The organism is Citrifermentans bremense R1 (assembly GCF_000426865.1).
In the GTDB taxonomy this organism is placed as follows: domain Bacteria; phylum Desulfobacterota; class Desulfuromonadia; order Geobacterales; family Geobacteraceae; genus Geomonas; species Geomonas bremensis.
This window is the reverse complement of sequence record NZ_AUGE01000012.1, coordinates 55,993-112,419: the sequence shown is the minus strand read 5'-3', so window position 1 is coordinate 112,419 and position 56,427 is coordinate 55,993. Positions and strand designations below refer to the sequence as shown.

General features: G+C 61.4%; 45 protein-coding genes and 4 tRNA genes (1 of these 49 only partly in view). 34 read left to right on the top strand and 15 right to left on the bottom strand.

Annotated elements, in window-relative coordinates:
• Positions 1–138 precede the first annotated feature (138 nt).
• From cooS to K419_RS0109580, 9 genes are all read left to right on the top strand, one after another.
• Positions 139–2,046: an anaerobic carbon-monoxide dehydrogenase catalytic subunit gene (gene cooS, locus K419_RS0109620; protein WP_026841398.1), complete on the top strand. Its 1,908-nt coding sequence runs from the start codon at positions 139–141 to the stop codon at positions 2,044–2,046.
• A 2-nt stretch (positions 2,047–2,048) separates the two neighbouring features.
• Positions 2,049–2,984: an ATP-binding protein gene (locus K419_RS0109615; RefSeq protein WP_264175610.1), complete on the top strand. Its 936-nt coding sequence runs from the start codon at positions 2,049–2,051 to the stop codon at positions 2,982–2,984.
• 385 nt (positions 2,985–3,369) lie between these two features.
• Positions 3,370–4,053, top strand: coding sequence for a response regulator (locus K419_RS0109610; RefSeq protein WP_026841396.1), 684 nt, complete (start codon positions 3,370–3,372; stop codon positions 4,051–4,053).
• 333 nt (positions 4,054–4,386) lie between these two features.
• Complete coding sequence (locus K419_RS0109605; RefSeq protein ID WP_026841395.1) at positions 4,387–6,582, top strand: ATP-dependent helicase; 2,196 nt, start codon at positions 4,387–4,389, stop codon at positions 6,580–6,582.
• A gap of 56 nt (positions 6,583–6,638) precedes the next feature.
• Positions 6,639–7,376 carry a hypothetical protein gene (locus tag K419_RS0109600; RefSeq protein WP_026841394.1) on the top strand — a complete coding sequence of 246 codons (738 nt, stop codon included), beginning with the start codon at positions 6,639–6,641 and terminating at the stop codon, positions 7,374–7,376.
• Positions 7,377–7,492: 116 nt separating this feature from the next.
• Positions 7,493–8,524 carry a 4-hydroxythreonine-4-phosphate dehydrogenase PdxA gene (gene pdxA / locus K419_RS0109595; RefSeq protein ID WP_035497099.1) on the top strand — a complete coding sequence of 344 codons (1,032 nt, stop codon included), beginning with the start codon at positions 7,493–7,495 and terminating at the stop codon, positions 8,522–8,524.
• 25 nt (positions 8,525–8,549) lie between these two features.
• Positions 8,550–9,515, top strand: a complete 966-nt coding sequence (locus tag K419_RS0109590; RefSeq protein ID WP_026841392.1) for a transglycosylase domain-containing protein — start codon at positions 8,550–8,552, stop codon at positions 9,513–9,515.
• A gap of 206 nt (positions 9,516–9,721) precedes the next feature.
• The gene (locus K419_RS0109585) at positions 9,722–10,795 is read left to right on the top strand and encodes a response regulator (RefSeq protein WP_026841391.1); all 1,074 of its coding nucleotides are present in this window, start codon (positions 9,722–9,724) and stop codon (positions 10,793–10,795) included.
• An 18-nt stretch (positions 10,796–10,813) separates the two neighbouring features.
• The gene (locus K419_RS0109580; RefSeq protein WP_026841390.1) at positions 10,814–13,228 is read left to right on the top strand and encodes a sensor domain-containing diguanylate cyclase; all 2,415 of its coding nucleotides are present in this window, start codon (positions 10,814–10,816) and stop codon (positions 13,226–13,228) included.
• Positions 13,229–13,256: 28 nt separating this feature from the next.
• Here the strand turns inward: K419_RS0109580 and K419_RS0109575 are convergent, their stop codons facing one another.
• The gene (locus K419_RS0109575; RefSeq protein WP_026841389.1) at positions 13,257–14,261 is read right to left on the bottom strand and encodes a hypothetical protein; all 1,005 of its coding nucleotides are present in this window, start codon (positions 14,259–14,261) and stop codon (positions 13,257–13,259) included.
• Between the two features lie 554 nt (positions 14,262–14,815).
• On the opposite strand from K419_RS0109575, the gene K419_RS0109570 reads away from it, so the two are divergent.
• The 3 genes from K419_RS0109570 to K419_RS0109560 are packed head-to-tail and all read left to right on the top strand — an operon-like array spanning position 14,816 to position 18,733.
• Entirely contained in the window at positions 14,816–16,474 is a 1,659-nt protein-coding gene (locus tag K419_RS0109570; RefSeq protein ID WP_026841388.1) for an ATPase, T2SS/T4P/T4SS family, read from the top strand.
• A gap of 12 nt (positions 16,475–16,486) precedes the next feature.
• The gene (locus tag K419_RS0109565) at positions 16,487–17,560 is read left to right on the top strand and encodes a type IV pilus twitching motility protein PilT (protein WP_026841387.1); all 1,074 of its coding nucleotides are present in this window, start codon (positions 16,487–16,489) and stop codon (positions 17,558–17,560) included.
• A gap of 3 nt (positions 17,561–17,563) precedes the next feature.
• Positions 17,564–18,733, top strand: coding sequence for an aminotransferase (locus K419_RS0109560; protein ID WP_026841386.1), 1,170 nt, complete (start codon positions 17,564–17,566; stop codon positions 18,731–18,733).
• A gap of 162 nt (positions 18,734–18,895) precedes the next feature.
• On the opposite strand, the gene K419_RS0109555 is transcribed toward K419_RS0109560, so the two are convergent.
• Positions 18,896–19,735, bottom strand: a complete 840-nt coding sequence (locus K419_RS0109555; RefSeq protein WP_026841385.1) for an alpha/beta fold hydrolase — start codon at positions 19,733–19,735, stop codon at positions 18,896–18,898.
• Between the two features lie 432 nt (positions 19,736–20,167).
• Between K419_RS0109555 and K419_RS0109550 the strand changes: the two genes are divergently transcribed.
• The gene (locus tag K419_RS0109550; RefSeq protein WP_026841384.1) at positions 20,168–20,386 is read left to right on the top strand and encodes a hypothetical protein; all 219 of its coding nucleotides are present in this window, start codon (positions 20,168–20,170) and stop codon (positions 20,384–20,386) included.
• A gap of 54 nt (positions 20,387–20,440) precedes the next feature.
• Positions 20,441–24,340, top strand: coding sequence for a multicopper oxidase domain-containing protein (locus tag K419_RS0109545; protein WP_026841383.1), 3,900 nt, complete (start codon positions 20,441–20,443; stop codon positions 24,338–24,340).
• Positions 24,341–24,549: 209 nt separating this feature from the next.
• On the opposite strand, the gene K419_RS0109540 is transcribed toward K419_RS0109545, so the two are convergent.
• From K419_RS0109540 to glmU, 6 genes are all read right to left on the bottom strand, one after another.
• Entirely contained in the window at positions 24,550–25,524 is a 975-nt protein-coding gene (locus tag K419_RS0109540) for a sulfurtransferase (protein ID WP_026841382.1), read from the bottom strand.
• Between the two features lie 552 nt (positions 25,525–26,076).
• Positions 26,077–26,586: a DsrE family protein gene (locus tag K419_RS0109535; protein ID WP_026841381.1), complete on the bottom strand. Its 510-nt coding sequence runs from the start codon at positions 26,584–26,586 to the stop codon at positions 26,077–26,079.
• Between the two features lie 364 nt (positions 26,587–26,950).
• Entirely contained in the window at positions 26,951–27,121 is a 171-nt protein-coding gene (locus K419_RS23525; protein WP_156912198.1) for a hypothetical protein, read from the bottom strand.
• A gap of 255 nt (positions 27,122–27,376) precedes the next feature.
• On the bottom strand, positions 27,377–28,009 hold the full coding sequence (locus K419_RS0109525; RefSeq protein WP_198013103.1) for a TetR/AcrR family transcriptional regulator: 633 nt from the start codon (positions 28,007–28,009) through the stop codon (positions 27,377–27,379).
• A 330-nt stretch (positions 28,010–28,339) separates the two neighbouring features.
• A complete protein-coding gene (glmS, locus tag K419_RS0109520) occupies positions 28,340–30,169 on the bottom strand; it encodes a glutamine--fructose-6-phosphate transaminase (isomerizing) (protein WP_026841379.1) in 1,830 nt (609 codons plus the stop codon).
• Positions 30,170–30,254: 85 nt separating this feature from the next.
• Positions 30,255–31,631, bottom strand: a complete 1,377-nt coding sequence (glmU, locus tag K419_RS0109515; protein ID WP_026841378.1) for a bifunctional UDP-N-acetylglucosamine diphosphorylase/glucosamine-1-phosphate N-acetyltransferase GlmU — start codon at positions 31,629–31,631, stop codon at positions 30,255–30,257.
• A gap of 148 nt (positions 31,632–31,779) precedes the next feature.
• Between glmU and K419_RS0109510 the strand changes: the two genes are divergently transcribed.
• The 3 genes from K419_RS0109510 to K419_RS0109500 all read left to right on the top strand — a co-directional run bounded on the left by K419_RS0109510 (position 31,780) and on the right by K419_RS0109500 (position 36,460).
• Positions 31,780–32,340, top strand: coding sequence for an MXAN_5187 C-terminal domain-containing protein (locus tag K419_RS0109510; protein WP_026841377.1), 561 nt, complete (start codon positions 31,780–31,782; stop codon positions 32,338–32,340).
• On the top strand, positions 32,337–34,187 hold the full coding sequence (locus tag K419_RS0109505; RefSeq protein ID WP_026841376.1) for a B12-binding domain-containing radical SAM protein: 1,851 nt from the start codon (positions 32,337–32,339) through the stop codon (positions 34,185–34,187). Before K419_RS0109510 ends, K419_RS0109505 begins: the two co-directional genes overlap by 4 nt.
• Before the next feature lie 422 nt (positions 34,188–34,609).
• The gene (locus K419_RS0109500) at positions 34,610–36,460 is read left to right on the top strand and encodes a cytochrome c3 family protein (RefSeq protein ID WP_026841375.1); all 1,851 of its coding nucleotides are present in this window, start codon (positions 34,610–34,612) and stop codon (positions 36,458–36,460) included.
• 101 nt (positions 36,461–36,561) lie between these two features.
• Here K419_RS0109500 and K419_RS0109495 read toward each other — a convergent pair whose 3' ends face one another.
• Positions 36,562–37,599: a GMP reductase gene (locus K419_RS0109495; protein ID WP_026841374.1), complete on the bottom strand. Its 1,038-nt coding sequence runs from the start codon at positions 37,597–37,599 to the stop codon at positions 36,562–36,564.
• A 233-nt stretch (positions 37,600–37,832) separates the two neighbouring features.
• On the opposite strand from K419_RS0109495, the gene K419_RS0109490 reads away from it, so the two are divergent.
• The gene (locus tag K419_RS0109490; RefSeq protein WP_026841373.1) at positions 37,833–39,080 is read left to right on the top strand and encodes an MFS transporter; all 1,248 of its coding nucleotides are present in this window, start codon (positions 37,833–37,835) and stop codon (positions 39,078–39,080) included.
• 72 nt (positions 39,081–39,152) lie between these two features.
• Here K419_RS0109490 and K419_RS0109485 read toward each other — a convergent pair whose 3' ends face one another.
• Together K419_RS0109485 and K419_RS0109480 are read right to left on the bottom strand one after the other, a co-directional pair.
• Positions 39,153–40,076 carry a tRNA dihydrouridine synthase gene (locus K419_RS0109485; protein ID WP_455423168.1) on the bottom strand — a complete coding sequence of 308 codons (924 nt, stop codon included), beginning with the start codon at positions 40,074–40,076 and terminating at the stop codon, positions 39,153–39,155.
• 182 nt (positions 40,077–40,258) lie between these two features.
• Positions 40,259–40,750 carry an FKBP-type peptidyl-prolyl cis-trans isomerase gene (locus K419_RS0109480; protein ID WP_026841371.1) on the bottom strand — a complete coding sequence of 164 codons (492 nt, stop codon included), beginning with the start codon at positions 40,748–40,750 and terminating at the stop codon, positions 40,259–40,261.
• A 156-nt stretch (positions 40,751–40,906) separates the two neighbouring features.
• Between K419_RS0109480 and K419_RS0109475 the strand changes: the two genes are divergently transcribed.
• Complete coding sequence (locus tag K419_RS0109475) at positions 40,907–41,122, top strand: MerR family transcriptional regulator (RefSeq protein ID WP_012528539.1); 216 nt, start codon at positions 40,907–40,909, stop codon at positions 41,120–41,122.
• A gap of 14 nt (positions 41,123–41,136) precedes the next feature.
• Here K419_RS0109475 and K419_RS0109470 read toward each other — a convergent pair whose 3' ends face one another.
• Positions 41,137–41,616, bottom strand: coding sequence for a hypothetical protein (locus tag K419_RS0109470; RefSeq protein ID WP_026841370.1), 480 nt, complete (start codon positions 41,614–41,616; stop codon positions 41,137–41,139).
• A gap of 309 nt (positions 41,617–41,925) precedes the next feature.
• Here K419_RS0109470 and K419_RS0109465 point away from each other — a divergent pair, with 309 nt between their 5' ends.
• The 5 genes from K419_RS0109465 (at position 41,926) to K419_RS0109445 (ending at position 45,469) form a co-directional block, all read left to right on the top strand.
• Complete coding sequence (locus tag K419_RS0109465) at positions 41,926–42,573, top strand: YceH family protein (protein WP_026841369.1); 648 nt, start codon at positions 41,926–41,928, stop codon at positions 42,571–42,573.
• A gap of 11 nt (positions 42,574–42,584) precedes the next feature.
• Complete coding sequence (locus tag K419_RS0109460; RefSeq protein ID WP_026841368.1) at positions 42,585–42,887, top strand: DUF2288 domain-containing protein; 303 nt, start codon at positions 42,585–42,587, stop codon at positions 42,885–42,887.
• A gap of 13 nt (positions 42,888–42,900) precedes the next feature.
• Complete coding sequence (locus tag K419_RS0109455) at positions 42,901–43,626, top strand: DUF1847 domain-containing protein (RefSeq protein ID WP_026841367.1); 726 nt, start codon at positions 42,901–42,903, stop codon at positions 43,624–43,626.
• An 83-nt stretch (positions 43,627–43,709) separates the two neighbouring features.
• Positions 43,710–44,144, top strand: coding sequence for an FKBP-type peptidyl-prolyl cis-trans isomerase (locus K419_RS0109450; protein ID WP_026841366.1), 435 nt, complete (start codon positions 43,710–43,712; stop codon positions 44,142–44,144).
• A gap of 506 nt (positions 44,145–44,650) precedes the next feature.
• Complete coding sequence (locus K419_RS0109445; RefSeq protein ID WP_026841365.1) at positions 44,651–45,469, top strand: flagellin N-terminal helical domain-containing protein; 819 nt, start codon at positions 44,651–44,653, stop codon at positions 45,467–45,469.
• Positions 45,470–45,726: 257 nt separating this feature from the next.
• Here the strand turns inward: K419_RS0109445 and thpR are convergent, their stop codons facing one another.
• Positions 45,727–46,281: an RNA 2',3'-cyclic phosphodiesterase gene (thpR, locus tag K419_RS0109440; protein WP_026841364.1), complete on the bottom strand. Its 555-nt coding sequence runs from the start codon at positions 46,279–46,281 to the stop codon at positions 45,727–45,729.
• Positions 46,282–46,399: 118 nt separating this feature from the next.
• On the opposite strand from thpR, the gene serS reads away from it, so the two are divergent.
• The 10 genes from serS (at position 46,400) to K419_RS0109390 (ending at position 54,268) form a co-directional block, all read left to right on the top strand.
• Positions 46,400–47,668 carry a serine--tRNA ligase gene (serS, locus tag K419_RS0109435; RefSeq protein ID WP_026841363.1) on the top strand — a complete coding sequence of 423 codons (1,269 nt, stop codon included), beginning with the start codon at positions 46,400–46,402 and terminating at the stop codon, positions 47,666–47,668.
• Positions 47,669–47,673: 5 nt separating this feature from the next.
• Positions 47,674–47,759 (top strand) — tRNA-Ser (locus tag K419_RS0109430).
• Between the two features lie 69 nt (positions 47,760–47,828).
• A tRNA-Ser gene (locus tag K419_RS0109425) sits at positions 47,829–47,921 on the top strand.
• Positions 47,922–47,974: 53 nt separating this feature from the next.
• Entirely contained in the window at positions 47,975–48,454 is a 480-nt protein-coding gene (locus K419_RS0109420; RefSeq protein WP_026841362.1) for a DUF2155 domain-containing protein, read from the top strand.
• Positions 48,455–48,462: 8 nt separating this feature from the next.
• Positions 48,463–48,539, top strand: a tRNA-Arg gene (locus K419_RS0109415).
• 46 nt (positions 48,540–48,585) lie between these two features.
• A tRNA-Arg gene (locus tag K419_RS0109410) sits at positions 48,586–48,662 on the top strand.
• A gap of 98 nt (positions 48,663–48,760) precedes the next feature.
• Complete coding sequence (locus K419_RS0109405) at positions 48,761–49,111, top strand: hypothetical protein (protein ID WP_026841361.1); 351 nt, start codon at positions 48,761–48,763, stop codon at positions 49,109–49,111.
• Between the two features lie 336 nt (positions 49,112–49,447).
• Positions 49,448–51,520, top strand: coding sequence for a TonB-dependent receptor plug domain-containing protein (locus K419_RS0109400; protein ID WP_226377665.1), 2,073 nt, complete (start codon positions 49,448–49,450; stop codon positions 51,518–51,520).
• A gap of 133 nt (positions 51,521–51,653) precedes the next feature.
• A complete protein-coding gene (locus K419_RS0109395; RefSeq protein WP_226377664.1) occupies positions 51,654–52,106 on the top strand; it encodes a YfiR family protein in 453 nt (150 codons plus the stop codon).
• A complete protein-coding gene (locus K419_RS0109390; protein ID WP_026841358.1) occupies positions 52,103–54,268 on the top strand; it encodes a putative bifunctional diguanylate cyclase/phosphodiesterase in 2,166 nt (721 codons plus the stop codon). Before K419_RS0109395 ends, K419_RS0109390 begins: the two co-directional genes overlap by 4 nt.
• Here the strand turns inward: K419_RS0109390 and K419_RS0109385 are convergent.
• Together K419_RS0109385 and K419_RS0109380 are read right to left on the bottom strand one after the other, a co-directional pair.
• Positions 54,183–56,390 carry a heavy metal translocating P-type ATPase gene (locus K419_RS0109385; protein WP_026841357.1) on the bottom strand — a complete coding sequence of 736 codons (2,208 nt, stop codon included), beginning with the start codon at positions 56,388–56,390 and terminating at the stop codon, positions 54,183–54,185. The two genes, K419_RS0109390 and K419_RS0109385, sit on opposite strands and share 86 nt — an antisense overlap.
• Positions 56,368–56,427: the 3' end of a sulfite exporter TauE/SafE family protein gene (locus K419_RS0109380; RefSeq protein WP_026841356.1), read on the bottom strand. The gene runs 720 nt beyond the window's last position; only the last 60 of its 780 coding nucleotides appear in the window; the start codon falls outside the window, past its right edge; its stop codon occupies positions 56,368–56,370. The genes K419_RS0109385 and K419_RS0109380 overlap by 23 nt, the downstream gene beginning before the upstream one ends.

Here is a 56,427-nt window from a genome sequence, read left to right as displayed (position 1 = left end):
CCCCGCCTGTGTCGAGGGGTGCCCCACCAAGGCGCTCACCCTGGTCGACCTGGAAGAGTACCGACAGAGCCTCATCGAAGCCAGGGCCGCCGAACTCGCCCAATCCCTACAATTTCTCAAGAAAAGGAAGGCCAAACTATGACCCTCAATCTCACCACCGATCCGTCCGCGGCAGAGCTGTTGCCGATCGCCAAGAAAGAAGGGATCTCCACGGTATGGGACCGCCACCGCGCCATGCAGCCGCAGTGCGGCTTCGGCCAACTGGGCGTCTGCTGCCGCATCTGCTGGAAGGGGCCCTGCCGCATCGACCCGTTCGGTGACGGCCCGCAGCGCGGCATCTGCGGCGCGGATGCCGACACCATCGTGGCCCGTAACCTGATCCGCATGATCGCCGCCGGCGCGGCCGGGCATTCCGAGCACGGCAGGCACGTGGCGCTGGCACTGCAGGGGGTGGCGGAAGGACGGCTATCCGCGTACCAGATCCGGGACGAAGCGAAGCTCTTGCGCGTTGCCGCGAAGCTCAAGATCTGCACAGAGGGAGAGGAGATCCCGGCCGTCGCCGCGGCGGTGGCCAAGGCGACCCTGGAGGACTTCCAAAGCCAGGACCACGACACCCCCTGCAACTGGATCGAGGCGACGCTCACCAAGGAGCGCCTGGAGCGCCTGCAGGCCCTGCACGTGGTGCCGCACAACATCGATGCCGTGATCACCCAGATCATGGGACGCACCCTGGTCGGCTGCGACGCGGACCCGGTCAACCTGATCCTGGGGGGAATCAAAGGGGCGCTGGCGGATTTCAACGGCATGTGCCTCGCCACCGAGATCTCCGATGCCCTCTTCGGCATCCCCGCTCCGGTGGTGACCGCCGCCAATTTGGGGGTCATCAAGCCCGACGCGGTCAACATCGCGGTGCACGGCCACAACCCGCTCCTAAGCGAGGTGGTCTGCGAGGTGGCGCAGCAGATGGACGAAGAAGCGAGGAAGGCGGGCGCGAAGGAGGGGATCAACATCGTCGGCATCTGCTGCACCGGCAACGAAGTGATGGTGCGCCACGGCATACCGCTCGCCGCCAACTACCTCTCGCAGGAACTGGCGCTGGTGACCGGCGCGGTCGACGCGATGGTGGTCGACGTGCAGTGCATCATGCCTTCGGTGGCGGAGATCGGCGCCTGCTTCCACACCGCCGTCATCACCACCATGGAGGAGAACAAGATCAAAGGCGCGAGCCACGTCTCCTTCAAGGAGGAGACCGCCCTGGAGAACGCGCGCCAGATCGTGGAGACGGCCATCGAAGCGTACAAGCGGCGCGACCCGCGCAGGGTCAACATTCCGGACTTCAAGCAGACCGCCATCGTCGGCTTTGGCCTGGAGTCGGTAGTGGCAGCGCTCGCCACCCTCAACGCCGAAGACCCGCTGCAGCCGCTCATCGACAACATCGCCAACGGCAACATCCGCGGCATAGCGCTTTTCGCCGGATGCAACTCGACCCAGGTGGCCCAGGACAGCAGCTTCGTCACCATGGCGAAAAAGCTGGCTAAAAACAACGTCCTGCTCTTGGCCACCGGATGCGGCGCGGGTTCCTTCGCCAAGCACGGGTTGATGACCCAGGAGGCGACGGTCGAGTACGCCGGCGACTCGCTGAAGGCGGTGCTCACGGCGATCGGCACCTCGGCCGGGCTGAACGGCCCCCTGCCGCTGGTACTGCACATGGGTTCCTGCGTGGACAACAGCCGTGCGGTGGAGGTGGCGGTCGCGGTCGCCAACCGGCTCGGGGTCGACCTGGACAAGCTCCCGCTGGTAGCCTCAGCACCCGAGGCGATGTCCGAGAAGGCCGTGGCCATCGGGACCTGGAGCGTCGCGCTCGGCATCCCGACCCACCTGGGGACCATGCCGCAGGTGACGGGATCGGCCCAGGTGACCGAGCTTCTGACCCAGACGGCCAAGGATCTTCTGGGCGGATATTTCCTGGTCGAGCTAGACCCCGAGCTGGCGGCGGAGAAGCTTCTGGAAGTCATAGACGAGCGCAGGAAAGGGCTGGGGATCTGAACATGTGCGAACACCACAACCACGAACATAGTCACGGGACGGATCATGAGCACGAGCATCGGCACCACGATCACCATCACCATGAGAATCTGCATCACGGCCACCCCCACCACGCCACCCCCCAGGGGAGCGACGCTGCACCTCTCGAAGCCCGGCGAGGCCTGAGGATAGCGGTCACCGGCAAGGGGGGCGTCGGCAAGACCACCTTCGCAAGCCTTTTGGCACGCGCCTTCGCCGACGACGGAGCGAGGGTGCTCGCCGTGGACGCCGACCCGGACGCGAACCTGGCCCAGGCGCTCGGCATATCGCCCGAGGCGGCCAGGGCGCTGCAACCGGTCGCAAGGATGAAGGAACTTGCGGAGGAGCGCACGGGCGCCTCCGGGGGGTACGGCTCCTTCTTCAAGCTGAACCCCAAGGTGAGCGACCTCCCCGAGCGCTTCTGCCTCACCCACGACGGTGTCCGCTTCCTCTGGATGGGGACCTTCGAGCAGGGGGGGAGCGGCTGCGCCTGCCCCGAAAGCACGCTGGTCAAGCGCCTGATGGGGCACCTCCTCCTGGAGCGGGACGAGGTGGTGATCATGGACATGGAGGCTGGGCTGGAGCACCTGGGGCGCAGGACGGCCGAGTCGGTCGACGCCTTGGTGGTCGTGGTCGAGCCGGGGCAAAGGAGCATTCAGACCGCGGAGCAGATCATGAAGCTCGCCGCAGACCTGGGGATAGAAGAGGTCTACGTGGTGGGGAGCAAGGTGCGCGACGAGGAAGACCGTCTGCTGATAAGCGGTGCGATCCCGGCGCGGCAGTTGTTGGGGACCGTCTCCTTTTGCGACGGCATCAGGCGTGCGGACCGGGAGAACCAGGCTCCGGCCCGCCTGAGCGCCGGCGCGCTGGAGGAAGTCGGTGCAATCAAGGAGCGCCTGCTGGCGCTGCACGCGGCGTAAAATCGTTCACCACAGAGGAGCACAGAGGGACACAGAGGAAAATCTAAAATCCTTGAAAGGTGTAAAGCCTTAGTATTTTCCTTTGTGACCTCCGTGCCCTCTGTGTTCCGCTTTGATCAAACACACAGTCAGTGACACGACCCAAGTTTAACAGCTCCCTCTGCCATGCATTGAGATGGGTTTACTGTCAGTGCAGTCGTCGCCAAGGTCCTTAAGAAATAAAAAGGTTTTGCCCTTGACTGATGCTGTCATTTACCGGAAAATTGACCCGCAATCTGATACAGATTGCTGCTGGGACTGATACAGTTGGTACAAAGCCAAGAACAAGAGAACTATATTCAACCGGCAACGCTTCGGCGCCCGCGACCCGAGAAGGGAGACGCGCTTGAACCACACCATCCTCCTGGTTGACGACCTGCAGATGTTCCTGGAAATAGAAAAGGATTTCTTCAAGTACGCGCAGGTGGACCTCCTGACCGCGCGCGACGGTATCGAGGCCCTGGAGGTCGTGAAGAACCGCAAGCCGGACCTGATCTTCATGGATCTGCAGATGCCCAGGATGGACGGCGCCCAATGCTGCAGCGCCATCAGGTCCGATCCCGAGCTTGCCCGCACCCCGGTGGTCCTCATCTCTTCCAGTTCCGATGCCAAGGACAAGGAGATGAGCCTTGCCGCCGGTTGCAACTACTTCCTATCCAAGCCCGCCGGCAGAGACCGGTTCCTGGAGATCGCCCGTGAGTTCATCCCCGGGATCAACCGGCGCGATCACCGCATCCCCTGCGACGTCGGCGCCGTGCTGAACGTGGGCGGCCAGCCTATCGCCTGTTCCCTTCACGATCTGGGGGCGGAAGGGGCCTTCGTCGTCACCGATTTCCCCGGGCAGCCTGGCAACATCGTCAGCCTCACCTTCACCCTCCCTGATGGATCCGTCATCGACTCCCCCTGCAAGATCGTTTGGACCAGCGAAAGCATGGTGTTCCGTCCCAAGGGGCTGGGCGTGAAGTTCGCCCTCATGCCCAAAGAAGTGAAGTCCGCCCTGGCCAGGTACCTGGAAGGAAAATCCAGGTAAGATCAAACCAAAAACCTTCGCCACAGAGGACACGGAGGACACAGAGGCTGCACAGAGGAAATCGAAAAGAAGGTTTAAACCAGGTTTTCCTCTGTGTCCCTCTGTGGTGAGAGCCTTTGCTTTGGTTTGTTTTTTCCCTGCTTAACCTCCGTGACCTCCGTGAACCTCTGAGTCCTCTGTGTTCCGCCTTTTTACGTTTTGGTTTGGTTTTGCGTGAACCTCAGCGTCCTCTGTGTTCCGCCTTTAAGGTTTACCTCCCCCTACCGAAGTGCTATAAAAGATTCCGCTTTCGCACCGGCGGCCCCTCCAGCGCCACCGGTTTCAAGGAACGACATGAAACTGCTCCACAATCTGAACCCTCCCCAAAAAGAGGCCGTGCTCCACGGGGAAGGACCGCTTTTGGTCCTCGCCGGGGCCGGCTCCGGCAAGACCCGCGTCATCGTGCACCGCATCGCCTACCTGATCCACGAACGCGGGGTCCCCGCCTGGCAGATCCTGGGTGTCACCTTCACCAACAAGGCAGCGGGCGAGATGCGCGAGCGCCTGGCGCACATGCTGGGTGACGGAGAGCTTCCGCTTATCTCCACCTTCCACTCCACCTGCGCCAGGATCCTCAGAAGCGAGATCCGCCACCTGGGATACGACAGCAACTTCGCCATCTACGACGACAAGGACTGCGAAAAGCTCCTGAAGGATTGCGCCGCCGAGCTGAACCTGGACGAGAAGAGATACCCGGCCAAGGCGCTCGCCGGGGCGCTGGACGAGTTCAAAAATCAGGGGCTCGCGCCGGACGACGTCCCCACGGACTCCCCCTACCAGGCCACGCTGGCCCGGGTCTACCGCTGCTACCAGGAACGCCTCAAGCGCTGCAACGCGGTCGACTTCGGCGACCTGCTGCTCCTTGCCGTGCAACTGCTCGAACAGCACCAGGAGGTGCGGGAGAAGTACCTGCAGCGCTACCGCTGGATCATGGTGGACGAGTACCAGGACACGAACCCGGTGCAGTACCGCCTGGTGCAGCTTCTGGCCGGGGAAAGGAAGAACCTCTGCGTGGTCGGGGACGACGACCAGTCCATCTACGGCTGGCGCGGCGCGGACATACGGAACATTTTGGAATTCGAGAAGGATTTCCCCGGGGTGAAGGTGGTGAAGCTGGAGCAGAACTACCGCTCCACCAAGACCATCCTGGACGGCGCCTGGAACGTGGTGCAGAAAAACCGCGGCAGAAAGCCGAAGCGCCTTTGGACCGACAACCCCGACGGCGAGCGCATCGTCTACCGCACCCTCCCCAACGAATGGGAGGAGGCCAGGACGGTCTGCCGCGAGACGGAGCGCTTCCTCGACGAGGGGGGGGACCTCTCGGAGGTGGCGGTCTTCTACCGCACCAACGCGCAGTCCCGCGCCATCGAGGACGCCATGGTGTCGGCAGGTGTCGCCTACCACATGGTGGGCGGCGTCCGCTTCTACGCCAGGCTCGAGGTGAAGGACATCCTCGCCTACCTGAAGGTGCTGGACAACCCCTCCGACGACGTGGCCCTGAAGCGGATCATCAACACGCCGCCGCGCGGCATCGGCAACACCACGGTGCAGCGCCTCTCCGAGTTCGCCGCGGAAAAGGGGATACCGCTTTACGACGCGATGCTGGAGGGGGCCTTCGGGCCGCTTTTATCCGCCGCCGCCAAGGGAAAGGCCGCCGCTTTCGCGCAGGAGATCGACGGCTACAAGGAGAAGGCGGAGCAGATGCCGCTTTCCGAACTCACCTCCACCATCATCTACGAGTCGGGGTACTTCGCCAGGCTTAAGGCGCTGGGAAGCGACGAGGCCCAGGAGCGGATCGAGAACCTCCAGGAACTGGTGACCGCCATGCAGGCCTACGAGAGCGGCCCCGGCGAGAAGGGGCTGGCCGACTTCCTGGAACAGGTGGCGCTGGTGAGCGACCTGGAGCAGGAAGGTGACGGGAAGAAATCTTCGGCGACGCTTATGACGCTCCACTCCGCGAAGGGGCTGGAGTTCCCGCTGGTGTTCATCATCGGCATGGAGGAGCGGCTTTTCCCCCACGTGCGGGCCCTGGAAGATCCGGCCCAGATGGAGGAGGAGCGCAGGCTCTGCTACGTGGGGATGACCCGCGCCAAGAAGCGCCTCTTCCTCCTGAACGTGCGCCGGCGCCACATCTTCGGGCAGGAGCAGATGAACCCGCCGGCGAGGTTCATAGCCGACATACCTCGGGAGCTCCTCGACACAGGCGACAACTGGCAGGAGCCTTCGCGGCAGCGCGAGTTCCCCTCACACAACTTAGCCTCGCTCTTCGAGGAGGAGATGGAGCCCGAAGAGGACAACGAGGTGCGCATGGTGCCGGAGGACGACGAGGGTATCTACCTCGGCATGAAGGTGCGCCACGCCCAGTTCGGTCCCGGAACCATCCGCAAGATCGAAGGGGAAGGTGACAACCAGAAGGTGATCGTCTGGTTCAACTCGCTGGGAGGGCCGAAGAAGCTCCTGGTCCGCTTCGCGGGGCTTGAGCGTGCGTGATAACGGTAGTATAGTAGCAACATCATTATAATGAGACTGTCCAAGGAGGCCCACCCATGAAAAAACTTTGCGTCCTCATGATCGCCATGCTGCTCTTCTCGGCATGCACCTCGTACAAGAGCCAGTACGTCTCCTTCCGCCCCCCCGAGGCATATACCAATTACCGCGAGGTGAACGGGGTCTCCATGGGCGGCGAGGCTTACCCCGACGCCGACTCGGCGGAGAAGGCTTTCGGCTTCGACATCAAGGGAGCGGGACTTCTTCCGGTCATGCTGGTTTTCGACAACAAAAGCGCGAACAACCTGGAGCTCATCTCCGGCCAGACCTTCCTCGTGGACGACGGGGGGAACTATTGGCCCGTGGTCCCCAACAATACCGCCTTCGATCGTCTGGAGAGCTCGACCCAGTTCGCCTCGTTCTTCGGCAAGGGGGCCGGTAAGGGTGCGATTTTGGGCGCTGCTGCGGGCGGCATCCTGGCAACCGCCATCGGCATCGCCTCCGGCAAGAGCGTAGGCGAGGCGGTGGGCAAAGGGGTCGCACTCGGCGCAGCCGGCGGCGCGCTGATCGGCGGGACGCAGGAAGGGACCTCCGGCGAGCGCGAGCACCGCATCTCGGACGACCTGAGGAGCAAGGGGCTGGAAGGAAAGCCGATCCCTGCGGGTGCTCTTGCCAACGGTTTCCTCTTCTTCCCGGGCGAGGCGAACAGCGCCAAGGAGCTGAGGCTGCAGGTGCGCGAACGTGAATCCGGGCAGGTGCATAAGGTCAGCCTCCCCCTGAACACGGCAAAGAAATAGGCGTCCCCGCGACTGCCGGTACCAATGGAATAGGGGCCCAACGGCCCCTATTCGTTTGTTCGGCGCTGCCTTCAAAACCTCCCTCACCCCAACCCTCTCCCAGAGGGAGAGGGGGTATGGACGGCCCCGAAGAACAGGAGAGCATCTTGGATAAACCAGTAATAGCCGTCACCATGGGGGATCCCTGCGGCATCGGGCCGGAGATCATCGCGGCGGCGCTCGCCGACCCGGCCATCACGGTGCTTTGCCGCCCGCTGGTCCTAGGCGACCGGGGCGCCATGGAGCGAGGCATAGCGGTGGCGGGGGTCAAGCTCGCCATAGCGTCCGCGCCCGACCTGCTCCCCCCCCTCGACGCGTCCCCCCATACCCTTTACCTGCGCGAGCTGTCACGGCTGAAACTCGACGAAATCCCCTACGGCGCCCCGACCACGGCCGGGGGGGACGCCTGCTACCGCTACATCTGCGAAGCGGCCAGGCTCTGCCTGGACGGGACGGTGCAGGCCATGGCCACCGCCCCCATCAACAAGGAATCGATGAACAGCGCCGGGCACGACTATCCGGGGCACACGGAGCTTCTGGCGGAATTGACCGGGACTCCGGAGGTGGTGATGATGCTCGCCGGCGAGCGCCTGCGGGTGACGCTGGTGACCATCCACGAGCCGCTTTCCCGGGTGCCGGAACTCATCACCTTCGACCGCGTTCTATCCACCATCAGGATCACCCACGACGCCCTCAGCCGCTGGTTCTGCCGTGCGCCGCGCCTGGCCGTCCTCGCCCTCAACCCGCACTGCGGCGAGGGGGGGATGTTCGGCGACGAGGAGTCCCGGATCATCGCGCCTGCGGTCGCTGCCGCGAGGGAAGCGGGCATCGACGCGGCAGGCCCCGTTTCCGCAGACACCCTGTTCCATTTCGCCGCCAAAGGTGGGTACGACGCGGTGGTCTGCATGTACCACGACCAGGGGTTGATCCCCTTGAAGCTTTTGCATTTCGACGACGGGGTCAACGTGACCCTGGGGCTTCCCATCATCCGCACCTCGGTCGATCACGGCACCGCCTACAACCTCGCGGGGACGGGGAAAGCGAGCGCGGAAAGCATGAAGGCCGCGCTGGTGATGGCGGCACGCATGGCACAGCAGGGTTGTCGATAGTAAAAAAGAGAGGCGGGATTATCTGATGAAGATGAAAAAATACCTTACCTGGGGCGGGATCGTCCTTGCCGTTTACCTGATCTACGTGGTGGTCTCCCTGGCCATGACGCCGCCGGTTTCGGAGCTCAAAGACAAGAAGTTCAACATGACCATCCAGGTGAAGGACTGGCAGGGTAACTACCACCCGCTGGTGGTGGGCCCGAAGAACCGTTACTGGACCCCGTTGTCGCAGATACCCTCCGAGATGAAGTGGGCGGTTATCCTCGCCGAGGACGCTTCCTTCTACAAGCACGAAGGGATCGACGTCAAGGCGATCAAGGAAGCGATCAAGTACGACCTGGAGAAGCAGAGTTTCGCCCGCGGCGCCTCGACCATCACGCAGCAGGTGGCCAAGAACCTGTTCCTGTCCCGCGAGAAGACCCTGACCAGGAAGGCCAAGGAGCTGTACCTGGCGAAGAGGATGGAGCAGGAGCTGACCAAGGGGAGGATCATCGAGCTTTACCTGAACGTGATCGAGCTGGGCCCCCTGGTGCACGGCATCGGTCACGGTGCGCGCTATTACTTCGGCAAGTCCCCGGCCAACCTCACCCCGCGCGAATGCGCCTTTCTGGCCGCCATGCTCCCGGGCCCCCGGGTCGCCTACAACCCGTACAAGAACCTGGGCAAGGTGCTGAAGCGCTCCAACATGATCCTGGGGCTTCTCGCCAAAAAGGGTGTTCTGAGCGAAGCGGAATACCGCACCGCGCTGGCGCAGTCGCCGAACGTCGGACGGATGCAGCGCAAGGTCGATATGAGCATCAAAGAGGTCGAGGTGATGGCGAACCACACTTCGGCTACCCTCCCGGAGCAGCCCCTGTCGCAGGAGGAGATGAACGCGCAGGAGCCGAAACCCGGCGCGCCGGAGGGAGCCGCACCTCAGTCCGCCCCGGAACCGGCGCAGGAGCCTGCGCCGCCTGCCTCCCCCCCCGCGGCGCAGGAGGAAAAGCAGTAACGGTCGCATGGCAGGAGTAAATCCCTCCTGTCCCCCCCTCCCTTGACGGGAGGGGGGACCAAGAGCGGCTTCACCCGGTATTTTCTCTCTCGTTCCCAAGCTCCAGCTTGGGAACACCCTTAGCAATCTCTTCCTCAAGTTCCCATTAGAAATGCCGAAACAGGAAAAAGCACCGGACATCAGGTGGCTAGCTGGGGAGAAATACAATGGAAAATGTAAAATCGGGGCGGGTCATCCTGGTGGACGACGATCCCTACGTGCTGGAGAGCGTGGCACTGCTCCTTTCGGTAAGCGGATTCGAGGTCACCTCGTTTTCCAACGGGCACGAGGCGCTGCAGCTGCTGCGCCGGTCGCCGCCGGACGTGGTGCTCACTGACGTCAACATGCCGCAGATGTCGGGCATCGAACTCCTGGAGCAGATCCACGACTTCGACCGCGACATCCCGGTCATCCTGATGACGGCCTATGCCGAGCTGGAGATGGCCGTTTCCGCCATCAAGAAAGGCGCCTTCGACTTCATCATCAAGCCTTTCAAGACTCCATACCTGATCTACGCCGTGGAGAAGGGGATCAACTATCAGCGCCTGGTTCTGATGGAGAAAAATTACAAGGCGGAGCTGGAACAAAAGGTACAGGACCGGACCCGCGAGCTGGGCGCGGCGCTGGTGCAGATGCGGAGCATGAGCCGCGAGACCATCGAGAGGCTGACAGCGGCGGCCGAACTCAGGGACGAGGACACCGGCAGGCACATCTCGCGCATCGGCCTCTACGCCAAGAGGCTTGCCGAGCAGCTGCAGATGCCCGCGGATTTCGTTGAGGGGATCGGCATGGCTGCGCCGATGCACGACGTCGGCAAGATCGGCATACCCGACGCGATACTTTTGAAGGCGGGGCCGCTCAACGGTGAGGAATTCGGCGTCATGAAGAGCCATACCGAGATCGGCGGCAGGATACTCGCCGGCTCGACTCACATGGTGCTGCAGATGGCGGCCTCCATCGCCCTTACCCACCACGAGCGCTGGGACGGCAGCGGCTACCCCAACGGCCTCGCCGGTGCAAAGATCCCCGTGGAGGGTCGCATCGTCATGCTGGTGGACCAGTACGACGCCCTCAGAAGCAAGCGCGTGTACAAGCCCCCCTTCGAACACGGAAAGACGGTCCGCATCATCACCGAAGGGGACGGCAGAACCATGCCGGAGCATTTCGACCCGGAGATACTGCGCGCCTTCGTCACGGCGGCACACGACTTCGAGGCCATCTACGAGAACCATAGCGATTAGCGGGGAACCAGACGAAACATGTCCAGGTGCAGCCTGAAAATAAAGATGAGCTTGGTCGTCTTCCTGCTGATTGGTACGGTGAGCTCGTGCGTTGCCGGTCTGGGACTGCTGTTTTTCATGCGGGAGTTCAAGGAGACCGTCGCCGCCCGGCAGTTCGCGGTGGTGAGCGCCATGGCGGGCGAGCTCGATGAAAAGATCCTGGCGGCGCAGCGCGAGCTGGTCGCGGTGGCGATGAGCATCCCGCCGGCCACGGGGAGAGATGCCGCGGCCCTGCAGAGTTTCCTCGATCAACGCCTCGACCTGCACCAGGTGTTCAGCGACGGCACTGCTTTCTTCAGCGCCGACGGAAGGCTCGTCGCCTTCTCTCCGGGGCAGAGCCCCAACATAGGCGACAATTTTTCCAAGCTCGATTTTTTGGCCGCCACGTTCAGATCCGGGAAGGCGCTGATTTCCGAACCTTTCCCTTCGCAGCGAAGGCGCGGGCACCAGGTGGTGATGTTCACCGTCCCGGTGCTGGGGGCGGGGGGAAGGATCATCGGAGTCCTGGGAGGACGCGTGGATCTTATGGAAGAAAACTTCCTGAGCCGCGTGGCGCACCTGAACCTCCAGGACGGCAGGGAGTTCTTCCTCTTCAACCGGCAAAGGCAGATAGTCGCGCACCGCAATCATGACCAGGTCGGCAAGCCGATGCTGGCGAAGGGAAAGCGGCAGCTTTTGGACCGTGCTATCGACGGCTACCAGGGGAGCGGCGAGATGGATAACCCCGCCGGGTCGCCGTCGATCTATTCCTTCAAGAGGCTTCCCACGCGCGGCTGGATACTGGCGGCGGAACGCCCCCTCTCCGAGGCGTACGCACCGATCTACCGCGCGCAGAAACTGGCGATCTGTAGCCTCGCTTTGCTGCTTCCTTTGGCCCTGATCATCGTTTGGCTCTTCGTCGGCCGCCTCACCGCGCCCTTGCAACTCTTCGCCGGGCGGGTGCGCGAGATAGGGGGGGATGCCGCCAAGTACCTCCCGGTACCGGTGAGTAACAACGACGAAATCGGCGACCTGGCCCAGGCCTTCAACGCCATGATGCAGGAACTGGTGATCAACAAGCGGTCGCTGGAAAGCGAGAAGGGTTTTGCCGTGCAGCTCTTGCAGCACTCGGCGGTCCCCTGCTTCGTCATCGACGCCGAGCATCGGGTGATCATCTGGAACAGCGCCATGGAGGAGCTGACCGGCGTCGCCGCAGGGGCGCAGCTGGGGCTTGCCGATCCTTGGCGCGCCTTCTACGACGAGCCGCGCCGCGTTCTGGCCGACATCGTGGTGGCGGGAACACTGTACGAGATGGCGGATCTCTATTCCTGCTACGCGGATTCCCCGCTCATCCCCGAAGGGCTGCGGGCGGAGGGGTGGTACCGGCTCAAAGGTAAGCAGAGATACCTGGCCTTCGAGGCGGCTCCCATCCGGGACGCCGAGGGGAGGTTGATCGCCGCCATCCAGACCATGCAGGACATGACGCTTCGGGCCAACAACGAGGAGCAGTTGAGGGGGATGGTGGCGGCCATAGGGGAGAGCGAGGAGCGGTTCCGGCGCCTGGTGGAGCTTTCGCTGGACGGGATCGCCATCCTGGTCGGGCGCCGCTTCGTCTTCGTCAACCCGGCGGGTTGCGAGATGCTGGGGTACCGCTCAAGCGACGAGCTGTTGGGGAAGGAGATGCGCGAATTCATCCAGCGGGATTCGGAGCAGCAGTTCCTGGAGCAGGCAGCCTGCGCCGAGGAAACCGGCACCACCGCCCCCTGGATAGAGGAGCGGCTGTTGCGCCACGACCGGACCGCCATGGAGGTGGAGCTGGGGGTGGGGCCGTTCGTTTTCCGCGGGGAAAACGCGCTGCAGGTGATCTTCAGGGACATAACGGAGCGCAAGCTCGCCAAGGCGAGGCTGGAGACCCTGGCCCACTACGACTCGCTGACCTCGCTCCCCAACCGGGTGCTTTTCTTCGACCGGCTGCGCCATGCGGTATCCGAGGCCAAGCGCTACAAGCATCCGCTGGCGCTCATGTTCCTGGATCTGGACAGCTTCAAGCAGGTGAACGACCGGCTGGGGCATGCGGCTGGGGACGCGGTGCTGGTGGAGGCTGGATACCGCCTCAGGGAATGCGTGCGGGCCTGCGACATGGTGGCCCGGATGGGGGGAGACGAATTCACCATCATCCTCACCAAGATGGCGGACCAAAGGGACGCGTCCCTGGTGGCCGAGAGGGTGTTGGAGTCGTTCGCCCTCCCCTTCCTGGTGGAAGGGGAAAGCGCACAGGTGGGGGTGAGCATCGGGATCTGCGTCTATCCCGACTGCGACGCCGATCTGGACGGGATGGTGCGCTACGCGGACTACGCCATGTACCAGGCCAAGCAGGACGGCAAGAACGTCTACCGCTTCTACGTAGGAGGCTAGCCGCGCAGAGGCGCCTGCGGGGCGGTGGCTAGCGCCTGAGCGCCTCCACGGCCGCCTCGTCGAGAGCGTTCACCGTCTTCAGCTCCGTTTCGCCGCCGTCGCGCAAAACGCCCAGGGTGGCAGCGCAACCGGGTTCCGCCTTGGTGTAGCGCAAAAGTATCTGCCCCGCCTTTTCCAAAAGGTGATCGGTAGTTTCCCCCATGACCGCGGCAAGCGGACTCTTCCCCTCGAGCCAGCGCAGGGTTGCCTCGCCGGGCTGGACGGCCCGCTCCAGGAGTTCGTTCTCTCCCTCGTTGCGGCCGAGGATCACCTTGGTCCGGGGCCCGATCCGGAAATGCCGCCCGAGCTTGAGGAGCCGGAAATCCCTCATGTTCAGTTCGTCGGAGTGGTCGAAGACGTCGCGAATCTTGCCGACGAAGGAGAGTTCGGTCAAAAGGCAGCCGCCGGCGGGACAGGGGTAGTTCTTCACGTCCAACTCGGCCGCGAGCTCGAACTGTTCCTTCCTGGACCTCCCCTGGATGGAGAGGAGCTTCTCGCGGTCGACCCACCCTTCCTGCTCCGGGATGGTGGGCTGGAAGTGCTTAGCCGAGAGGGGGCGCAAAAGGAGCCCTTCGAGGCCGCTCTCCTTCTCGATGATGCGCAGGGTGTCGCGGCGCTGGCTCATGGGGCGCTGTCCCAGGACCTCTCCGGTGAAGACGAAATCGGCGCCGGACTCGAGCATGTACTCCTTGGCCTTTTTCAAGAGGAAGATGCGGCAGTCGATGCAGGGGTTCATCCCCTTGCCGTGGCCGTGCTTGGGGTTTCTGACCACCTCGAGGTAGTCCGCCCCCTTGTGCATCACCTTGATGGGGATCTTGAAATCTTCCGCCACGCGGACCGCCTCCGACTTGCAGCCGGCGTTCTTTCCGGTGCAGGTGCAAAAAGGGGAGGTGAAGTTGAGTGCCTCGACGGCGATCCCCTGGTCCAGGAGGACCTTGACCGCGAGGGTGGAATCGAGTCCGCCCGACAGAAGGGCTATGGCTTTTCTCTGCATGTAAACTCCTGAAAATCAATTGACAATTGACGATTGATGATTGACAACGATGTTAGGCCGACCCGCTGAAGCGGCGGCGGCGAAGAAACGGTGAATCAATTGACAATTGACAATTGACGATTGACAACGGGTTAGGCCGAGTCGCGGACGACGGCGATTAAATTATCCAGTACTGACAACGCGGCTGGAGATGAAGCAATTAGACAACAGTCCAGACAGTGGCAAAAACGGCGGCGGACTTCGCAGCCTGCATTGTCAATTGTCAATTGGGTTTTAAATCGTGCAGTTACTGTCAACGCGGCTGGAAATTCGAGGGGGAAGAGGGTCGGCGTTCAGTTCCGCTTTTTCAAAGTGTACTCCGAGCTTGTGACTGCCATTGTACATTGGCAACCGCCGCTATCGAGCTTTCGCAGCATGCCATTGTCAATCGTCAATTGTCAATCGTCAATTGCTTTTCGGCTTGTCATTGTCCATTGTCAATTGTCAATTGTTTTAGAAAGTGTTTTCAGGTACATTTCCCAGGCACCGCCATCTGCAGCATCTGGAGGTAGGCAATGAACGGGCTTGTCAAAGAAGGATCCATCGGCGAGATCCTTTTCAAATCGCAGATCATCACGGAGCAGGAACTGAGCGCGGCGCTCGAAGCGCAGAAGGTCTCGGGGTGCCGGGTCGGCGAGGCGCTGGTACGCCTGGGGGTGGTGGCCCAGGAGGATATCGACTGGGCGCTCGCCAACCAGTTGAACATCCCCTACGTGCGGCTCAAGAAGGAAAACATCGATCCTGCCGCGGTGGCGAAGGTCCCGGGACAACTGGCCCGGCGCTACAGCCTCTGCCCCATCTTCCTCTCCGGCAGCGAACTCTCCATCGCCATGGCGGACCCCCTGAACAAGGAGGCGGTCGAGGAGATCACCCGGGTGACCGGCTGCCAGATCAGCATCTCGGTGGGGCTCATCCGCGAGATCCGCGAGATGCACGACGCCATGTACGGCCCGGACCAGAACCTCCCGGAACTGGGGTTCAGCTCCGGGCACTTCACCGCCAAGGTCCTCTCCGCCATCAACGCCGACCTCTCCGGCGCCATGCTCTTGAACCACCTTCTCTTGCGCGTAGTCCAGAAGAAGTTCGCCTCGGTAGCGCTCCAGCCGCTGGGGGACCAGGTGCGGGTGCTGGCGCGCGGCGAAGGGAGGACGTCCGAGTTAGGCAAGCTCTGCGCGACCCACTACGGGCGGCTCACCGAGCGCATCCGCCGCCTCTCAGGCATCGACGGCGCCGAGGAAAATCCCTCCAGCGGCGTCTTGACCTTCATCTGGCAGGGGAAAAGGATCCCGTTCCAGACCCTGGTGATGCCCGGCAACGGAGGGGATTACCTCACCTTGAAGCTGCACGTCGGCGCGCCGAAAATATCCGAGCTGGACGATCTCGGTGTCTCCGCCGGGAAACGCGCGGACTTAAAGGCGCTCCGCTCGGAAAAGGAGGGGCTCATCCTCTTCACCGGGCGAGACCCGGAAGAGCGGAGCCGGCTCATCGACCTGTTCCTGGACGCCTGCGATCACGCCGACCGCACCGTCATTTTGGTGGGGGAAAGGCTTGGGCGCGGCAGGGACCGCTGGCCGCGGCTGCCGGCGGGGAGATGCGGCGCGGACAATACCGCAAAGGTGGTGTCGGCGGCCCTGGAGCATGATCCGGACACGCTGGTCATCGAGGACGTCACGGAACTTGCCTCCTTCATAGCGGCGAGCAAGGCGGTGATGCGGGGGAAGCTGGTGGTGGCGGGGATGTCCCAGGGGAACAAGGGGGCGGCGTTGAAGCAGCTCCTGTACCTCTCCCAGAAGAACTTCCTGATACCGACCCACCTGAAGGGGGTGGTTTCCTTGAAGTGCGTGCTGCTCCTTTGCCCGGAGTGCAAGAAGCAATACACGCCTGCCGCGGACGAGCTGGCGGCCTTGCGGCTTAAGGCGACGGCGCCCGAGTACTTCCGCCCGACCGGCTGCCCCTCCTGCGACCAGACAGGCTATAGCGGCAAGAAGTACCTCCTGGACGTGATCCGGTTCGACCAGGGGCTCCTGGAGGCGTTCGAGGTGATCCGCGATTCCGACGAGATCATCCGCCACCTCAAAGACAACGGCTACCGGGGCATCGGCGAAGAAGGGGCCGAGCTTCTGGAGCGGGGAGAAATATCCCCGGGCGAGTACGTCGCTTCCATACTACTGTAACGGAGAAGAGACATGGCAAGGATAGACGCACTGTTCAAGCTGTTGCACGAGGCCGGGGCCTCCGACCTGCACCTTTCCGCCGGGTCCCAGCCTATCTTCCGTTTGCGCGGCGAGATGGAGCGGCAGAACTTCAAGTCGCTTGCGCACGAGGAGCTGAAGGCGCTCCTTTACGAGATCCTGACCCCGAAGCAGCGCGAGACCTTCGAGGAGAAGCACGACCTCGACTTCGCCTATTCGGTTCCGGGCCTGGCGCGCTTCCGCGGCAACTACATGATGCAGCACCGGGGGATCGCGGCGGTGTTCCGCATCATTCCGAGCAAGATACTTTCCGCCGACGAGCTGGGGCTTCCGGAAGGGATCCGCAACCTGACCAAGCTCAGGAAGGGGCTGGTGCTGGTCACAGGTCCCACGGGGAGCGGCAAGTCCACCACACTCGCCGCGATGATCGACCTGATCAACTCTACCCGCAGGGAGCACATCCTGACGCTGGAGGACCCGCTGGAGTTCATCCACGAAAACAAGATGTCCCTTTTCAACCAGCGCCAGATAGGCGAGCACTCGGAAAGCTTCGCCAGCGCCTTGAGGGCGGCCCTCAGGGAGGACCCGGACGTGATCCTGGTAGGCGAGATGCGCGACCTCGAGACCATCGCCCTGGCCATGAGCGCCGCGGAGACCGGGCACCTGGTGTTCGGCACCCTGCACACCAGTTCCGCCGCGAAGACGGTGGACAGGATCATCGACGTCTTCCCCAAGGACGGGCAGGAGCAGGTGCGCGCCATCCTTTCCGAGTCGCTCAAGGGGGTGGTCTGCCAGCAGCTGTTGAAGACCGCTGACGGCAAGGGGAGGGCGGCCGCGCAGGAGATCATGGTCTGGAACGCCGCCATCGGGAACCTGATCCGGGAAGGTAAGACCTTCCAGATCCCGTCCATCATGCAGACCGGCAGAAAGGACGGGATGCAGCTCATGGACCAGCACATCCTCGACCTGTTGAAGACCAAGAAAATCGCACCCGAGGAGGCGTACCGCTGCTGCACTGACAAGAGGCAGTTCGAGCAGTACCTCCCGAACAAGCCGGCGGAGCAGTAGCCGGTGCGTTTCCCCGTTTCGCCGCAGATCGCCGGCGTGCACCCGCCTCCCATCTCCGAGGTGAAGAGTTGGCTCGCCGGCGCCCCCGCCGGGCTTCCCCTCATCGATCTCTGCCAGGCCATACCCGACTACCCCACGCCGCGGGAGCTCACCGACCACCTGTCGGAAGTGATGCTCGACCCGCACACCTCGCGCTACAGCATCGACGAGGGGCTTCCCGAGGTGCGGGAGGCGATCTGCGCCGGTTACCGCGAGCTCTACGGCGCCTGCATCGACCCCTCCCAGCTCATCCTCACCATCGGCGCGAGCCAGGCGTTCTGGCTCGCCATGGTTACCCTTTGCCGCGCCGGGGACGAGGTCATCGTCCAACTCCCTGCCTACTTCGACCACCCTATGGCGCTCGGGGTGCTCGGCATCCGTTGCGTCTACGCCCCGTTCGAAGAGGCAAGCGGCGGGCTCCCCAGTGTCGCCGCCATAGCTGCCCTGATCACAGAGAAGACCCGCGCCATCCTGCTGGTCACCCCCAGCAACCCCACCGGCGCCGTGATACCGCCCGAGACTGTGCGCGAACTGCACCGCCTCGCCGTCTCCCGCGACATCGCCCTGGTGCTGGACGAGACCTACAACAGCTTCATCACGGGGGGAGTCCGTCCCCACGACCTGTTCCAAGAGCCGGACTGGGGGGACCACTTCGTCCATATCGCCTCCTTCGGCAAGACCTTCGCGCTCACCGGATACCGCGCCGGGATGCTGGCAGCGTCCGAGGAGTTCATAAGCCACGCGCTGAAGGCGCAGGACACCATGGCGGTATGCCAGCCGCGCGTAACGCAGCACGCGGTGAAGTACGGCTTCGAGCACCTTTCGGGATGGGTCGCCGAGAACCGGGTCATGATGGAGAGAAGGCACGAGGTATTCCGCGCGGAGTTCGAGAAGCCTGGCAACGCCTTCATGCTGGTGGCGAGCGGCCCCTTCTTCGGCTGGGTGCGGCATCCGCTGACGGGAGCCACGGGGAGAGAGGTCGCCAGGCGACTGGTGGAGGAAGCGGGTATCCTGCTGCTGCCGGGGGAGGTGTTCGGGCCGGGGCTTGAGGGTTACCTGAGGCTCGCCTTTGGCAACATCAGAGAGGAGACCATACCCGAGGCGGTGGCGCGGTTCAGGGAATTCAAACCTTAAAGCCTGAAACCACTAGCCACGGAGAACATCTGAGAGAAGCGGGAATACTGGGAAAACAGAAGCATCGAGAAAAAAGGGACAGGCTACCTTTTCATAAAGTAGCCTGTCCCTTTTTGGTTTTCTCAGATTTTCTCCGTGGCTAATGGTTTTCGTCTTGCTGTTTCAAATAACCTCTTGCAGGAAATCGATCAGGCCGTCGTTCACTTCTTCGGCATGGGTCCAGTTGAGACCGTGGGGGGCTCCGGCTACTACTATCAACCGGCTCCCCTCGACGGCCTCGTGGGTTCTGCTGCCGGTCGCGGCAAAGGGAAGGATGCGGTCATCGTCACCGTGCATCACCAGGGTCGGGATGCGAATCCGCACCAGGTCGTCCCTGAAGTCGGCCAGCCAGGAGTCGACACAGGCCAGGGTCCCTATCGGCGAGGCGGCCGCGGCTATGCTCCAGGAGAGCCGCAGCAGCTCCTCGCTCACCTTCTTGCCGCCAAAGGCGTGCACGTTGTAGAAATTGGACAGGAAGCTGGTCAGAAAGGATGGGCGGTCGGCCCTGATGGCCTGCTTGATCTCCTCGAAGATATCGGCACCGAGCCCCGCCGCATTGTCCGCGGTCTTGCGCAAAAAGGGGGTCACCGCGGCCATGAAGACCGTCTTTTGCACCCGCTCGGTCCCGTACCGCCCCAGGTAGCGCGCCACTTCTCCTCCACCCATCGAAAAACCGACCAGCGCCGCTTTCCTCAGGTCGAGCCGGGTCATCAGCGCATGCAGGTCGTCCGCGAGGGTGTCGTAGTCATAGCCGGAGCCGGGCCTGCTCGACTGGCCGAACCCGCGCCGGTCGTAGGCGATGACCCGGAAACCGGCCTTCAGCAGCGCGGGGACCTGCCTCTCCCACGACCTGCTGCTGAGCGGCCAGCCGTGGATCAGCACCACCGGCTGCCCCTCTCCCATGTCCTCGTAGTAGAGATCGATGTTGCAGGAGTTTTCCTTTCCCACCGTGATGTAGTTCATTGAGCCTCTCCTCTTTTAGCCTCTGTTTTCAGGCGGTCAGTGCGCCGCAAGCCGCGGCGCAAGTGTTCAAATACTGCATTTTCCTGCCAAGTCAATTGCACCTGAAAGCTGGAAACCCGCTCTGGCGCCGCAACGAAAGGGTGCGAAAAATCTTCCAGCTGCGAAAAAAACCGCTGGGTCGCAGAACACTGTAAACAGGACCGTCATAATCCTTTTCCCCCGGCGCCCTGCGCAAAACGGGCAGGTCTCCTTATCGAGACCGACCCTCCTTCTAAAGTGCAACTTACCGGAATCACATCAAAATCAGTTCAAGTGAGAAACTGGCATAGTCCCTGTAATACAAAATGGCAACGGAATCAGAAAGAGGCTCCCGCCAAGGGGGTTGCTTGACTGGTTGTCACACCTGACTCCAACGATAAGGGGGTAACTGTTATGAAGCGGATCATCACTATGGCAGCAGGGTTTTTAGTCGCGCTATCCCTGGCCGCAACGGCGTACGCCGCTCCCAAGGGAGCGAACGTCCGCAAGAGCTCGCCGGGCATAGAGAATTCGAAAAAGGTGATGCAGTACCGAATACAGCGGGAAAAGAAGATGCAGGACGTGAGGAAGAAAGCACAACTGAAGAAGCAGCTGGCCAAGGCCGGAAAATAGCGGCCCAATTTTGCAATTGAACTCGGTAATTTCCGTAGGGCAATGGAGGACACTATGAACAGGCTGACGAAAACGCTAATGGCAGGCCTGGCTATGCTGGTGATGACTTTGGGCATTTACCCGCAGACCGCGCAGGCGATCGACGAGACGAAGGTCCCGCATTACTACGGACCGTATCCGAACTGGGCGCTCAGCCCGCTTCCTTTTAAGAACCTATCGACCGGCGTCGTCACGGGGGGCATCAAAAAATTCGTGAACAGGCTGCCGGGGCTCGGCGAGGCCAACGCCAACGACCTGGGGAACTTCCTCCCGGTGGCGGTCCCCGATACAACCACCTACGCCGATGCGGACTACTACGAGATCGGCCTGGTGCAGTACCGGCAGCAGATGCACTCCGACCTCCCGCCGACGCTTCTGCGCGGCTATGTGCAGCTCTCCACGGCGGTAGTCCCCGGCGGGCAGGTTGCGCTGACGAACGCCACCGTTGACGGCTCCCCCGACGTACCCATCATCGGCTACACCGGCGTCACCAAACCAAGCTACCTGGGCCCGGTCATCGTTGCCAAGAAGGACCGTCCGGTCCGCATCGTGTTCCGCAACCTGCTTCCGAACGGCGCCGGCGGCGACCTCTTCCTCCCGGTGGACTCCACCATGATGGGCTCCGGAATGGGGCCGATGGGAATGACCGATCCGGTGGACGGGAAAAGCGCGACCGACATGGTGCGTAACCCGATGTGCACCGACAACCCGAAATCCGACATGTGCTTCAAGGACAACAGGGCGACCCTGCACCTGCACGGCGGCGTGACCCCCTGGATCAGCGACGGTACTCCGCACCAATGGATCACCCCGAAGGACGAGATGACCTCCTGGCCCAAAGGGGTCAGCGTGATGAACGTCCCCGGCATGCCTGATCCGGGCCCGGGCGCCATGACCTTCTTCTACACCAACCAGCAGAGCGCAAGGCTCATGTTCTACCACGACCACGCCTGGGGCATCACCCGCCTGAACGTCTACGCTGGTGAGGCCGCGGGGTACATCATCCAGGACAACACCGAGCAGGCGCTTTTGGACAAGGGGCTCATCCCGGGTGCAACGGACACCATCCCGCTCATCATCCAGGACCGCACCTTCGTCCCCCCCGGCGACAAGACGACCCGCACCGGGCAGCTCTATGAATCGGACCCGACCTGGGACGCAAACCGCTGGGGCGGCTTTGGCAACCTCTGGTACCACCACGTCTACATGCCGGCGCAGAACCCTTCGGATCCCTCAGGCATGAGCGCCTTCGGCCGCTGGATGTACGGCCCCTGGTTCTGGCCGCCGGCAACGCCTAAGTATCCGCCGATCCCGAACCCGCGCTACAACATGGACCCGGTGACCGCCTTCACCACGCCTTTGGCGAAACCGTGCCTCTTGGGCGACCCGACCTCCTGGCAGTACCAGACCGACCCGTTCTGCGAGCCTGAACTGATCCCCGGCACCCCGAACATCTCGGTGGGCATGGAGCAGTTCAACGACACCCCGGTGGTTAACGGCACCGTCTACCCCTATACCACGGTCGATCCGAAGGCGTACCGCCTGCGCATCCTGAACGCCGCCAACGACCGCTTCTTCAACCTGCAGCTCTACGTAGCGGACACCACGGGTACCGAAGTTGCGCTCAAGGCCGCTGAGCTGGCGGCCGCTCAAGTGGACCCGAACGTCTTCCCGACCCCGGACACCGCCCTCTCCCCGAAAGGGCCGGACTGGATCCAGATAGGGAGCGAAGGAGGCTTCCTCCCCGCACCGGCGGTGATCCCGCCGCAGCCGATCACCTGGATCACCGATCCGACCCGCTTCGACGTGGGTAACGTGGACCAGCACTCCCTCGCCCTGGCGCCTGCCGAGCGGGCCGACGTCATCGTCGACTTCTCCAAGTACGCCGGGCAGACCCTGATCCTCTACAACGACGCCCCGGCAGCGTACCCCGCCAGGGTGGCGAGCTACGACTACTACACCGGCGCCCCCGACCTCTCTCCCAACGGCGCCCCCGGCGTCCTCCCGGGCTACGGCCCGAACACGAGGACCGTGATGCAGATCAAGGTCAATCCGCTTCCCGACCCGACTGTCCCCGCGCCCACCTTCGATCTGGCGGCGCTGCAGCAGGCGTTCACCCACCAGCTTGACGGGACCCCTAGCGTCTTCGAGACCGGTCAGCACCCGATCATCGTGGGGCAGGCCGCCTACAACTCCGCCTACGGCACCAAATTCGCGGCCTCTAGCTGGTGCAACGCCCCGGGTAGCACCAACCAGCTTTGCGATGGCTTCGCGCGCATCTCGGACCAAGGTGGCGATCTCTTCGGCTTCAACACGCTGCTGAACCAGGGGGGCAAACTCCAGATCCCGCTGCAGCCGAAGGCGCTCCATGACGAGATGAACGCCGTCGCCTTCGACGAGTTCGGCAGGATGACCGCGAACATAGGTCTCGAAGCCACTCCGGCCAAACCGGGTCTCCAGAACGTCATCCTCTACCCGTACGTGAACCCGCCGACCGAGCTGATCGACGGCACCAACCTCCCGAAAGGAGATCTGAACATAACCCCGATCACGACCGCAGATGGGACCCAGATCTGGAAAATCACCCATAACGGCGTAGACACGCACCCGATCCACTTCCACCTCTACGACGTGCAGGTACTGAACCGCGTGACCTGGGACAACATCATCATCCAGCCCGATGCAAACGAGCTGGGATGGAAGGACACCGTCCGGGTGAGCCCGCTTGAGGACACCATCGTGGCGCTGAGGCCGGTCGTCCCGACCCTGCCGTTCGAGATCCCGAACAGCGTCCGGCTGCTCAACCCGATGATGCCGGCAGGCTCCACCGCCATGTTCGAGCCGACCGATATCGGCGGCAACCCGACCGACCCCATCATCAACCAGTTGGTCAACTTCGGTTGGGAGTACGTCTACCATTGCCACATCCTGAGCCACGAAGAGATGGACATGATGCGGCCGGTATCGCTGGCGCTGCCTCCGAAACCTGCCGACGCGCTCACCTTCGCCATCAACGGCAACGGGAACAAAGCGAAACTGACCCTTAACTGGAACGACAACTCCATCACCGAGACGGCTTTCGTGGTGCAGAAAACCACCGACGGCACTACCTGGACCAACGTCGGGACCGTGCCGACTCCGCTGGGCGCGGTGAACAGCATCGGGCCGAAGAGCCTCGTGGATCCGGCCGCATACAACCCGAATCTGGTAGCCAAGTACCAGGTCGTGGCGCAGAATACCGTAGGTTACGGCGGCCAGATGCCGAGCCTGACCGTTACCTCGGTATCCGCTCCGCTTCTGACCGGCACCGTGCCGGCCGCACCGGCCGCACTGGTCGCCACCCTGCAGGCAGGACCGCAGGTAACCCTTAGCTTCACCGACAACGCCCTGACCGAGATCGGCTTTGTGGTCGAGCGCTCAGACAACGGCGGCGCCTTCGTCCAGATCGCCAAACTCGCGGCACGCGCCAACACGGGCGCCGTGACCTATGTCGACAAAACCGTGGCAGCCGCAGCAACCGACACCACCTACGTCTACCGCGTGGCGGCCATCAACGCCGCCGGCCTCTCCGGCTACGCGGTGACCGCACCGCTGCTGCTTCCGGCCCTGCCCGCCGCACCTGCAGGTTTCACCGCAGTCAACGGCCCCAACGGCACCGGCAACAACAGGAGCGTGATCCTGAATTGGCAGGATCTTTCCAGCAACGAGACCGGCTTCACCGTTCAGCGCGCCACCAACGCCACCTTCACCACCGGCGTGAGCAACACCACGGTGGGGGCAGGGGTGACCACGCTGACCCAGACCGGCCTGGCACGGAACACCAACTACCACTACAGGGTCCGCGCCAACAACGGGAGCATCGTCTCCTCCGCATGGGTAGCCGCAACTCCTTCGCCCATACTGACCAACCCGTAACCTCAACCCAAGCCCCGGGAGGACGAGTTTCCTCCCGGGCAACTTTCCAGGCAAAAAGAAGAGGCCCCCGGTTGTAGCCGGAGGGCCTCTTCTTTTACCTTGATCTGATAGTCATTCTCGGCGCTGCACGAAAATTACGTTCCCCCCTTTGCGAAGGGTGGGCAGGGGGGATTTGCCTCCGGTGCACCAGCTGGAAATCCCCTTAAATCTTATCTCGCCGTGGCGACCGCGGGGTTCAGGTCGCACCCGGTCTCGATGGGGAGGCTCGCGTCTTTGGACCAGCCGATCCATGAGCTGTCGTAGTTGTGCAGCTTGTTCAGCGGGTAGCCAAGCAGGTAGAAGGTGAACATCGCCTGGGTGGAGCGCACTCCCGACTGGCAGAAGAAATACTGGTCTTTCTTGCCGTCTACACCGAGCTTCTTCAAAATCGCCTGCGCCTCGGCCGCAGTGAGCCACTCGCCTGCGTTCTCCTTCTTCTTGAAGATCGCCCAGTCGCTATGCTTGCCCCAGGGGATGCGCCCTTTCCGGTAAGCCCCTCTCTTCAGCTCTTCGCCGCAGTACTCCTTGCGGTCGCGGTTGTCCCAGAGCTGCCCCTTGGCCGGGTCTTTAAGCGCGAGGATCTCCGGGGTTTCGACCCTGCTGCGCGGCAGGGCGACTTTGGCCACGAACGCCCCGGTCCTGGCTGCATCCGGCGCCAGGATCGCCGTCTCGTACCCGGCTTCCTTCCAGGCCTTGATCCCGCCGTCAAGCACCCTCACGTCGCCTTTGCCGTAGTACAGGAAGGCCCACCAAAGGCGCGTCGCATCGTACTTGGTGTCGTAGACGACCACCTTGGAATCCTTGTTGATGCCGAGCCCCTGCGCCAGCTTGGTGAAACCTGCTGCGTCGATCAGGTTGCCCGTCACCCCGTTTTGCGTGGCCGCGGGGGCCTCGTAGGCAGGGCGGTCCACCTGGAACGAGCCAGGTATGTGTCCGAGACGGTACTCGACGTCATTCTCCGCCGCGATGATCACCAGTTTTTTGTCCTTCGCGTCGATGAGCTGCTTCAGCTCCTTTGCCGTGATCAGGGCTGAGCCGCGTGCATATCCCTTGTACCCCTGCTGTTGTTTCGCCCAGGACGTCCCCGCCAGGCCGATTATCAGCGCCAGAACAGAAAGGAGCCGTACCGGATATTTGCCTATCATTGCCTACCTCCGTGCTAAAGTTTTAAAAAAGTCCGCAGGGAGTACATACTACTAAAGTAGTCAAGTTTGCAACTGTTTTTTTAACCATTTTAGTAGGGTATTTCGTCGGACCTTTCACCTCGGACGCGACGGGAAAGGCATAGGAGATAAAAACCGTCTGCATGGAGACAATCGTAGCGAGGAAAAGAAAAGTGCCGGCTGCGGCAATCGCAACTGGCACTTCCGTTTGTTTCCTGGTTTATGGAAAAAGGTTCACAGTAAGGATGTGGCAGGGCAAGATGACCAGATGGCGCTCCTGACGGCGGTGTTTTGGCGGTTTATTCAATAGGACCGTGCTTGCTGCTTTATAACTGCAATTCCCCAGTGTTTTGATATCTCACAACCATTCACTCAAAATACTACAGCTGTGAATCGTTTTCGAGGCATCCGAAGAAGAGCGCCCCGTATCCGGGGCGCTCTCATGTTACAGCCTTATTTGACCATATACAGGTACAACTGTCACATTTGCGACCAAAACAGCTTGTGCACTTCCACTAAACTCAATCTTCCCCGCTAAAAAACGGGAACGAGGCTAAAACCTTTGGCCTGATAGCCGATCAGCGAGATAAAACCGTTGTTGACTAGCTTGAGCTCCGGCAACAACGAGTCGTTAGATACTTTAAAGAAGTTTGTGGCAATTTGGCATATTTCCATCTTAACCCCCTTAGTTTTTAGCCCTTTGATGGAAGCGGCGATCGAGGCAAGAGACTCCTGCTGTTTCGCACCCAACTCGACATCCGGTTTGGTTGTCAAAAAGCGAACGGTCGGGCCGACGAATACGATGATGAAATCGGGCCTTACTTTCTGGGCGGCCATGCTTTCGTAAGTATCTTTGATAATGTTCAGATATAGTGCCGTTTTCTGTGGGCTATCCTGGTTTATCAAAAAAATACCTTTCCCCTGTTTTACCCCTTTGAGTGCGACGGCGTCGGTGACTTGCCCGGCCCAGGCATTCATGCCTGTTGTGAGAGAAAAAACCAACAAAATTGCTACCATTACCATTTTCGCTGCAATTCTTGCCATTGTTCATACTCCTTTCGTTTTCCTGCGAGGTAGAGAGGGCGGGATTCTGCCTTTGGTAACACTTCCCCGTGATATATAATCGCCAGAGACAGTAGGTCGCAAGGTTAACAGATTGCCCCCTTTTTAGACCACCCCCTAGCGAGGTGGCATAGTGACATCAATAACGCCTTGTTCGTGCATCTGATACAAATCTGCCTTTTACATTTGTCAGTAGTGAACGGATTTCATCCACCATGTTCCCGCCGTCTATGCCTGCTTTTTGTAGCAATTCACCCCAACTCGCTTCGCCCTTCCTTACCTTCTTTAAAAGCTGGCTGGGGCTTCGGCCTGTCTGGCGTGCTAGGACAGAGGCAATGATCGTCTCCTAGTCGGTGGCTCCGTCGCGGCGCAGTGCCTCAAGCTCCCCGTGCTTCCCGAACTCCTTTCCAGCCAACGCACTATCGACGATGAAGCTGGAAAGTACCCCTTCGTCAACTCCGCTGTTCAGGGTTGCTGTGAACTGTGGGGGCAGCTTAGCCCTTTCTTGGTCGAGCAAACCGAGCACTCGTTTTGTACATGTTTGTATTGTTTTTATGAGGACCCCACAGGGATCCCCGCAACATCCTTCTAATTGGGCCATCTGAAGCCAACATCCCTAAATAAGGAAGGGTGAGATTGTCAGCGACAGCTTGCGCAAGCCCTCCGCTTTTCTGATAAAGAACGAGCGCTCGGTTTTTATCACGATTGAAGAAAAAAAAACAGCTAAAAAGTATTAGGTGGTTTTTTGTTACAGCAGGGGGGAGGTGGGCTTTTAAAGGGAGACTCCGCGCCAGGCGCACTTCCAGGCCGTGTCGAGATGTTTGGAAAGGGGGCCTTCAATAGTGCAGTCCAGACGTAGGTTAATCAATCGGAACATCCCGCCAAAGAGACAACTGGTGACAAGGACGAGTTCGATGTCTTTGATCTCTTTATTGGCAATACCGACTTGGACGATTTCCCCCATCATTGCTAACGGTTTGGACGAACAGATGGGGGTAGCTGAAGGGATGAACTCGCGGTGCTTAGCGTAGAGCATGAACTCCATTTCTGCCGGTCTGGTCTCTGTCAACTCAAAGAGCAGTGCCATGATGGCCCTGCATCGGTCGTGGGCTGTGTCGTAACGCAGCATTATTTCTTCAAAAGCGCGGGTACTTTTCTCCAGCAGATTGTTGTAAAGTACTTTTGCTATTTCCTCCTTGCTTGAAAAATGATGATAAACAGCACCGATGCTGATATTTGCATCACGCCGGATGTCTTGAGTAGAGGTGTTGAAGTAGCCTTTAGTGGTAAACAGCACCAAGGCGGAATTGAGGATCTTTTCGCGAAGATCCTCATTGTCACTAATGTTTTTAGGGCGCCTGCCCATTCCTACCCCCTTTGTAAATGCCACATCGTACTTCGGCATGACATCATAACCAGAAAGGGAAATCAAATCAATCCCCGCTACCAGCAGGTTTCGGTGCCAGGTCGTGTCCCCTTGGCCCTCTTCCTATAGCACTCGGGCTCGGCGCAGACGGCGGATTGCCTATACTTGCTTTTGAAATTTAAGTCATTGACTTTCCAAATGTTGCGCTTACCTATTTTCCCATTTGAACAAAAGGGGAGACAGCCTAAACTGTCTCCCCCAATCACCAGTGCTATACATCACTGAAGGATCTCGCCCTGAAATGGGCTAGTTCACAACTTTATTTTCCGGTTTAGGAGTTTATTCCTCTCTACAATTTCCTTATGCCGACTATTCGACCGTGACGCTCTTGGCCAGGTTCCTCGGCTGGTCGACGTCGGTCCCCTTGAGGACCGCTACGTGGTAGGCCAGAAGCTGCATGGGGATGGAGAGGATCAACGGGCTCACGTCGCAGCCGTCTTCGGGAATCTCCAGCGCGACCTCGACCTTGTCCTTCACTTCCTGGTCACCCTCGCTGCAGACGGCGATGACCCGACCGCCGCGGGCGATGACCTCTTCCATGTTGGAAAAGACCTTGTCGTAGTTGGGTCCCTTGGGGACCAGCACCACGACGGGCATGTGCTCGTCGATGAGCGCGATGGGACCGTGCTTCATCTCGCCTGCGGCATACCCTTCGGCATGGATGTAGGAAATCTCCTTCAGTTTCAGCGCGCCTTCGAGGGCGATGGGGTAGTTCATGCCGCGCCCCAAATAGAGGAAGTCGCGCGCCTGCAAATAGTTCCTGGCAACCTTCTCGACCTGCTCGTTCAGCTTCAGCGCCTCTTCCATCAGGGCCGGGACCCGGACCACGGCGGCGATGAGATCCCTACCCTCTTCCATGCTCATGACTTCACGGGAGCGCCCGAGACGGATGGTGAAGAGGTAGAGGGCGATCAGCTGGGTGACGAAGGCCTTGGTGGAGGCGACCCCGATCTCGGGACCGGCGTGGGTGTAGATGACGCCGTCGGCCTCGCGGGCGATGGAGGAGTCGACCACGTTGCAGATGGCGACGCACTTGCCGCCGCGGCGCTTCGACTCGCGCATGGCGGCCAGGGTGTCGGCGGTCTCGCCGGACTGCGAGATGAGCATCACCAGGGTATTTTCGTCGACGACGGGGTTTCTGTAGCGGAACTCGGAGGCGATGTCGACTTCGACCGGGACCCGGCAGTGCTCCTCGATCAGGAACTTCCCGACGAGTGCCGCGTGCCACGAGGTGCCGCAGGCGATGATGCAGATGCGGTTGATCCCCTTGAGTGCTGCGTCGTCGAGGGAGAGGTCTTCGAGATAGACATCCCCTTGCTCTTCCCTAAGCCTCCCGGCGATGGTGTCCCTCACGGCACGGGGCTGCTCGAAGATCTCCTTGAGCATGAAATGCTTGTAGCCACCCTTCTCGGCCATGTGCGCGGACCAGTCGATGTGGCGCGGCACCTTGTTGAGCACGCCCCCTGCGACGTTGCTGAAGGTTGCACTCCCCCCCTTGAAGACGACCATCTCGCCGTCCTCCATGAAGATCATGGAGCGGGTGTGGGAAAGGATGGCCGGGATGTCGGAGGCGACGTAGAACTCGCCGTCGCCGATCCCCACTACCATGGGGGAGCCGAGCTTGGCGGCGATCATCTCGTCGGGGTCGTTCTCGCTCACGATGCAGATGGCGTAGGCCCCTTTCAATACAGCCAGGGCCTCGCGCACCGCCTGCTCGAAACTGTCGCAACTCTTCAGGCGCTGGTCGATCAGGTGGGAGATTACTTCGGTGTCGGTCTCGCTCTTGAATACGTGCCCCTGCCCTTTCAGCTCCTCGCGCAGCTGCAGGTAGTTCTCGATGATGCCGTTATGCACCACCACTATGGGGCCCGCCTGGTGCGGGTGTGCGTTGATTTCGGAGGGGCGGCCGTGGGTGGCCCAGCGGGTGTGGCCTATGCCGACGGTGCCGGTCACCGGGCTTGCCGCCAGGAGCTTTTCCAGGTTGGAGAGCTTCCCTTCGCTGCGCCTGATGCTTGCCTTGCCGTCGCTGATGGTGCAGATGCCGGCGGAATCGTAACCGCGGTATTCCAGTCTCCTCAGCCCTTCAATGATGATCGAGGTGGCTTCTTGCCTCCCGGTGAATCCTACGATGCCGCACATTTTGACTCCGTGTTTCGCTAATTAAGTTCGCGGTCTGCCGCCAAAGACGTTACAGATTACCATCTTGGGCAGGGTAGTTACAGTTTTATTTTTTCCTCAGCATATACCCTTCCTTGTTCACCTGGGGCGAGCGGGCGATGGCGAGCGAGTCGGCGGGGACGTCCTTGGTGACGGTGGTCCCGGCTGCGATCAGGGAGTTCCTCCCCACGGTGACCGGCGCCACCAGCTGCACGTCGCTCCCCACGAAGACGCCGTCCTCGATCACGGTCTTGTGTTTTTTCACCCCGTCGTAGTTGCAGGTGATGGTGCCGCAGCCGATGTTCACGTCCCGGCCGATGGTGGCGTCCCCCAGGTAGGTGAGATGGGAGGCCTTGGACCCCTCTCCCATGAACGCCTTCTTGGTCTCTACGAAGTTGCCGATCTTGACGTGGGCGGAGAGTTCGGTCCCAGCACGCAGGTGCGCCATGGGGCCTATGGCCGCCTCGGGCCCGACCTTGGAATCCTCCAGCACGCTCCCCGCCTTGACTACGACGTCGTCGGCTATGCTGCAGTTCTGGATCAGCGACCCCTGGCCGATGACGCAGCGCTCGCCGATCACGGTGTTTCCCTCGATGGTGGCCCCCGGGTAGACCACGCTGTCGCGCCCGATGCGGACGCCGCGGTCGATGTAGACCGCCTCGGGGTCGATCATGGTGACGCCGGAGAGCATCAGTTCGCGGTTGATCCGCCCACGCAAAACGCGCGCCGCCTCGGCCATCTGGGCCCGGTCGTTGACCCCGCTGATCTCCCGCGGGTCGGCGACCTTGTAGCTCAGGCAGGCAAGCCCCTGCTGTGCCGCCTGCCGCACCACGTCGGTGAGATAGTACTCCCCTTGGGCGTTGTCGTTCTTGATGGTGGCTATCGCCTTTTCCAGGAAGGCGCGGTCGATGCAGTAGACCCCGGCGTTGACCTCATCTATCAGGCGCTCCTTTTCAGTCGCGTCCTTCTCCTCGGTGATGGCGGTGACCTTTCCGGTTGCGTCCTTCACGATCCTGCCGTAGCCGAAAGGATTAGCCAGGGCCGCGGTCATCACGGTGATGCAGGCTTTAGTCTCACGATGCGCCTTGAGCATCCCCGCGATGCTTTGGGCCTCGAGAAGCGGGGTGTCGCCGCAGAGGATCAGCACCGTGTCCGCGCCGGGATCAAGCTCGGTCATGGCGCACCGTACCGCGTGCCCGGTCCCGAGTTGCTCGGACTGCAGGGCGAAGCTCACCTCCCCCCGGCCGGCGAAAAGTTCACGTACCTTCTCCTGCTGATGGCCGACCACCAGCACGCAGCGCTCCACGTCGGAGGCAAAGGCCGCGGCGACGGGCCATTGAATCATCGGCACGCCGGCCACCGGATGCATCACCTTGACCAAGCCGGACTTCATCCTGGTCCCCATGCCTGCTGCCAGTACGATCGCGGATATCTTGTTACCCATATAGGTCCCCCCTGCCAGCAAATTGCTCTTTTTTAACAATATTGACCCACCCAGTCAAGTTGTTTCCCTGGGTTAGCGGCCTCTCCGAACCCGTTTTTTCTCATTTACACGATTGTAACTAATCGTTATAGTCGCATTTGGAGGTTCCATGGGGGTCCAAGAGGATATAGCGCGCCTGGAAGTCGACCTGCGCGAGCTCATCATCAAGTACGAGCAGTACTTCTTCGGCATTGAGAAGAGAGAACCGCTGAGACTCCTTGATACAGTCGAGCGCGCAATGAGGCGGTACCAGAATGTGAGCATTCCCAACACGAGCCAGAGATTCAAGTACGAGTCGCTGGTCTCCACGCTGAGCGTGCACAAGCAGAAGTGGACCCGCACCAACCGCCTCATCGAGGAGGGGAAGTTCCAGCGGGACCGCTTCCGGATGTCGCTGCACCAAAAGGACACCCCCAAAGAACAGACCGCCGCAGCCCCCCCTTCCAAGCCGGCCCACGACCCCCAGTTGGATACCGTGTACCAGCAGTACATCGACGCCCGCCGGGCCTGCAACCTGCCGGTGGAGAACGTCACCCGCGAAAAGGTTGCCGAGGCGATCAGCCGCCAGAAACCCGCCCTGATGGAAAAGTACCGCTGCAAGGACGTCGACTTCGTCGTCGTCATCGAAGGGGGGAAACCCTCCCTGAAGGCCCGCCCGAAAAATTCATGAACATTACGCTCATAGCCATACATCCGGAGCGCTCGCCGCAGGCGGTGCCGCTTGCCTGCGCCTTTCTCAAGGAGGCACTTCTTGCCGATGCATCTTTGCGCGGGAAGGTAGAGGCCGAGGTCCTGGAATTTTTCCTGGGCGACGACCCGGCGCGCTGCGCCGAAAGCATCGCCCAAGCAAAGCCTCAGTTGGTCGCTTTCTCGGTCTACGTCTGGAGCCGGGAGAGCGCCATCGAGACGGCGCGCGAGCTCCGGTCCCGAGTCCCGGGGGTGGTGATCTGCGCCGGGGGTGCGGAACCCACGGCGAACCCGGCGGGCCTTCTGGAGACCGGCCTCTTCGACTTCCTGGTGCGCGGCGAGGGGGAGGGGCCCTTCCTGCAGGCGGTAAAGCTCCTGGCTCAGGGAGCGGTGCCGCAGGGGGTGCCGGGCGTGGTCCTGCCGGGTGAGGCGCCAGGAGCGCTCCCCGCCCCGCTCGACCTGGAACAGATCCCTTCCCCTTACCTTTCCGGTCAGCTCGACCCTGCCGTCCCCGGCGGCGCCCTCTGGCAGCTCTCCCGCGGGTGCGACTTCGCCTGCGCCTTTTGCTACGACCACAAGGGAAACGGCGGGGTCAGGCGCTTCGCGCTCAAGCGGATCGAGGCTGAGCTCAGGCTTTTCGCGCGCCTTCGGGTCCCCCAGGTGTTCGTGCTGGACTCGACCTTCAACAAGGTGCCGCAGCGGGCCAAGGAGATCCTGCGCCTGATCAGGAAGCTGGCGCCGGGCGTGCACTTCCACTTCGAGGTGCGCAGCGAGTTCATCGACGCGGAGATGGCGGAGCTCTTCGCCTCCATCACCTGTTCGCTGCAGATCGGCCTGCAAAGTGCGGATCCGGCGGTCTTGCGCGGGGTAGGGCGCGGCTTTGACCGCGACGACTTCGTCATGCGCGCTTCCCTGTTGAACCGTACCGGCGCCATCTTCGGCTTCGACCTCATCTACGGCCTGCCCGGCGACAGCTTGAAGCTCTTCCGCTCCTCGCTCGATTTCGCCCTCTCGCTCTATCCGAACCACCTGGACATCTTCCCGCTTGCCGTGCTCCCCGGCACCCGGCTGCACGCCAAAGCGGACGCGCTGGGACTGGAGCACCTGAAGGTTCCCCCCTATACGGTCCTCTCCACCCAGACCTTTTCCGCTAAGGAGCTGAAAGAGGCGTCGGGGCTGGCGGCGGCCTGCGACGTTTTCTACAGCCGTGGCAAGGCGGTGGCCTGGTTCAACGCGGTCACCTCCACGCTGAAGCTCTCCCCGAGCGCCTTCCTGGCCGGCTTCGCCGCCCTTCTGGGCGAACGGGCCGAGAAAGGGGAAAAGGAGATCGCGGAAGGGGAGATCTGGGGGCTGCAGCGGGAGTTCCTGACCGCTCTTTTCCAGCAGAAGAAGAAGGCGCGTCTGCTCCCCCTGGCGCTAGACCTCGCCGACTACCACCACTACTATGCGGAGGCGCTCCTCGCCGCGCCCCTCGTGCCTGCCCGTAAGCCGCGCAACTCCGACCTGCTGCAGAGGCCGCTCTCGCTTTGCGCGGCCGTCACGCTCGCGCGCTTCAACTACGAGATCCTGGACATGCTGGAAGCCGGCGACTTTGACCTGCGCGAGTTCGCAGACTGCTTCGAGCCGGCCGGTTCCTGCGCCATCATCTACCCGGCCGAGGGGGAAGTGGCGACGGAGTCGGTGTCGCCGGCATACTTCGAGCTGCTGCGCTTGTTGGACGGCAAACGCAGCGCCGGCGAGATCTGCAAAGAACTCGGGCTCCCCATCACGGACGCACTCCCCTTCCTGGAGTTCGTGGTCAGCGACGGGGTCGCCACCTTCAGCCGTTGACCGGCCGCTCGTGAGGCTTCCGGGCCTCTCATGGCTGCCGGCTAATTGTATTTCAGCAACTGTATCCCGCTTCTCCTGTCCTCTATCTCATAGCTCCAGCGCTATACTCATTGTCGTTCCCCGCTCACTGTCCTGTCTCATATTTTATTGTATACTCCAATTAACCTCCTCATAACTACTTATTTCCACACTGTTTTGGTGGAAACCCGCCTATTTGTAAAACAAACTTTAGTGAATTTATTTAGTTCTGCCAATCGTTCAAAAAGCGCAATGAGGTAAATTTGTCGGGAAAGTTGTATCCTCCTTATTAATTGACGCTTTTTCAGTTGATTTATCCGCCTAACAGTATTACATTAGCCGCCGTTGCGAGCGCCGCCACACATTAAAGCGTTCTAAAACGATGCTAAATACAGGAGATTACAATGGTCCACGTCTTCACACGCCTCATCCCCCTGCTGCTGCTCCTACTGCTAACCCAGCCGGCGTTCGCCGCTCAAGGGCTGGCGATCGACCCGGCTACCTGCCTCGGCTGCCATGGAGATAAAATCTCCGCAGAGAAGATGGCAGTGTCGGTGCACGGTAAAAACGGCTGCACCAGCTGTCACGTTGAGATCGTCGAGCTTGCCAAGCACATGAAGGGCGAGATCAAGGTCGGCAAAGTCCAGTGCGTCCGCTGCCACAAAAAGGAAGCTGCCGAACACGCTCTCAGCGTCCACGCCGAGAAGGGTGTCCAATGCGCCGGTTGCCACACCGACATGCACAGCCACACCTCCTGGAACAAGGACAAGCGCCGGGTGCTCGCCAAGTGCGTGCAGTGCCACTCCGACGAGAAGGGCTTCCTTACCTCGGTCCACGGCAAGGGTGTAATCGCCGGGAACCAGGACTCCGCCGCTTGCAACGACTGCCACAACCTGCACGAGATCAAGGCGCTGGGCAACCCGAACTCGCACACCAACCGCGAATTCCACACCAAGGTCTGCCTCCGCTGCCATGCAGATGCCAAGCTGGTCGAGCGCAACCATATCTCCGAAGTGGCCGTCAAGAGCTACATGGAGAGCTACCACGGCAAGAACTACCGCCTCGGCTATCCGGAGAAGGTTGCCGGCTGCGCTGACTGCCACACCGCGCACGGCATCCTCCCGTCCAAGGATCCGAACTCGTCGGTCAACCCGAACAACCTCGTGAAGACCTGCTCCAACTGCCACGACAAGGCTAAGACGCCGTTCACCAAGTTCTACGCCCACGGCGAGCACAACGACCGTGAGAAGTACCCGATCCTGTTCTACACCTTCATCGCGATGACCGGCCTCTTGGTAGGCACCTTCGCCGTGTTCTGGGTTCACACCCTGCTCTGGATGATCCGCGGCTTCGTCGAGAACCGTGAGAAGGCTGCAGCACTCGAAGAAGGGGTCATCCTGCACCACGTACCCGAAGGGCACAAGCAGTACCGCCGCTTCAAAAGGGTCCATGTCTTCATGCACCTTCTGGTCATCATCTCCTTCCTCGGCCTGTCGCTGACCGGCCTGCCGCTCAAGTTCAGCGACCAGGTATGGGCGAAGTTCCTGATGGACCTCTACGGCGGGGCGCCCAACGCAGCCGCATTCCACAGGGTTTGCGCGGGCATCACCTTCGTCTACTTCTCCATGGCGCTGGCCATGAGCATCCACTTCCTCTTCATCAGGAAGGACATCAAAGGCAACCCGCTGCAGAGGCTCTTCGGACCTGACTCCCTCTGCCCGAACCTGCGCGACATAAGCGACGTCGTCGGCATGGTCCGCTGGTTCTTCTTCAAAGGGCCGAAGCCGGCCTTCGAAAGGTGGACCTACTGGGAGAAATTCGACTTCATCGCGGTCTTCTGGGGTATGTTCGCCATCGGCGGCTCCGGCCTCATGCTCTGGTTCCCCGAGTTCTTCGGCATGTTCCTGCCGGGTTGGGCCTTCAACGTAGCGACCATCATCCACTCGGACGAGGCGCTCCTGGCGACCGGCTTCATCTTCTCGGTCCACTTCTTCAACACCCACGGACGTCCGGAGAAGTTCCCGATGGACTTCGTCATCTTCAACGGCCAGATGTCCAAGCACGAGTTCGTCGAAGAGCGTGGCGATCAGTGGGCACGCTACGAGAAGGAAGGGATCACCGAGAAGTTCGCAGCCAAGAAGTCTTCCGGCATCTTCTACGACTTCTGCCTGAAAGCCTTCGGCTTCACCGCGCTGTTCGTCGGCATCACGCTGCTGATGCTGATGATCTACGCCTTCATGCACCCGCACCACTAATCGGCTGCTGAAACAACAACTAAAAAGGGCCTCCCGAATGGGAGGCCCTTTTTTTTGAACCGCCAACCCCGCTTTTCCGGACGCGGGGTTTTCTTTTTTCTTTACCCGAAGATCCTGTTCTCCTGTTCCTGGACCCTGATGAAGGTGGTTCGCTTGGTGAGCTCCTTGAGCGCCGAGGCGCCGACGTAGGTGCAGGCGGAACGTACCCCCCCCAGGACATCGCGCACCGTTTCGTCGATGGGGCCGCGATAGGGGACCTCCACGGTCTTTCCTTCTGAAGCGCGGTAGGAGGCGACGCCGCCTGCGTGCTTGTCCATGGCGGTGGCGGAGCTCATGCCGTAGAAAAGCTTGAACTGCCTCCCCCCTCGTTCGAGGAGCTGCCCCCCGCATTCGTCGTGGCCGGCGAACATCCCCCCCAGCATGACGAAGTCGGCTCCCCCTCCGAACGCCTTGGCGACGTCGCCGGGGCAGGTGCAGCCGCCGTCGGAGATGATCCTCCCCCCTAAACCGTGCGCCGCGTCGGCGCATTCGATCACCGCGGAGAGCTGCGGGTAACCGACCCCCGCCTTGACCCGGGTGGTGCAGACCGAGCCCGGACCTATGCCGACCTTGACGATGTCGGCGCCGGACAAAAGCAGTTCCTCGACCATCTCGCCGGTAACGACGTTCCCTGCCACTATGGTTTTCTCCGCGTACGCCTCCCTCATCTTCGCCACGAACTCTACGAAGCTCTCGGCATAGCCGTTGGCTACGTCGATGCAGATGAATTCGAGCTTGGGGTGCTTTCCCAGGATGGCGGAGACCTTCTCGAAATCGGCTTCGGAGGTTCCGGTGCTTACCATGATGCGGGGGTAGATGTCGTCGTTGCGGCTGGCTAGGTAGGCGTCCCACTCGGCAATGGAGTAGTGCTTGTGGATGGCGGTGAGCATCTCGTGTGACGCCAGCCGGGCGGCGACCTCGAAGGTGCCGGTGGTATCCATGTTCGCTGCGATGACCGGCACCCCGGCCCATTCGTGCCGGCTATGCAGGAACTTGAAGTGCCGCTGCAGGTCCACCTGGGAACGGCTCTTGAGATTGGACCGCTTGGGTCTGATGAGCACGTCGCTGAAACCGAGCTTTATGTCGCTTTCCAGGAACATCTTATTTCTCCTTTGAACTGTCGGGTGTGTCTCACAATGCCGGCATCATTTGCCCAAACACTGGATCGGGTGCAAGCGGTAACGGCATTGATGATTGCAAGAGCTACAACCGGCACTATATCGGCACGTAAAGAGAGTATCGGAATTCTTCGGCATAACAACACGGAAGGTGCGTCTATGGCTGTTGCGGCGGAGAAAACGGTGTGTTAGAGTGCCGGCCGGGGGTAATGACAATGCATGAACAGGAGCGGCAGCGCCGGCAGCGCTGGTTTATCTTCTTCATCCTGGCCTTGGTCTACATCATGGTGTACTTCTACCGCGTCTCGCTCGCGGTGGTCGCCAAGGACGTCTCGCGCGATCTCAACCTCACCCCAGCCCAGTTGGGTTCTCTTTCCAGCATCCTCTTCTACGTCTACGCCGCGGCACAGATCCCGCTGGGGCCTATGATCGACCGGCTCGGCAGCCGGGTTGTCATCAGCGGCTCGGGGGTGCTCACCGCGCTCGGCGGCATCCTCTTCTCCCAGGCGGCCAACATGGGGCAGGCCATGGCCGGCCGCGTCCTTCTCGGGATCGGTACCGCATCGGTCTTGATGGCTACCTTCACCATCTTCAGCCATTGGTTCACCAAGCAGGAATTCGGAAAGGTCTCCGGGATGATGGTCGCAACGGGAAACCTGGGGAACCTGGCGGGGACGGCGCCTTTGGCCCTGGCGGTCGCAGCGGTCGGGTGGCGCAACTCGTTTCTATCGGCGGGGGTACTGCAGGCGGTGGTCACGGTACTGGTCTTCGGCCTGGTGCGCGACCGCCCCCCCGTTGTCGAGCGGCATGAGGAGGAAGCGCCGGCCCGGCTGGGGATGCTGGAAGCATGGAAAAAGATCGTCTCCAACGGGGACTTCTGGCTCTTGGCTGCGGTTGCCTTCGCCTGGTACGGGAACTACCTGGCGGTGCAAGGGCTTTGGGGGGGACCCTACCTGATGGAAGTAGTAAGGCTTACCCGCGAAGAGACGGGAAGGATGCTGATGTACACCTCGCTCGGGTTCATCACGGGAAGCCTCATGATCGACTACGTGGCGCGCAGGATCTTTCATTCCTACAAGAAAACCCTGCTCGTCGGGCAACTGTTCTTGTTGCTCCTCATGACGAGCTTTCTGGGGCTCGCCGACAAGATGCCGACTGTTGGGCTTTCCGCCCTGTTCTTCGGCCTGGGGCTCTGCGTCTCCAGCGGCGTGATGATCTACCCCATCGTCCGCTCCATGTTTCCGGTAACCATAGTGGGGACGGCTCTTACTTCGCTCAACTTCTTCGTGCTGCTGGGGGCTGCATCGGTGCAGCAGGGGATGGGGATAGTGATCGGAGCGGTCGCCAAGACGACCCCGGAGACGACGGCTCAGGCGTATCACTCGGCGTTTCAGCTCCCCATCGGGGCGCTCGCCTTCGCCGTGGCCATGTTCTTCTTCGCTAAGGATTACTGGGAAAAATAGCAGGGGCTAGGGGTTAGGGGCTGAAGGCAGGGACTGGGGACTGGGACTGGGACTGGGACTGGGACTGGGGGGCTAGAGGGCTAGTTCTTCTAGTGCTGCATGGAAGGCCTCCAGGGTCTTCGATCTCGTCAGCTTTTTCAGTTCACGCTCAAGCTCGGCGTCCTCCACGTTGGAGACGACACCCTTGATCTTTCCAAGGACCTGGGCGTTGCCGTAGAAAAGGGCGCAGTAAAGGGGTAGCAGGTCGCTCAGGTATCGGTGGAGCATCGCCCTTCTCTCGGCGAGGTCCGGTTCGGCCGCGGCGCGCCCCCGCAAACGCTCGAAAAGCATGGGTTCGCCGATGCCCCCCCTGCCGAGCATGAGGCCGGCGGCGCCGGTCTGCTCCAAAAGGCGCCCCCCCCCCGCAGCGCTCCTGATGTCTCCGTTGGCGATGACCGGGATGCCGGTGCTGCGCACCACCTCGGCCGTCACCTCGTGGTCGGCCCAGCCGTTGTAGGCCTGGCGCACGGTGCGCGGATGGAGCACCAGGAAGTCCACGCCGGACCGCTCGAAGAGTGGGAGAAGGGAGAACACCTGCTGCGGGTCTTCGTACCCCGCGCGGAGCTTGATGGAGAAGGAGCCGTGGATCGCCTCGCGCAGCGCGGGGATGATCTCTTCCAGAAGTTCCGGCTTCTTCAGCATGCCGCCGCCGGTAAGCCCGCTGGTCATGCGGCCGTAGGGGCATCCCATGTTCAGGTTCAGGTGCACGGCGCCCGCGTCCTGCGCGGCCTGCGCCGCGGAAACAAGCGCCTCCCGCCCGTGCCCGATCAACTGCACCACCAGGGGGATTCCGTCCTCGCTGGCGCTGATCTCGCGCAGGTCCCCCGGCATTAGGCGCTTTTTGGCCGACACCGGATTCACCCGCATGAACTCGGTCCAGACCACGTCCGGGCGCACCCACTTGGTGAAAAGCGAGCGGAGCGCGCGGTTGGTCAGCCCCTGCATGGGTGCCAGCATGAGGGGCTTCACCCCGGGAAGCCATGGGAGCTTCGAGGGTGCGGCGTGAGGTGGCGCGGGGTTCGGCTGAAGGGGTTGGTGGAGCGGGTTTTCCATGGTCATCGGTGCAGGCTTTCGCTTCGGTAGCTGTTGTGAAACGGGGAGGCGGCCAGCCGCCTCCCCGGGATGGTGCCGACTGCTTGCTACTTGATCTCGAGGAGCTCGATCTCGTAGGTGATGTCCTCGCCAGCCAGCGGGTGGTTGGCGTCGACGGTGATGGTTTCTTCGCTGACCTCGACCACGACCACCTCTACCGGCTCGTCGTCATCGCCGGTAAGCTCCAGCTCCATGCCCACTTCCGGGACGATCTCGCCGGTGAGCTGCTCGCGGCTGATGGTGAAGACCTCGTCCTCGTCGTACTCGCCGAAGGCGTCCTCGGCCGGGATCACCACGGTTTTCTTCTCGCCCGGGGCCATCCCTACCAGCGCCTCTTCGATCTGCGGGAAGAAGTCTTCGTTGCCGATGGTGATTTCCAGCGGGCCGGTCTCGCCGCAGCCGCAGCCGTCATCGTCGCAGCCGCAGTTGTCGTCTTCGCAGCAGCCGGTTTCCTGGATGGTGGTGTCGAAAACGGATCCGTCTTCCAACTTGCCGGTGTAATTGATAAGTACCTTGTCGCCCTGTTTTGCAGTCGCCATTGCTTTTATTTCCTTCTCTTTGGATATTTGAATGCTATCGGCGGATGGTACGTGTGACCGTGCCCGGTAGTCCAGTAAAATCTGTGTTTACAATGTCACTTTTTTGCTGCGGTCTGGGGAAGGGGGGCCAACATATCGGAAAAAGGAGGAAGCGCCATGGATGAAAAGCACGAGAAGAAGCAGAAGGTGACCGTGGAAGAATGGACCTCCAGGTTCAGGGCCATAGGTCTGGACGATGAACAGATGGGGCACTGGCACACGCTTTTCGAACGGGAGAATCCATCGGGCCACCAGAGCTTTCTGGAATGGCTGGGGCTCCCCGAGGAGCGCATCGCCCTGGTACGCTCGAAGTCGGCGGAATCGAAGAAGTAGCGGCAAGCGCCGCTTCAGGGATTCGCGACTCCCTTGCTCCGCTTCCTGGCGGCGAAGTTGTAGCACTGCAGGTAGGTGACGATGGTGAGGACGAAGCTGTAGTAGATCACGCTCAGAACCAGGGTGGGGGTTGCAGGTTTCAGCGCCAGGATGAATATGAAGAAGAATCCGAAAACGGCCATCTTGGTGACGTCGGCCCACCGCTTCTGCTTGGTGAAGGCCTTGAGCTCTTCCTGGTTCAGCGTCTTTCCGATCAGCGAGAAATCGCGCTCCGCCTCCTTGCCGGCAAACCGGAAGATCGGATAAAAGAGCAGCAGCTGGATCACGAATGCCGCCACGACTCCGCTCATGAACTGGTCTCCTCTGCCGAGCAGCTGGAGCCTCTGCTGGAAAAGCACGGCCATGAAAACGAGCAGTGCGATCAGCGCGCACTGCGCGACGGCAAAAATCCGGATGGTCTTTTTGATTTTCGGCAGGTCCATGATAGGGGGCATGTAATCTCCTGTGATCGGTAGTCCCCTGCTACAGGGCGAGATGGCGCTACCATAACAAATATAATGTTGTTATACAACACAAAGGTCTCCCCTCCCTCCGCCCGGGGGGCGACACATCTTTTCCCATTTTTAGCATTGATCGTTGCTTAAGAATCTAGTAATTTTAGCGAGCTTGCCCTAAGGGTGCTTTGCGCTCATCACCGCCGGAGTGTTTTACTCCCGCAGGTGGATAAGGCTAACCGGCAAGGCGGCCGCGGCAGGTCCAGCGGCAAGGCGGCATCATTCCCGGAAACAGAAGGAGTACGACTTATGGAAGCGACGCTCGACGGCACCGAACTGCGGGTGCTGGGCTCTTTGGTCGAGAAAGAACTTACCACCCCCGAATATTACCCGCTCTCCCTCAACGCCCTGGTGAACGCCTGCAACCAGAAGTCGAACCGCGATCCGGTTTTGAGCCTCGACGAGTCTCAGGTTACCCGCGCGCTCGATACGCTGAGGTTCAAGCAGTACGCCCTGGTCTCGGGGAGCGGCGGCCGGGTCGCCAAATACCGCCACGCCCTGGTGGAGAAGTTCCGCTTCTCCCCGGCGGAGCTGGCTGTCCTGTGCGAACTGATGCTGCGCGGTCCGCAGACGGTGGGAGAGCTTAGGGGGAGGGGAGAGCGGATGCATAAGTTCGCCGACCTCTCCGAGGTGGAGTCGGTGCTGGCAGACCTCGCGGAGCGCACCCCTTCCCTGGTGGCGAAGCTGCCGCTGCAGCCCGGGCGCAAGGAGCCGCGCTACTGCCAGCTCTTCAGCGGCGAGCCGGACCTCTCCGAACTTGCGGCGCAACTGGATGCACGCGGTGCGGGGGGCGACGGCGAGAAGATAGCGCGGCTGGAGCAGGAACTCTCCGAGCTGCGCGAGGAAGTGGCGTCCCTGCGGGAGAGTATCGCGGAATTCAGAAAATCGTTCGAGTAGAGGAGCAACAAATGTCTGCAATCAAGGAAGAACTCGCCACGAAGATCGACAGCACGGACTGGCTGTCGCTTAGGGCGCACCTGGAAAGAGGCGGGGTCATCGTCGTCGATCCCATGCTGGATCTGGCCGAGGTCGGAACCGCGGTGGCGAACGACGAGGTCAAAACAGTGGAACGCTGGCTTTCCTCGGGGCTTGTCTCCAAGCCGTCAGCGGAGCAGATAAAGGCCTGGGATGCCGAAAGCGGCAAATCGTTTCTCTGCCTGATCGTCTCCCCCTACGTGCTGGTTCAGGAAGAGCGCCCCGTCAAGGTGTGACAAAGGAGGCTTCATGGAAAAGGAGCAAGTAGCGGAGGTATCCTGTTCACGCTGCAGCGCCGTCTGGCAGAAAAGCGGCACCACTAACTGCTGGAGCGGGGATCCCGGGACCGCTCCCCCCCGTCCCGGCAACTGTCCGGCGGGAAGCTTTCCCGGTATCGTGGCGCAATCCGCGGAGATGATGCAGGGAACCGGAGATGACGCGAAGATGGCCTTCGTCGCCGCCCGGGTGGAGGGGCTTTGCTACCAGCCCATACCAGGCAGCGATGCGGTGAACGCCCGCTGGACCCGCGTGGAGGACACCATCGCCTTCGCAAAGCTCATGGGTTACCGGCGCATCGGCATAGCCACCTGCATCGGGCTTCTGGAAGAGAGCGACCGGTTGACCGCGATTCTCAAGGCGCAGGGTTTCACGCCGCTGAGCATCTGCTGCAAGGCAGGCAGCCTCGACAAGAAGGAGTTCGGGCTGGCAGAAAGCGACAAGGTCCGGCCCGGCACCTTCGAGCCCGCCTGCAACCCGATCGCCCAGGCGCGCATCTGCAACGACCTCAAAACCGACATGAACATAATCGTAGGCCTGTGCGTGGGTCACGACATGCTGTTCAACAAGCACTCCGAAGCACCGGTCACCACCTTGGTGGTGAAGGACCGGGTTACCGGCCACAACCCGGCCGCCGTTCTCTACGGTCAGAATTTCTATTACAAGCGGCTGCAAAAGGGGCCGATGGTGGTTGAATGATTGTTCAGAGGTCCTAAGGCTCATAGGCAAAGCAGGGATAGCCCCTTGAAGTATCACACAGACGGTTAAAGACAGGAGTAGACATGAAAAGGTTTGGACTTATTGTCGTCATGATGGCTATTGCCGCTCCGGCCTTTGCTGCAGCGGCTAATGATGTCATCGCTAATGCAGCAAGAGAAAACGGGGCGATACAGACGGCATCGGGAATGGTGTACAACTCCATAAAGGACGGAAGCGGCCCTTCGCCTAAGGCATCAAGCGTGGTGGGGGTCGATTATCGGGGCACCCTCCCAAATGGCCGAGAGTTCGATAGTTCCTATAACAGCAAGATGGTCGCAAAGTTCCCGTTGTCATCAGTTATTCCATGTTGGACAGAAGGTCTGCAAATGATGAAGGTCGGAGGTAAAGCCAAGCTCGTCTGTCCTCCTGAGCTGGCCTACGGAAGTCGTGGTGCGGGACAAGCCATACCGCCGAATGCCACTCTCATTTTCGAGGTTGAACTGCTCAGCATAGAATAGGCATGGGGCACCCTCCCCATATCCTACCCGTGGCGCAATGACTTCAACAAAAGCTTCTCTTGACCGCCGCTCCCGAAGGAGCGGCGGTCTTTCTGTTTTTTTGACGCGGCCGCGCTGCGCCTCCTCTATCGGTGACGGTATTTTGACGCCATTTCGGAGACTCTGTACCAACATCCCGATTCTTAGTCGTTTGCTTGGCTGCATCACCTGTATATGAGGAGCCTTAATTAGAGCTACGACAAGCCGTGAAATAAAAAGATAAAGATCTTTCCGGTGAATCCGGCCGCGGCTGTGATAGGGCTTAAGATGTTGTGATTGAAGGATAGTTGTGAGACGGGCCATTGCTTTGCTGAGATGGAAGCGGCGCAGCGGAACCGGCATTTCGCATTGAAATAAATCAAAATTAATTAATTGGGCACACAAGGTGTAAAACGGACTCCCCATCGGCCGCAGTAGTAAAAAAACCGGCAAGAAGCCGGAACAAAAACCAGAAAGGGGAGAACACCATGGCAACCAGTGATATTTCTTTGACCGCAGGCATGAGGACCAACCTTCTTAACCTGCAGAACACCAGCCAGCTTCTGAACAGAACGCAGCAGAGGCTGTCGTCGGGCAAGCAAGTCAACAGCGCACTTGACAACCCGACCAACTATTTCGCAGCGCAGAACGCGAACCAGCGCGCCAGCGACCTCGCAGACCGCAAGGACGGCATGTCCGAGGGGGTCCAGACGGTTTCGGCAGCCAACGCCGGCATCACGGCGATCACAGGTCTGATCAACGCAGCGAAAGGTATTGCACAGTCGGCACTTTCCACCAGCGACACCCTCACCAGGTCCAAGCTGGCGACCCAGTACGACACCATTCGCAGCCAGATCGACAACATTTCGTCCGACTCCGGCTATCGTGGCCTGAACCTTTTGAGCGCCAACAACACCCTCACCGTCAACTTCAACGAGAACGCCAGTTCCAGCCTCAACGTCGTCGGCTTCCTGGCCACGTCCACCGGTCTGAGCATGGGTGCGAACAGCGGCTCGTGGGCCACCGCCTCGGACATCACCACCGACACCGCGAAGATGGATACCGCCATCTCGACCCTGAGGTCGAACACCCAGACCCTGGCAGCGAACCTGAACATCATCACCACGCGCCAGAACTTCACCGACTCGATGATCAACACGCTGCAGACCGGCGCCGACAACCTGACTCTGGCCGACATGAACCAGGAAGGCGCCAACATGCTGATGCTGCAGACCCGTCAGAGCTTGGGTACCACCTCGCTCTCCATGTCCTCGCAGGCAGCGCAGTCTGTTCTCAAACTCTTCTAAACCTCAACTCTACCTGGAGGGGGATCCCCCCCCTCCAGGTACGACCCTGAAGCGGCAATCGACGATCAGGACCCCATTCCCCCCAGTAGCACCTCCCCACCTACTTTTTTCGAATTCAACGTTTTTTAGACACCCCGGTTGCCCGCGGGCGTGTAACTCAAGCTCACAAGGCCAAAACGGCCTGGCTCGGTCCTGCCGTCTTCGCGGGGAATCTCACTGGCCCTGCGCCGTTCGCGGCACGTGCGGCAGTACCGCCTTCACCGTGAAGCCGCTTCTTCGCTTGAACGGAAGACCTCTTCCTTGCGGTGGATGGCGCCTTTGGGGGTGAGGACGCTGGAGTAGAGGATGTACTCTGCTGCGGTGAAGGGGGGATAGGCAAGCTCGCGGTGCAAGGACTCGAAGGCGGCGACCGCTGCGGGGGGCGTCTCTTTCAAGCGGGCGAGCGTTATGTGCGGGGAGAAGGGGCGGGCTTCCGGTAGAACCCCTGCCTGTTGCAGCGCGGATTCGATCCGCTGCTGCAGGGCGATGAGCTCGGGGTGCGGTTCCAGCCCTACCCAAAGCACGCGGGGGAACCCGCGCGGGGGGAAGTGGCCCACCCCGGCTACGCGGAGGATAAAAGAGGCGAACTGCACAACTGACAGGGCCTTCTTGATCTGGGAAACTGTCTGAGGGTCGACGTCTCCTATGAAGCGCAAGGTGAGATGGATCTGGGAAGTGGCGACCCACCTGGCGCCTGTCACAGCGCAGCAAAGCTGTGAGAGAGAGGCTTTTATTTCTTCCGGCAGATCGATGGCGACGAAGAGTCTTGGCAAGGTGGCCTCCTCCTGGAAATGCAGGACGAGTATCTGGAGCGCAAAAAACGATTGACTAACTGGAATTTGAGTGTTAGACAGTATATCTTTGGTGATCTGAATGTAAAGGCGCTGACATATGCTCGACGCGAGATACATACGCGAAAACCTGGAAACTGTAGAGGCGCGGCTCAAAACTAGAGGCGAAGGCGTTGATATTGCGCTCTTCAAGGAACTGGACGGCCGTCGTCGCGAACTTCTGCAGCAAAGCGAGACTCTCAAGGCACTGCGCAACAAAGTGACCGAAGAGATCGCGCGACTGCAGGACAAGAGCCAGGCGGCGGAGCGCAAGACCGAGATGCGCGAGGTCTCGCAACAGATCAAGGGGATCGACGAGTCGCTCAGGAGCGTCGAAGAGGAGCTGCAGAACTTCCTGCTCACCGTTCCCAACGTTCCCAATGAGACCACCCCGATCGGCAAGTCCGAAGAGGACAACGTCGTGGTGCGGACCTGGGGCGAAGTCCCGACGCTTCCCTTCGAGCCGAAACCGCACTGGGAGATCGGCGAGGGACTCGGCATCCTCGACTTCGAGCGTGGCGCCAAGCTCGCCGGAGCACGCTTCACCCTCTACCGCGGGGCTGGAGCGAGGCTCGAACGCGCTCTCATTAATTACATGCTGGATCTGCATATTGAGGAGCATAAATATATTGAAATGCTCCCGCCCTTTATGGTAAACAGGGAATGCATGACCGGGACCGGGCAGCTGCCCAAGTTTGAGGAAGATCTCTTCCATATGGAAGGGGTCGATTTTTTTCTCATCCCCACGGCTGAAGTACCGGTAACCAACATACACCGCGGCGAGATCCTGAAGGGTTCCGATCTCCCGATTTCTTATGTTGCCTACACGCCCTGCTTCCGCAAGGAGGCTGGTTCTTACGGCAAGGACACGCGCGGGCTGATCAGGCAGCACCAGTTCAACAAGGTGGAACTGGTCAAGTTCACCTCCCCCGAGGATTCCTACCAGCAATTGCAGAAGCTGCTTGGCCACGCCGAGGAAGTGCTGCGCAGGTTGCAGATACCTTACCGGGTGGTGGAGCTTTGCACCGGCGACATAGGTTTTTCCGCCGCCAAGACCTTCGATATCGAGGTCTGGCTGCCGGGACAGAACTGCTACCGGGAGATCTCCTCCTGCAGCTGCTTCGAAGATTTCCAGGCCCGTCGCGCCGGGATTCGGTTCCGCCCGGAAGAGAAGGCCAAGCCCGAGTTCGTGCACACGCTGAACGGCTCCGGCCTCGCCGTCGGCAGGACCCTGGTGGCGGTGCTGGAAAACTACCAGCAGGCAGACGGCTCGGTGCTGATCCCCGAGGTGCTCAGGCCTTACATGGGCGGGGCAGAGAGAATCAGCTAGGCTTTGGAGGAATGGCCGAGTGGTTGAAGGCGGCGGTCTTGAAAACCGTTGAACGAAAGTTCCGTGGGTTCGAATCCTACTTCCTCCGCCATCGCTTTTGCAGTCAGTAAATGTAGTCATAGCAGTCATAGCGGCAAAAAAACGCAGTAGAGGTTCAAACGGAGAGCTGGCCGAGTAGGTCGAAGGCGCACGCCTGCTAAGCGTGTATACTGGGAAACCGGTATCGAGGGTTCGAATCCCTCGCTCTCCGCCATTTTTTTTTGCAGCAGACAGCAAGGCAGTAGCATTGAAGTTGCGGAGGTCTTGGTGAAGCGGTTGATGAAACTGCTGGTTTTGTCATCTCTGGTCGCTATTGGTTTCACAACTGGCTGCAACGAGAAGCAGAAACAACAGCAGGCGGCGGTTAAGCCAGAACCCATAAAGCCTCCTACTGTAGTGGTAGTCCCCGATGACGTGAAACGGAAATGGAAGGCGGTACAGATAGCCGTTTCCGACAAGCAGCATAACCAGCAGAAGGTGTACACCCTGAAACTGGGAAGCGAATTGAAGATCCCTGGGTCGAACCTGACGCTTCGAGTGGAAAATTTCCTGCCGCATTTCGTGATGGAGGGGACCACCCTCACCTCACAGTCCAACCAGCTGGTTAATCCGGCGGCGCAGATCGTGATCCGCGAGGACGCGAAGGAGATTTACAGGGGTTGGCTCTTCTCGCTTTACCCCACCACGCATGCGTTTCAGCATCCGCTGTATGGTTTCACACTGGTCGATTACTTGCCGGCCAGTTGACATAGTTTGCGCTCGTAGCTCAGCTGGATAGAGCAACGGACTACGAATCCGTAGGTCGGGAGTTCGAATCTCTCCGAGCGCGCCATTAACACACCAAGGGGTCTTAGGACTCCTTACCTGATCTTTAGTTTGCGCCCGTAGCTCAGCTGGATAGAGCACAAGACTACGAATCTTGGGGCCGGGCGTTCGAATCGCTCCGGGCGCGCCATTTACCTGAAAGGGACTACAGCGGTTGCTGTATGTCCCTTTTTCTTTATGCTTTACCGGTGCAGCAATGGACCGTGAAGACCAAAGGAGGAAAGTAAAATGAATGTGTCGGTTATCTACAAGACCAATGTCACAGACGAGGTGCTCGACGCCCTGGCGGGAAAACTCCCGGCCATCCTCTCCGAGCTTTTGGAGGTGCGTGGCGGCAAGATCGCCATTTTAAAGCCCGAGCAGATCTCGCTGCAGTTCTCGCTGGCGAACGTCAGGGACGTCGGCCCGGACCTGAGGATCATCGTCCTGGCCCGCAGCGTCGGCCCGAGGACCTCGGCGGAGAACAAGCTGGCGAGCGCCATCCTGGAGAAGGTGCTTCCCCTGGCGGGAGACGAATTCTCCATCGCCATCCGCCTCTACCTGACCGAGATCGGGGCCGCGGAGTACGCCCCCGCCTAAAGCAGATGCGATTCCGCTTCCTGGAAAGTAAAAGGCCACCCGGCTCAAAAGGGTGGCCTTTTCCGTGACCGCCCCCCGATTGCCGGCGTTCACTCCTGCCGATAAAGTCTCTCCCTCCAAAATCCCTTAATTCCCAGAGAGAAGTTGCCGAAAAGGTCATCGTGATCTGTCTCAGTCACAGGGGCGTCAGAATGAACGTCCGCTTTGATTGTGTGCAGGGTCTAATGTGTTCTGGGCCAAAATGTAGGAATCACCGATTGACAAATAGTCGAGTTGCTAAGATAGTGATCGCCTCTTGCCAAATTGAGTCTGTCGACTTTGCTGCGGGGGGGCCGGATGAAACGGTTCCTCCAGGAGGACGCTGTGGGTACCTGCATCTCCCGCCTTGTTACCGTGATCTTTCTTCTGACCACGCTGGGCGCTCCCCTGGCCTTTGCGCAGCAGGAGGGGGAGGTGGCAGCCGCCCCGGCGCTGGGGGAAATGGACCTGGAACAGTTGACCAACCTCAAGGTGGAGCAGGTGTACGGGGTCTCGAAGTTCGAACAGGCGGTAACGGAGGCTCCTGCCTCGGTCTCGGTGATCACCGCCGACGAGATCAAGCACTATGGGTGGCGTACCCTTGCCGACGTGATCAGGTCGAGCCGCGGGTTCTTCACGAGCTATGACCGCAACTACAGCTACATCGGGACGCGCGGCTTCAGCCGCCCCGGAGACTACAACACCCGCGTGCTCCTTCTGGTCGACGGGCACCGGATCAACGATGTCATCTACGAGACCGCGGCGATCGGAACCGAGTTCATACTCGATCTGGCGCTAATCGACAGGATCGAGATCATCCGCGGGCCGAGCTCCTCGCTTTACGGGGCCGGCGCCTTCTTCGGCGTCATCAACGTCATCACCCGCAGTGCGAAGCAGATCGAGGGGGGGGAGGCGGCGGCCTCGGGGGGAAGCCAGCAGACCGGAGCCGGGCGCCTGACCTACGGGAAGAGTTTCAACGGCGGAGAGTTCGTCGCCTCCGGGTCGGCCTACAAAAGCCGCGGCAACGACTCGCTCTTCTACCCCGAGTTTAACGACCCCGCCACCAACAACGGCATCGCAAGCAACATGGACCGGGACCGGAATTATTCCCTGTTCGCTTCCGGGCGCCTGCACGACTTCACCCTGACCGGGGCGCTGGTCTCCCGGGATAAACGGATCCCCACCGCTTCGTTCAACACTATCTTCAACGACCCACGGACCCATTCCGTCGACCGGCGCAGCTACCTCGACCTCAAGTACGACAAGGCGTTGGAAGGGGGGACCGGCGTCACAGCCAGGCTCTTCTACGACGAGTATCGCTACCATGGGAATTTCGCCTACGAAAGAGGTTCGGACGACCCCGGTTTCTACCCGCCCACCTACCTGAACCGGGACGAGCATCTGGCGCGCTGGTGGGGGGGGGAGGCCCAGGCGAGCCGCCAGATCCTGCCGCGCCTGCAGCTAACCGCCGGCGCCAGCTTCCGGGACAGCTTCCAAAAGCTTCCCAACTACGACGCGGTGCCGCAGGGGCGCAGAGTGGAGAATGACCACAGCGACCTCTTCTTGGCCCTGTTCGGCCAGGGGGAACTGCGCCTTTTCGAGCACCTGATCGTCAACGTCGGGGTCCGCCACGACCACTACCAGACCTTCGGCGGCGCGACCAGCCCGCGCCTGGCGGTCATCTACACGCCGGTCGAAGGGACCGTCTTCAAGTACATCGAGGGAAAGGCGTTCCGCGCCCCCAACGCCTACGAGCTCTACTACAACGACGTCTTTGACACCAACGTCGCCAATCCGCGCCTGGCGCCCGAGACGGTCAGGACCAGGGAGCTGATCTACGAGCAGTACCTGGGCGAGGTGCTTAGAACCAGCCTGAGCCTGTTCCAGAACAAGATAGAGAACCTGATCAGCTACCAGGACCTTCCTTCAGGAGAGGTATCCTTCGGCAACGCCGGCCGGGTGAAGGCGGTCGGAGGGGAGTTCGAGGTAGAGGGGCAGTGGGCTAGCGGCTTCGCGGCGAGGACCAGCTACAGCTTCGTCTCGGCCCGCGACGAGAGGCAGGACCAGCGGCTGGACTACTCGCCGCGTCAACTGGCCAAGCTGAACCTGACCGCGCCGCTTTACCGCAAGGAGCTTTTCGCGGGGGTGGAACTGCAGGGGACGGCCCGCCGCGACTTCTCCCATAACGGCGTGCAGACCGCGGCGCCGGGATACCTGATCGCCAACGCCACCCTGTTCTCCACCGGGATACTCCCGTCGCTGGATCTCTCTTTATCCGTCTACAACTTCCTGGACCGGCGCTACCAGGACCCGGCCACGACCGACCACAGGCAGAGCCTTATTGCGCAGGACGGCCGGACCTTCAGGGTCCAGGCCACCTACCGCTTCTGAAAGGAGGAGAGCGCTGATTCGACGCCACTGTCCCATACCGGCTGCAGCCGGACTACGCTGTCTGCCGATACTGCTGGCTCTTCTTTTCCTGCACGCCTTCGAGCCGCAGGCCGAGGGAGCCCAGGAATACCAGGTGAAGGCGGCGATGGTCGTCAACCTGTCGAGGTACATCGAGTGGCCGGCGGAGGCCTTTCCCCGCACCGGCGCCCCCCTGCAGATCTGCAGCGTGGGACGCGGCCCCTTCGCGGCGGCCCTGGAGCAGTACCAGGGGAAGACGGTGCTGGGGCACCCGCTGTCGCTGCGGCGCCTGGCCACGGGGGACGAACCGTCGGAATGCAACGTCCTGGTGGTGAGCGGGATCGAGAAGAGGTACCTCGCCGGGGTCCTGGAGCTGGCGCGCCGGCGCGGCGTGCTGACCGTTGGGGACATCCCGGACTTTGCCCGCTTCGGCGGCATCATCGGCCTTGTGGAAAACGAGGGGCGGGTGCGTTTCGAGATCAACCTGAAGGCGGCCCAGCAGTCCAGGGTCAAGATCAGTTCGCAGCTGCTCAAGCTGGCCAAGCTGACAAGAGAGGGTGACCAATGAGCCCCTTGCGCGTGAGTTTCGTGAGGAACCTGCCGCTGAAGCGCAAGCTGATGCTGATCATCATGCTCTGCTGCTGCGCCTCCCTGCTGGCGGCGTCCATATTCTTTCTCACCAGGGATGCCAAGGGGCTGTACCGGGTGCAGCGGGAAGACCTGGTCTCGCTGGCGGAAATCATCGGAGCCAACTCCGCCTCGGCCCTGGTCTTCGACGACCCGGAGTCCGCTCAGCGGACCATCGCCCCGCTGGCGAGCAAGCGCTCCATCCTGGCCGTTTACGTATTGACCAGCGAAGGGCAGATCATGGCGCGCCACGTGGCGCCGGAGGCGGGAAACGCGGAGCTCCCGCTGGAGCGGCTGGGGGCCTCCCCCTCGCCGGCTGCCGTGCTCGCGGCCGTGGAGGCCATCAGGAAAACGGCCGAAAAGAACAGCGCCGTCTCCGGTTTCGACTGCCTGGTGCAGCCGGTCTACTTCGACTACGAGCGGGTCGGCACCGTCGTCATCCATGCCGACACCGAGCTGTTCCGGAAAAACCTGCGCTGGACCGCGACGGTCACCCTGCTTTTCATGCTGGTCACCGTCATCGCGGCCTATTTCTTTTCGGCCAAGCTGCAACAGATGATCTCCAGGCCGCTACTGGATCTTCTCTCCTCCATGAAGGACGTCTCCGCCAGCAAGAACTACGCGATAAGGGTGGCGAAGCCCTCGGACGACGAGATCGGGCTTCTCTACGACGGCTTCAACGAGATGCTCTCCGAGATCGAGGAGCGCAACCAGATCCTCAGGCAGCGCCAGGCGCACCTGCAGCAGCTGGCGCACTACGATCCGCTGACCCGGCTCCCCAACCGCACCCTGTTCTACGACCGGCTGGCCCAGGCGCTGTACCAGGCCGAGCGGAGCAGGCAGGCCTTGAGCGTGATCTTCATCGACCTGGACCATTTCAAGGACATCAACGACACACTCGGGCACCGCACCGGGGATCTGTTGCTGATCGAGGTGGCCAGCCGGCTTTCCACCGTGGTGCGCAGCTGCGACACGGTGGCGCGGCTCGGAGGGGACGAGTTCACCATATTCACCCAGAACGTGGTGAACGCCGAGAACGCGGCCATCGTGGCGGCGAAGCTGAACAGGCTCTTCGCCAAGCCCTTCCAGCTGGGCGAAAGCGAGATCTACGTCACGGCCAGCATCGGGGTGACCCTGTTCCCGCACGACGGCAAGACGGTGGACGAGCTGCTGATGAACGCGGACATCGCCATGTACCACGCGAAAGCCTGCGGCAAGAACGTCTACAAGATGTTCGACAGGAAGATGAACGAGCACGCGACCGAGAGGGTGACGCTGCTGTCGGACTTAAGGCTTGCGCTGGAGCGCGACGAATTCGTGCTGCACTACCAGCCCAAGGTGGACCTCCTCACCGGCAACGTGACTTCGGTGGAGGCCCTGGTGCGCTGGATGCACCCGAGGCTGGGGATGCTGGCGCCGGACAAGTTCATCCGGCTGAGCGAGGAGAGCGGGTTCATCGTGGAATTGACCGACTGGGTGCTGCGCACCGCCTGCAGCCAGGCCAAGAAGTGGCAGGAGCAAAACCTGGGCTCGGTGCGGGTGGCGGTGAACCTCTCGCCCTACCATTTCCAACGCCAGGACGTGAAGGAGGCGATCTTGTCGGTGCTGGAAGCGACGGGCCTTGAGCCGGCGCTCCTTGAGATAGAGATCACCGAGTCGGCGCTGATGCAAAACGACGAGTACACCTGCGCGTTGTTCCGGGAACTGAGGGAACTCGGCATGACCATCTCTGTGGACGATTTCGGCACCGGCTATTCCTCCCTGAGCTACCTGCACCGGTTCCCCATCAACACGCTGAAGATCGACCGGACCTTCATCCTGAACATGATGAAGAGCACCGAGGACCAGGCCATCGTCACCGCCATCATCGCCATGGCCAAGAGCCTCAACATGCAGATCGTGGCGGAGGGGGTGGAGACGGTGGACCAGTTGGAGAAGCTGAAGGATCAGGGTTGCCACGAGATCCAGGGCTTCCTGGTGTCGCGCCCGGTGGCCGCGGAATCGGTCACCCAGTTCTTCACGCCGGGAAACCACCTGCACCAGCACACCGACCCCGCGCAGCCGGAGCCTCCTCAAGGGGCATCGCCGGCAACACGCCCTTAGGCTGCGGCGACGCCGTCTCCCGGCTTCGTGCCGGGAGGGCGGAGGGGTCGGGAAAGGCGCCGATGCGCAGGGAGTTCCCCAGCACGGTGAGGCTGGAGACCACCATGGCGACCGCGGCCAGAAGCGGATGGAGCAGGCTTGCAGCCGCCGCGGCCAGCGCCACCGCGTTGTAGGCGAAGCTTAAGGCGAGGTTCCCGCGGATGATGTTCCCGGCGCGCCGGCTGAGCGCGATCAGCCAGGGAATTTGCGACAGCCGCCCCGACAGGATCACCACGTTCCCCGCCACCTGGGCGAGCTCCATCCCGGTTCCAAGCGCGATCCCTGTCTGGGCCGCGGCGAGGGCGGGCGCGTCGTTTACCCCGTCCCCCACCATGGCGACCTTCTCCCCCTTGGCGATGGAGCCGGCGATGAGCTCCAGCTTGCGCTTCGGAGGGGAGGGGGCCTCGACCCGCTGGATCCCCAGCCGCTTGGCCGCCACCTGGGCCGAGGAAAAACGGTCGCCGGAGAGGAGCACGCTCGTCAAACCCAACCGGTGCAGCGCGTCCAGGGAGCTTGCCGCATCGTCTTTGAGCGGATCGGCGAAATGAAGCCTCCCCCTGAGCCTCCCATCCCACCCCACGAACACCACCGCACCCTCCCCCGGCAGATCCTCGCACCCCACATCGCCGTCGGCGCATGAGGCGTTTCCTGCCCAAACCCTCGCCGCCACCCCTTTCCAGGTCACCGTGCCGCTGATGCCACACCCAACCGAGAGCTCGACCTGCGTTGCCGCCCCGGGTACCACGCCGCAGGCAGCCGCCGCGGCCTTGACCGCCGCCGCCAGCGGGTGCTCGCTTGCCGACTCCAGGGCGGCCAGCCTCCCCAGCAGTTCGGCGCGGGTCGCGAGCGGATCCAGCAGCTCCATCTCGCTCAGCACCGGGGTGCCGGAGGTGACGGTGCCTGTCTTGTCGAAGAAGACGGTACCGGTGCCGGCTATCCCCTCCATGACGCTGCCGCCGCGCACGACGATGCCGGCACGCGCGGCACGGGCTACGGCCAGCGAGGTGGCCAGGGGGGTAGCTATCCCCATGGTGCAGGGGCAGGCGACCACCAGCACGGAAAGCGCACTCAGGAGCGCCTGGTCGGGAAGGCCCTTGAACGACCAGCAGATGAGTGCGCCGACGGAGACCAGGAGCACCGCCGGCAGAAAAAGCATGGCCGCCTTCTGCGCCAGCCGCTCGCTCTGCGAAGGGGCACGCCAGGCCTGCTGCACCATGTCGGCAATACTGTGCAATAAAAGCTGCGACCCGGTCCGGTCGGCGCGCAGCAGCAGGGTACCCTGGCCGTTCACCGTGCCGGCTGTGACCGCGTCCCCTTTGCGGCAGAGCCTGGGGAGGAACTCGCCGGTGAAGGGTGCCTCCTCGATGCTGCTCGTCCCTTCCACCACGGTGCCGTCCACGGCCACCCGCTCGCCCGGCCGCACCCGCACCAGGTCGCCCGGCTGCAGCGCGTCCAGCGCCACCTCGTCGATACCCTCCCCGGTAACCCGGAGCGCGGTCCGCGGCAGCAGCGTCTCCAGTGTTTCCAGGAGCTCGCTCGCCTTCCTTTTCATCGACGCCTCGATGAATTTTCCCAGGGTAACCAGCACCGGAAGCATGGTGGCGGTGTCGAAATAGACCTCTCCGGAGCCGACGACCGCGTTCACCGCGCTCAGAGAGAAGGCGGAGAGGGATCCGAGCGCGATGAGGAAGTCGAGGCAAAAGCGCCGCGACGAGATCTCGCGTAGCGCGCCGGAAAGAAACGGGGGGATCAGGATCAGCATGGCGGGGATGGAAATAACGAGGAGTATGCGGCGGAACAGGGGGATCAGCTGCGTCTCCACGCTCCCGGCGTAGAGGAGCAGGGAAATCATCATCACGTTCATGGCCAGGAGCGCGCCGATGCCGAGCCGGAACAGGTGCCACCCCTGCTCCCCCTGCCGGTTTCCGACGATGGCGGAGACCAGCCTGCAGGCGTGGCAGCAGAAGATCTCCTGCCGGTCGAGAGTAGAGGGGGCTTTCCCAAGCGAGGGGGTTGCCACCGGGAGTCCGCAGTGCGCGCAAGAATAGTGCTCCATGGTGCTAGCGGCCGCTGTCGTAGGCATCGCCCCTCCAGGCGCCGGTCGCGGAATGAGCGCTGGC

Excerpts from the sequence above, each read along its gene's own strand:
- cooS (WP_026841398.1), top strand. The coding sequence starts at position 139 with ATGACCCTCAATCTCACCACCGATCCGTCCGCGGCAGAGCTGTTGCCG.
- K419_RS0109615 (WP_264175610.1), top strand. The coding sequence starts at position 2,049 with ATGTGCGAACACCACAACCACGAACATAGTCACGGGACGGATCATGAG.
- K419_RS0109605 (WP_026841395.1), top strand. The coding sequence starts at position 4,387 with ATGAAACTGCTCCACAATCTGAACCCTCCCCAAAAAGAGGCCGTGCTC.
- K419_RS0109600 (WP_026841394.1), top strand. The coding sequence starts at position 6,639 with ATGAAAAAACTTTGCGTCCTCATGATCGCCATGCTGCTCTTCTCGGCA.
- pdxA (WP_035497099.1), top strand. The coding sequence starts at position 7,493 with ATGGACGGCCCCGAAGAACAGGAGAGCATCTTGGATAAACCAGTAATA.
- K419_RS0109590 (WP_026841392.1), top strand. The coding sequence starts at position 8,550 with ATGAAGATGAAAAAATACCTTACCTGGGGCGGGATCGTCCTTGCCGTT.
- K419_RS0109585 (WP_026841391.1), top strand. The coding sequence starts at position 9,722 with ATGGAAAATGTAAAATCGGGGCGGGTCATCCTGGTGGACGACGATCCC.
- K419_RS0109580 (WP_026841390.1), top strand. The coding sequence starts at position 10,814 with ATGTCCAGGTGCAGCCTGAAAATAAAGATGAGCTTGGTCGTCTTCCTG.
- K419_RS0109575 (WP_026841389.1), bottom strand. The coding sequence starts at position 14,261 with ATGCAGAGAAAAGCCATAGCCCTTCTGTCGGGCGGACTCGATTCCACC.
- K419_RS0109570 (WP_026841388.1), top strand. The coding sequence starts at position 14,816 with ATGAACGGGCTTGTCAAAGAAGGATCCATCGGCGAGATCCTTTTCAAA.
- K419_RS0109565 (WP_026841387.1), top strand. The coding sequence starts at position 16,487 with ATGGCAAGGATAGACGCACTGTTCAAGCTGTTGCACGAGGCCGGGGCC.
- K419_RS0109555 (WP_026841385.1), bottom strand. The coding sequence starts at position 19,735 with ATGAACTACATCACGGTGGGAAAGGAAAACTCCTGCAACATCGATCTC.
- K419_RS0109550 (WP_026841384.1), top strand. The coding sequence starts at position 20,168 with ATGAAGCGGATCATCACTATGGCAGCAGGGTTTTTAGTCGCGCTATCC.
- K419_RS0109545 (WP_026841383.1), top strand. The coding sequence starts at position 20,441 with ATGAACAGGCTGACGAAAACGCTAATGGCAGGCCTGGCTATGCTGGTG.
- K419_RS0109540 (WP_026841382.1), bottom strand. The coding sequence starts at position 25,524 with ATGATAGGCAAATATCCGGTACGGCTCCTTTCTGTTCTGGCGCTGATA.
- K419_RS0109535 (WP_026841381.1), bottom strand. The coding sequence starts at position 26,586 with ATGGCAAGAATTGCAGCGAAAATGGTAATGGTAGCAATTTTGTTGGTT.
- K419_RS0109525 (WP_198013103.1), bottom strand. The coding sequence starts at position 28,009 with ATGCCGAAGTACGATGTGGCATTTACAAAGGGGGTAGGAATGGGCAGG.
- glmS (WP_026841379.1), bottom strand. The coding sequence starts at position 30,169 with ATGTGCGGCATCGTAGGATTCACCGGGAGGCAAGAAGCCACCTCGATC.
- glmU (WP_026841378.1), bottom strand. The coding sequence starts at position 31,631 with ATGGGTAACAAGATATCCGCGATCGTACTGGCAGCAGGCATGGGGACC.
- K419_RS0109510 (WP_026841377.1), top strand. The coding sequence starts at position 31,780 with ATGGGGGTCCAAGAGGATATAGCGCGCCTGGAAGTCGACCTGCGCGAG.
- K419_RS0109505 (WP_026841376.1), top strand. The coding sequence starts at position 32,337 with ATGAACATTACGCTCATAGCCATACATCCGGAGCGCTCGCCGCAGGCG.
- K419_RS0109500 (WP_026841375.1), top strand. The coding sequence starts at position 34,610 with ATGGTCCACGTCTTCACACGCCTCATCCCCCTGCTGCTGCTCCTACTG.
- K419_RS0109495 (WP_026841374.1), bottom strand. The coding sequence starts at position 37,599 with ATGTTCCTGGAAAGCGACATAAAGCTCGGTTTCAGCGACGTGCTCATC.
- K419_RS0109490 (WP_026841373.1), top strand. The coding sequence starts at position 37,833 with ATGCATGAACAGGAGCGGCAGCGCCGGCAGCGCTGGTTTATCTTCTTC.
- K419_RS0109485 (WP_455423168.1), bottom strand. The coding sequence starts at position 40,076 with ATGCTGGCACCCATGCAGGGGCTGACCAACCGCGCGCTCCGCTCGCTT.
- K419_RS0109480 (WP_026841371.1), bottom strand. The coding sequence starts at position 40,750 with ATGGCGACTGCAAAACAGGGCGACAAGGTACTTATCAATTACACCGGC.
- K419_RS0109475 (WP_012528539.1), top strand. The coding sequence starts at position 40,907 with ATGGATGAAAAGCACGAGAAGAAGCAGAAGGTGACCGTGGAAGAATGG.
- K419_RS0109470 (WP_026841370.1), bottom strand. The coding sequence starts at position 41,616 with ATGCCCCCTATCATGGACCTGCCGAAAATCAAAAAGACCATCCGGATT.
- K419_RS0109465 (WP_026841369.1), top strand. The coding sequence starts at position 41,926 with ATGGAAGCGACGCTCGACGGCACCGAACTGCGGGTGCTGGGCTCTTTG.
- K419_RS0109460 (WP_026841368.1), top strand. The coding sequence starts at position 42,585 with ATGTCTGCAATCAAGGAAGAACTCGCCACGAAGATCGACAGCACGGAC.
- K419_RS0109455 (WP_026841367.1), top strand. The coding sequence starts at position 42,901 with ATGGAAAAGGAGCAAGTAGCGGAGGTATCCTGTTCACGCTGCAGCGCC.
- K419_RS0109450 (WP_026841366.1), top strand. The coding sequence starts at position 43,710 with ATGAAAAGGTTTGGACTTATTGTCGTCATGATGGCTATTGCCGCTCCG.
- K419_RS0109445 (WP_026841365.1), top strand. The coding sequence starts at position 44,651 with ATGGCAACCAGTGATATTTCTTTGACCGCAGGCATGAGGACCAACCTT.
- serS (WP_026841363.1), top strand. The coding sequence starts at position 46,400 with ATGCTCGACGCGAGATACATACGCGAAAACCTGGAAACTGTAGAGGCG.
- K419_RS0109405 (WP_026841361.1), top strand. The coding sequence starts at position 48,761 with ATGAATGTGTCGGTTATCTACAAGACCAATGTCACAGACGAGGTGCTC.
- K419_RS0109400 (WP_226377665.1), top strand. The coding sequence starts at position 49,448 with ATGAAACGGTTCCTCCAGGAGGACGCTGTGGGTACCTGCATCTCCCGC.
- K419_RS0109390 (WP_026841358.1), top strand. The coding sequence starts at position 52,103 with ATGAGCCCCTTGCGCGTGAGTTTCGTGAGGAACCTGCCGCTGAAGCGC.
- K419_RS0109385 (WP_026841357.1), bottom strand. The coding sequence starts at position 56,390 with ATGCCTACGACAGCGGCCGCTAGCACCATGGAGCACTATTCTTGCGCG.